This window comes from Micromonospora sp. NPDC005254, from assembly GCF_042872525.1.
GTDB lineage: Bacteria > Actinomycetota > Actinomycetes > Mycobacteriales > Micromonosporaceae > Micromonospora.
On record NZ_JBIAKM010000006.1, the window covers coordinates 201,471 to 259,141 of the forward strand.

Annotated in this window: 46 protein-coding genes and 1 pseudogene (2 of these 47 cut by a window edge); 25 read left to right on the forward strand and 22 right to left on the reverse strand. The window is 72.2% G+C overall.

All coding sequences use genetic code 11. From position 1 onward, the window contains the following. Positions 1-9 carry the start of a cellulose binding domain-containing protein gene (locus ACFYPR_RS20040; RefSeq protein WP_387261486.1) on the reverse strand. Its footprint begins 1,725 nt before the window's first position, so the window shows 9 of its 1,734 coding nt (coding positions 1-9); its start codon is at positions 7-9; its stop codon lies off the left edge, out of view. A gap of 494 nt (positions 10-503) precedes the next feature. After that, positions 504-1,172, reverse strand: coding sequence for a CDP-diacylglycerol diphosphatase (locus ACFYPR_RS20045; RefSeq protein ID WP_387261489.1), 669 nt, complete (start codon positions 1,170-1,172; stop codon positions 504-506). A 321-nt stretch (positions 1,173-1,493) separates the two neighbouring features. Here ACFYPR_RS20045 and ACFYPR_RS20050 point away from each other — a divergent pair, with 321 nt between their 5' ends. From ACFYPR_RS20050 to ACFYPR_RS20060, 3 genes are all read left to right on the forward strand, one after another. Next, positions 1,494-3,047: a polysaccharide lyase family 1 protein gene (locus ACFYPR_RS20050; RefSeq protein ID WP_387261492.1), complete on the forward strand. Its 1,554-nt coding sequence runs from the start codon at positions 1,494-1,496 to the stop codon at positions 3,045-3,047. Positions 3,048-3,178: 131 nt separating this feature from the next. Then, entirely contained in the window at positions 3,179-4,153 is a 975-nt protein-coding gene (locus tag ACFYPR_RS20055; RefSeq protein WP_387183526.1) for a GNAT family N-acetyltransferase, read from the forward strand. Between the two features lie 80 nt (positions 4,154-4,233). Then, on the forward strand, positions 4,234-4,959 hold the full coding sequence (locus ACFYPR_RS20060; RefSeq protein ID WP_387261495.1) for a tetratricopeptide repeat protein: 726 nt from the start codon (positions 4,234-4,236) through the stop codon (positions 4,957-4,959). A gap of 516 nt (positions 4,960-5,475) precedes the next feature. Here ACFYPR_RS20060 and ACFYPR_RS20065 read toward each other — a convergent pair. Together ACFYPR_RS20065 and ACFYPR_RS20070 are read right to left on the reverse strand one after the other, a co-directional pair. Then, positions 5,476-5,715: pseudogene (locus ACFYPR_RS20065) on the reverse strand (NAD(P)-binding domain-containing protein); the annotation flags it as partial. A 29-nt stretch (positions 5,716-5,744) separates the two neighbouring features. Next, positions 5,745-6,236, reverse strand: coding sequence for an LLM class flavin-dependent oxidoreductase (locus tag ACFYPR_RS20070; RefSeq protein ID WP_354855474.1), 492 nt, complete (start codon positions 6,234-6,236; stop codon positions 5,745-5,747). Positions 6,237-6,284: 48 nt separating this feature from the next. On the opposite strand from ACFYPR_RS20070, the gene ACFYPR_RS20075 reads away from it, so the two are divergent. Both ACFYPR_RS20075 and ACFYPR_RS20080 read left to right on the forward strand, forming a co-directional pair. Next, positions 6,285-6,530, forward strand: a complete 246-nt coding sequence (locus ACFYPR_RS20075; RefSeq protein ID WP_387183532.1) for a hypothetical protein — start codon at positions 6,285-6,287, stop codon at positions 6,528-6,530. 395 nt (positions 6,531-6,925) lie between these two features. Next, on the forward strand, positions 6,926-9,922 hold the full coding sequence (locus ACFYPR_RS20080) for a glycoside hydrolase N-terminal domain-containing protein (protein ID WP_387261498.1): 2,997 nt from the start codon (positions 6,926-6,928) through the stop codon (positions 9,920-9,922). An 82-nt stretch (positions 9,923-10,004) separates the two neighbouring features. On the opposite strand, the gene ACFYPR_RS20085 is transcribed toward ACFYPR_RS20080, so the two are convergent. Both ACFYPR_RS20085 and ACFYPR_RS20090 read right to left on the reverse strand, forming a co-directional pair. Then, positions 10,005-10,667, reverse strand: coding sequence for a response regulator transcription factor (locus tag ACFYPR_RS20085; protein ID WP_354855471.1), 663 nt, complete (start codon positions 10,665-10,667; stop codon positions 10,005-10,007). Positions 10,668-10,692: 25 nt separating this feature from the next. Then, positions 10,693-11,820: a sensor histidine kinase gene (locus ACFYPR_RS20090; RefSeq protein WP_354855470.1), complete on the reverse strand. Its 1,128-nt coding sequence runs from the start codon at positions 11,818-11,820 to the stop codon at positions 10,693-10,695. Positions 11,821-11,963: 143 nt separating this feature from the next. Here ACFYPR_RS20090 and ACFYPR_RS20095 point away from each other — a divergent pair, with 143 nt between their 5' ends. From ACFYPR_RS20095 to ACFYPR_RS20110, 4 genes are all read left to right on the forward strand, one after another. Then, positions 11,964-12,953: a carboxymuconolactone decarboxylase family protein gene (locus ACFYPR_RS20095; RefSeq protein ID WP_387261501.1), complete on the forward strand. Its 990-nt coding sequence runs from the start codon at positions 11,964-11,966 to the stop codon at positions 12,951-12,953. Between the two features lie 9 nt (positions 12,954-12,962). Then, positions 12,963-13,415: a DUF6220 domain-containing protein gene (locus tag ACFYPR_RS20100; protein ID WP_355066426.1), complete on the forward strand. Its 453-nt coding sequence runs from the start codon at positions 12,963-12,965 to the stop codon at positions 13,413-13,415. Further along, positions 13,412-15,148 carry a multicopper oxidase family protein gene (locus ACFYPR_RS20105; protein ID WP_387261504.1) on the forward strand — a complete coding sequence of 579 codons (1,737 nt, stop codon included), beginning with the start codon at positions 13,412-13,414 and terminating at the stop codon, positions 15,146-15,148. Before ACFYPR_RS20100 ends, ACFYPR_RS20105 begins: the two co-directional genes overlap by 4 nt. A gap of 88 nt (positions 15,149-15,236) precedes the next feature. After that, positions 15,237-15,656 (forward strand): VOC family protein, encoded by a 420-nt coding sequence (locus ACFYPR_RS20110; RefSeq protein ID WP_354855466.1) that lies wholly within the window; start codon positions 15,237-15,239, stop codon positions 15,654-15,656. Positions 15,657-15,757: 101 nt separating this feature from the next. On the opposite strand, the gene ACFYPR_RS20115 is transcribed toward ACFYPR_RS20110, so the two are convergent. After that, the gene (locus ACFYPR_RS20115; protein ID WP_354855465.1) at positions 15,758-16,798 is read right to left on the reverse strand and encodes a glycoside hydrolase family 11 protein; all 1,041 of its coding nucleotides are present in this window, start codon (positions 16,796-16,798) and stop codon (positions 15,758-15,760) included. A 440-nt stretch (positions 16,799-17,238) separates the two neighbouring features. Here ACFYPR_RS20115 and ACFYPR_RS20120 point away from each other — a divergent pair, with 440 nt between their 5' ends. Together ACFYPR_RS20120 and katG are read left to right on the forward strand one after the other, a co-directional pair. Further along, on the forward strand, positions 17,239-17,667 hold the full coding sequence (locus tag ACFYPR_RS20120) for a Fur family transcriptional regulator (protein ID WP_387183546.1): 429 nt from the start codon (positions 17,239-17,241) through the stop codon (positions 17,665-17,667). A 23-nt stretch (positions 17,668-17,690) separates the two neighbouring features. Beyond that, positions 17,691-19,967, forward strand: coding sequence for a catalase/peroxidase HPI (katG, locus tag ACFYPR_RS20125; protein ID WP_387261507.1), 2,277 nt, complete (start codon positions 17,691-17,693; stop codon positions 19,965-19,967). 89 nt (positions 19,968-20,056) lie between these two features. On the opposite strand, the gene ACFYPR_RS20130 is transcribed toward katG, so the two are convergent. Next, the gene (locus ACFYPR_RS20130) at positions 20,057-20,767 is read right to left on the reverse strand and encodes a DNA alkylation repair protein (protein ID WP_387261510.1); all 711 of its coding nucleotides are present in this window, start codon (positions 20,765-20,767) and stop codon (positions 20,057-20,059) included. Positions 20,768-20,920: 153 nt separating this feature from the next. Here ACFYPR_RS20130 and ACFYPR_RS20135 point away from each other — a divergent pair, with 153 nt between their 5' ends. Beyond that, positions 20,921-21,535 carry a dihydrofolate reductase family protein gene (locus ACFYPR_RS20135; protein WP_354855461.1) on the forward strand — a complete coding sequence of 205 codons (615 nt, stop codon included), beginning with the start codon at positions 20,921-20,923 and terminating at the stop codon, positions 21,533-21,535. A gap of 136 nt (positions 21,536-21,671) precedes the next feature. On the opposite strand, the gene ACFYPR_RS20140 is transcribed toward ACFYPR_RS20135, so the two are convergent. After that, the gene (locus ACFYPR_RS20140; RefSeq protein ID WP_387261512.1) at positions 21,672-23,060 is read right to left on the reverse strand and encodes a PHB depolymerase family esterase; all 1,389 of its coding nucleotides are present in this window, start codon (positions 23,058-23,060) and stop codon (positions 21,672-21,674) included. A 282-nt stretch (positions 23,061-23,342) separates the two neighbouring features. On the opposite strand from ACFYPR_RS20140, the gene ACFYPR_RS20145 reads away from it, so the two are divergent. Next, positions 23,343-24,356, forward strand: coding sequence for a PaaX family transcriptional regulator C-terminal domain-containing protein (locus tag ACFYPR_RS20145; RefSeq protein ID WP_387261514.1), 1,014 nt, complete (start codon positions 23,343-23,345; stop codon positions 24,354-24,356). 76 nt (positions 24,357-24,432) lie between these two features. Next, a complete protein-coding gene (locus ACFYPR_RS20150) occupies positions 24,433-25,251 on the forward strand; it encodes an SAM-dependent methyltransferase (RefSeq protein ID WP_387261517.1) in 819 nt (272 codons plus the stop codon). A gap of 34 nt (positions 25,252-25,285) precedes the next feature. Here the strand turns inward: ACFYPR_RS20150 and ACFYPR_RS20155 are convergent, their stop codons facing one another. The 3 genes from ACFYPR_RS20155 to ACFYPR_RS20165 form a co-directional block, all read right to left on the reverse strand. Continuing rightward, positions 25,286-25,657: a metalloregulator ArsR/SmtB family transcription factor gene (locus ACFYPR_RS20155; RefSeq protein ID WP_354855751.1), complete on the reverse strand. Its 372-nt coding sequence runs from the start codon at positions 25,655-25,657 to the stop codon at positions 25,286-25,288. Between the two features lie 108 nt (positions 25,658-25,765). Next, complete coding sequence (locus ACFYPR_RS20160; protein ID WP_387261521.1) at positions 25,766-27,841, reverse strand: copper resistance protein CopC; 2,076 nt, start codon at positions 27,839-27,841, stop codon at positions 25,766-25,768. 175 nt (positions 27,842-28,016) lie between these two features. Further along, positions 28,017-29,519: an FAD-binding oxidoreductase gene (locus tag ACFYPR_RS20165; protein ID WP_354855749.1), complete on the reverse strand. Its 1,503-nt coding sequence runs from the start codon at positions 29,517-29,519 to the stop codon at positions 28,017-28,019. A gap of 302 nt (positions 29,520-29,821) precedes the next feature. Here ACFYPR_RS20165 and ACFYPR_RS20170 point away from each other — a divergent pair, with 302 nt between their 5' ends. After that, positions 29,822-30,385 carry an STAS domain-containing protein gene (locus ACFYPR_RS20170; protein WP_387261524.1) on the forward strand — a complete coding sequence of 188 codons (564 nt, stop codon included), beginning with the start codon at positions 29,822-29,824 and terminating at the stop codon, positions 30,383-30,385. Here ACFYPR_RS20170 and ACFYPR_RS20175 read toward each other — a convergent pair. Beyond that, on the reverse strand, positions 30,333-31,379 hold the full coding sequence (locus tag ACFYPR_RS20175; protein ID WP_354855747.1) for a polysaccharide deacetylase family protein: 1,047 nt from the start codon (positions 31,377-31,379) through the stop codon (positions 30,333-30,335). The genes ACFYPR_RS20170 and ACFYPR_RS20175 overlap by 53 nt on opposite strands. Positions 31,380-32,303: 924 nt before the next feature. On the opposite strand from ACFYPR_RS20175, the gene ACFYPR_RS20180 reads away from it, so the two are divergent. The 3 genes from ACFYPR_RS20180 (at position 32,304) to ACFYPR_RS20190 (ending at position 35,451) form a co-directional block, all read left to right on the forward strand. Then, complete coding sequence (locus ACFYPR_RS20180; RefSeq protein WP_387261527.1) at positions 32,304-34,334, forward strand: PQQ-dependent sugar dehydrogenase; 2,031 nt, start codon at positions 32,304-32,306, stop codon at positions 34,332-34,334. Positions 34,335-34,549: 215 nt separating this feature from the next. Then, the gene (locus ACFYPR_RS20185) at positions 34,550-35,023 is read left to right on the forward strand and encodes a glycerophosphodiester phosphodiesterase family protein (protein ID WP_387261530.1); all 474 of its coding nucleotides are present in this window, start codon (positions 34,550-34,552) and stop codon (positions 35,021-35,023) included. Beyond that, a complete protein-coding gene (locus tag ACFYPR_RS20190) occupies positions 34,996-35,451 on the forward strand; it encodes a glycerophosphodiester phosphodiesterase (RefSeq protein ID WP_387261880.1) in 456 nt (151 codons plus the stop codon). Before ACFYPR_RS20185 ends, ACFYPR_RS20190 begins: the two co-directional genes overlap by 28 nt. A 110-nt stretch (positions 35,452-35,561) precedes the next feature. On the opposite strand, the gene ACFYPR_RS20195 is transcribed toward ACFYPR_RS20190, so the two are convergent. Next, positions 35,562-37,883 carry a BTAD domain-containing putative transcriptional regulator gene (locus ACFYPR_RS20195; RefSeq protein ID WP_355138520.1) on the reverse strand — a complete coding sequence of 774 codons (2,322 nt, stop codon included), beginning with the start codon at positions 37,881-37,883 and terminating at the stop codon, positions 35,562-35,564. A 463-nt stretch (positions 37,884-38,346) separates the two neighbouring features. Between ACFYPR_RS20195 and ACFYPR_RS20200 the strand changes: the two genes are divergently transcribed. From ACFYPR_RS20200 to ACFYPR_RS20215, 4 genes are read left to right on the forward strand one after another with little or no spacing between them, the layout of a single operon-like run. Continuing rightward, positions 38,347-40,683, forward strand: a complete 2,337-nt coding sequence (locus ACFYPR_RS20200; protein WP_387261534.1) for an amino acid adenylation domain-containing protein — start codon at positions 38,347-38,349, stop codon at positions 40,681-40,683. Continuing rightward, entirely contained in the window at positions 40,680-43,967 is a 3,288-nt protein-coding gene (locus ACFYPR_RS20205; RefSeq protein ID WP_387261536.1) for an amino acid adenylation domain-containing protein, read from the forward strand. The genes ACFYPR_RS20200 and ACFYPR_RS20205 overlap by 4 nt, the downstream gene beginning before the upstream one ends. Continuing rightward, positions 43,964-47,113, forward strand: a complete 3,150-nt coding sequence (locus tag ACFYPR_RS20210) for a type I polyketide synthase (RefSeq protein WP_387261539.1) — start codon at positions 43,964-43,966, stop codon at positions 47,111-47,113. The genes ACFYPR_RS20205 and ACFYPR_RS20210 overlap by 4 nt, the downstream gene beginning before the upstream one ends. Further along, entirely contained in the window at positions 47,106-47,297 is a 192-nt protein-coding gene (locus ACFYPR_RS20215; protein ID WP_007461660.1) for an MbtH family NRPS accessory protein, read from the forward strand. Before ACFYPR_RS20210 ends, ACFYPR_RS20215 begins: the two co-directional genes overlap by 8 nt. Before the next feature lie 60 nt (positions 47,298-47,357). On the opposite strand, the gene ACFYPR_RS20220 is transcribed toward ACFYPR_RS20215, so the two are convergent. Further along, the gene (locus ACFYPR_RS20220) at positions 47,358-48,377 is read right to left on the reverse strand and encodes an aldo/keto reductase (protein ID WP_387261542.1); all 1,020 of its coding nucleotides are present in this window, start codon (positions 48,375-48,377) and stop codon (positions 47,358-47,360) included. A 150-nt stretch (positions 48,378-48,527) separates the two neighbouring features. On the opposite strand from ACFYPR_RS20220, the gene ACFYPR_RS20225 reads away from it, so the two are divergent. The 3 genes from ACFYPR_RS20225 to ACFYPR_RS20235 all read left to right on the forward strand — a co-directional run bounded on the left by ACFYPR_RS20225 (position 48,528) and on the right by ACFYPR_RS20235 (position 51,003). Further along, positions 48,528-49,103: a TetR/AcrR family transcriptional regulator gene (locus tag ACFYPR_RS20225; RefSeq protein ID WP_354855755.1), complete on the forward strand. Its 576-nt coding sequence runs from the start codon at positions 48,528-48,530 to the stop codon at positions 49,101-49,103. Between the two features lie 151 nt (positions 49,104-49,254). Continuing rightward, on the forward strand, positions 49,255-49,737 hold the full coding sequence (locus ACFYPR_RS20230) for a hypothetical protein (RefSeq protein WP_387261545.1): 483 nt from the start codon (positions 49,255-49,257) through the stop codon (positions 49,735-49,737). Between the two features lie 75 nt (positions 49,738-49,812). Then, positions 49,813-51,003, forward strand: coding sequence for an MFS transporter (locus ACFYPR_RS20235; protein ID WP_387261548.1), 1,191 nt, complete (start codon positions 49,813-49,815; stop codon positions 51,001-51,003). 78 nt (positions 51,004-51,081) lie between these two features. Here the strand turns inward: ACFYPR_RS20235 and ACFYPR_RS20240 are convergent, their stop codons facing one another. The 7 genes in view from ACFYPR_RS20240 to ACFYPR_RS20270 are tightly spaced (at most 36 nt apart) and all read right to left on the reverse strand, a layout consistent with a single transcriptional unit that may run on beyond the window. Further along, positions 51,082-52,311, reverse strand: coding sequence for a 2-oxo acid dehydrogenase subunit E2 (locus ACFYPR_RS20240; protein WP_387261551.1), 1,230 nt, complete (start codon positions 52,309-52,311; stop codon positions 51,082-51,084). Next, complete coding sequence (locus ACFYPR_RS20245; RefSeq protein WP_387261554.1) at positions 52,304-53,317, reverse strand: alpha-ketoacid dehydrogenase subunit beta; 1,014 nt, start codon at positions 53,315-53,317, stop codon at positions 52,304-52,306. The genes ACFYPR_RS20240 and ACFYPR_RS20245 overlap by 8 nt, the downstream gene beginning before the upstream one ends. Then, the gene (locus tag ACFYPR_RS20250; protein WP_387261557.1) at positions 53,310-54,248 is read right to left on the reverse strand and encodes a thiamine pyrophosphate-dependent dehydrogenase E1 component subunit alpha; all 939 of its coding nucleotides are present in this window, start codon (positions 54,246-54,248) and stop codon (positions 53,310-53,312) included. The genes ACFYPR_RS20245 and ACFYPR_RS20250 overlap by 8 nt, the downstream gene beginning before the upstream one ends. Then, the gene (locus ACFYPR_RS20255; RefSeq protein WP_355066403.1) at positions 54,245-54,493 is read right to left on the reverse strand and encodes an acyl carrier protein; all 249 of its coding nucleotides are present in this window, start codon (positions 54,491-54,493) and stop codon (positions 54,245-54,247) included. Before ACFYPR_RS20255 ends, ACFYPR_RS20250 begins: the two co-directional genes overlap by 4 nt. Further along, positions 54,486-56,369, reverse strand: coding sequence for an HAD-IIIC family phosphatase (locus ACFYPR_RS20260; RefSeq protein WP_387261560.1), 1,884 nt, complete (start codon positions 56,367-56,369; stop codon positions 54,486-54,488). Before ACFYPR_RS20260 ends, ACFYPR_RS20255 begins: the two co-directional genes overlap by 8 nt. Positions 56,370-56,405: 36 nt before the next feature. Beyond that, a complete protein-coding gene (locus tag ACFYPR_RS20265) occupies positions 56,406-57,434 on the reverse strand; it encodes a 3-oxoacyl-[acyl-carrier-protein] synthase III C-terminal domain-containing protein (protein WP_355066401.1) in 1,029 nt (342 codons plus the stop codon). Continuing rightward, on the reverse strand, positions 57,431-57,671 hold the 3' portion of the coding sequence (locus ACFYPR_RS20270) for a hypothetical protein (RefSeq protein ID WP_387261563.1). It continues 1,388 nt past the right edge of the window; 241 of the gene's 1,629 nt are visible here — the last part of the coding sequence; its start codon lies beyond the right edge, outside the window — the gene reads right to left on this strand; its stop codon occupies positions 57,431-57,433. The genes ACFYPR_RS20265 and ACFYPR_RS20270 overlap by 4 nt, the downstream gene beginning before the upstream one ends.

Genomic DNA, 57,671 nt, shown 5'->3' on the forward strand with positions numbered 1-57,671 from the left:
TTTTCTCATGAGACTTCTCCTGAAGGGGTGGTGGCGGCCGACGCATCCGGTGGTGCGGTCTTCGGGCGAGCGCCGGGCGGTACGTCAGCAGTGCGTCAGGCGATGCTCGGGAGCGCTCCCAAGCGTGCGGCGGCGGGGTGTCGAAATATCGCCCGTCCAGTCCAGTCCCGCATGGCAACCCGCGACATCACCTGTCGGCCACCGACTCTCGCGCTACGCAGACAGGCGCGGAGAAGACACCGGGGGAACGCCGGTGCGGAGGCCGGGGCGGCGGCACCGATCGGCCCTCGTGCCATCGGTCGCGGATACGCGAGCGGCGCAGGACTGATGGTGCGGCGAACGGGTCCAGCGGGACTGTGGCACCCTCCTCTGTCGGCCGGCTCCTGGTCCGGGCCGGCCTCGCTGCTCATTCGCGGGCTCGCGGGTGAGTGCCGCACAGCGAGCGTACGAAACAGTTTCTTGTTGCCAGGAATTTATTTCGTCAAGTGGTGCCTGTCAATGCGTCACGCGTACGCGAGCAGGAAGTCGACGGTCCCGGTGCCGCCGGGCTGGCCCGGGGCGACGGGCAGGCCGGGTTCGCTGTTCAGGACGTAGAAGCCGCCGCTGCCGATCAGGCGGGGTGTCACGGCCATCGTCTGCGCCGCCATGGTCGCGCCGGTCGGCCGCACCACGCTGTCGAGCAGGAGCCGGAAGAGGTTCGTGTTCAGGTTCGCGACGTGGAGCACCCGGTACGAGCGGGGGGCAGGAGCGCCGGTGCTCGTCAGTCCCCAGATCGGCACGATCTGGTTGCGCCACCGCGACGGGTTGTTCGTGATCGTGCTGTCGTGGATGTTGAGCTGGGTCTGGATGCCCGAGTGGATCCCGGCCAGGTGGATGTGCAGCTGGTCCTGCGTACGGATCGCCGGGTCGGCCGAGTTGATGCCCAGCCCGACGTGGGGATAGACGACGTGTCCTGCCTGGCCCGGTTGGGCGTTGTCCCACGCGTCGAGCCAGTAGTTCGGCGCGCTGGCGGTGGTGATGAACGGGCACTCGATGCCGCGGATCCGACAACTGGGGACCAGCAGGAAGTCGTGGTTCGACCCGGATCCTCCATTGAGGATCACGTAGGTGGGGGTGGTCCGCAGGCACTGGGGGAACGGAGGGCCGGTCCTGGTGCCCTCGCAGACCTGCACCCTGTCCCAGAGGTCGCAACGTCTGCAAAAAACCTGCAAACGCTAACCCTTGCCCAGAGGGAAACCGCTTTCCTACGATTGCGTTGCATCGATGTTTCATCGCCGAACTGGGCGGGCGCGTATCGGGATGCGCCTTCGACGACGCGCCGCTTGGCCAGCGGTTTCGCCGCGCACGCCAGGGCGATGAGGTTCTCCGCGATGAGCAGACAATTGATTGCCGTCAATGCAAAGTGATCGACTTGAATCGCGTACCCGTGGAGGGTCGGCGCGTCGATCGCCGCTGCCGTCGGCACATTCAGACGATGACGAAGGAGACGCGACATGAGACGACCAGTCGCACTGCGACTTCTGGCGGCGCTGGCCACGGCCGCTGTCGGGATCGCGGTCGGGGGAACACTGTCCACCCCGCAGGCGTCGGCGGCGGCCGGCACCGCCACCGGCTACGCCACCCAGAACGGCGGGACCACCGGCGGCGCGGGCGGGCAGACGGTACGGGCCAGCACGGGCACCGCGATCCACGCGGCGCTGTGCGGGCGGGCCAGCAGCAGCACCCCGATCACCATCGAGGTGACGGGGACGATCAACCACGGCAACACCAGCAAGGTGTCGGGGTCGAGCTGCAACACCGCCGACGGCGTGATCGAGCTCAAGCAGATCAGCAACGTCACCATCATCGGGGTCGGCAGCGGTGCGATCTTCGATCAGTTGGGCATCCACATCCGCGACTCCAGCAACATCATCATCCAGAACGTGACGGTCCGGAACGTCAAGAAGTCGGGTTCGCCCACCTCCAACGGTGGAGACGCCATCGGCATGGAGAGCACGGTCCGCAACGTCTGGGTCGATCACGTCACCCTGGAGGCGTCCGGCGGGGAGTCGGAGGGCTACGACGGCCTGTTCGACATGAAGGACAACACCCAGTACGTGACCCTGTCGTACAGCATCCTGCGCAACTCCGGTCGTGGCGGCCTCATCGGCTCCAGTGAGAGCGACCTCTCGAACGGCTTCATCACGTTCCACCACAACCTGTACGAGAACATCGACTCCCGTACGCCGTTGCTGCGCGGCGGCATCGCGCACATCTACAACAACCACTACGTGAGCCTGCACGAGTCCGGCATCAACTCCCGGGCCGGCGCACGGGCCAAGGTGGAGAACAACTACTTCCGGAACTCGAAGGACGTCCTGGGCACCTTCTACACCAACGAGCGCGGCTACTGGCAGGTCAGCGGCAACACCTTCGACAACGTCACCTGGTCCAGCGCCGGCAGTGAGAACTACCCCGCCGGCCCCAACCCGACGTCCAACACCACCGTCAGCATCCCGTACGCGTACCGCCTCGACGGCGCGAGCTGCGTACCGGACGTCGTCCGTCAGACGGCCGGCGCCAACACGGGCCTGCGGGTTTCCGACGGGAGCTGCTCGCCGCAGACGCCGCCGCCGACCACCGCTGCGCCGACCACCGCGCCGCCGACCACCGCGCCGCCGACCACGCCGCCGCCGACGAGCGGGACCAACCTCAGTCTGGGGGCCGGGGCCGACGGTTCCAGCAAGGCCAGCGGGACCAGTTACGGCAACGTGCGCGACGGCGACATCAGCACCTACTGGTCGCCGGCCGGATCGACCGGCTCCATCTCGATCAAGTGGGGATCCGCCACCCGGGTGTCCCGGGTGGTCATTCGGGAGCCCTCCGGGACCCAGGGCTCCATCGGCTCCTGGCAGCTCGTCAACCACGACACCGGCGCCGTCCTGGCCTCCGGCAGTGGCGCCGGCGCGATCACCTTCACCGCGACGGCACTGAGCAAGATCACCTTTAGGATCACCAGCTCGAGCGGTGCGCCGCGGGTCGGCGAGTTCGAGACGTACGCCAGCTAGCCAGCGGATGGGCGGGGGTGGCGGCCGGCCGCTCCCGCCACCGTCGTGGTCCATGAAGGACGCGGGCCGGATCGCGCTGGTCCCGGGCAATCACGCTCGGCTGGCTGTCAAATGACTGTTAGCGTGCGGCAATGTCCGCAGGTCGAGAGGGGACGCAGGCGAGCGGCGGCGGTCCCGGGGTGACCGACGCGGGTCGCCTGGCGGCATTCAGCGACGGCGTGTTCGCCATCGTCATCACCCTGCTGGTGCTGGATCTGCGGGTCCCGGAGTTCCACGAGGGTGGGCTGGCCGAGGGGCTCCTCGGGGAGGGGCCGGCCTATCTGGCCTTCGTCGTGTCGTTCATCTATGTCGGTGTTCTCTGGCTGAATCATCACGCCGTGCTCCAGTTGGTCCGGGGCACCACTGCCGCCTTCAGCTCGATCAACCTCGGCATCCTCTTCGGCGTGGTGATCATTCCGTTTCCCACCGCCGTCCTGGCGTCGGCGCTGGCCGACGGCAACACCGACGATCTGCGCGTGGCGGTCGTCCTGTACGCGTTCGCCGCAGCACTGATGTCGGCGCCCTGGTGGGTGCTCTTCGCCTATGTGCGCCGCCATCCGGAGTTGCGTGCCGACTCCGTCGACCAGGAGCAGGTCCGGGTGCAGGAGGCCCGGTCGATCGTCGGCCTGGTGCTCTACGGCCTGACCGGGGTGCTCGGTTGGTTGGTGACCCCACTGCTCGGCCTGATCGGTGTGGTCGTGATGATCATCTTCCACGGCGCCACGAGCCAGGGTCTCCGCCACGGGGACGGTCTGTTCGGGTCGCTGATGGGCGGCGCGGTTCTCGACGCCGAGCGGATCGACGGCTACCTGTACGAGGAGGCCGGCGAGCACCTCGGCACGGGTCTCGGGATGCGGACCCGAGGTGTGGTCGGCGTCTTCAACATCGCTGTCGTCCCGGGCGCGCGCGGTCGTGGCCTGGGTCGCGCGATCACCGAGAAGGTGCTGCGCGAGGGTGTCGCGGCCGGTGCGGACGCGGCGTACCTGCAGACCAGCGCGCTCGGCCGGCCGCTGTACGAGTCGATGGGCTTCCGCCTCCTGGAGAACTGGACCGCCTTCCATGCGTGACCACGCGCCGAGACGGTCGGGGCCGCGGCGCGGTCGACGCGTCGACGCGCCCGTGCACGAGACACGAGGGGACCTCAACCGTGAGCTTCAGTGACGATGTCCGCTCGGCCTTTCGGCGTGGGGAGACCGACGCGGTGGTGCGGATGAGTACGGCCGAGATCGAGCGGGCTCGGGCCGTCGGCGACGCCGCCGGCAAGGTGGAGGCCCGGTACAGCCTCGCGCGGGTGGCGATTCGTGGCGGCGACCTGACGCTCGGGGAGGCGCGGGCGCGGGAGGCACTCGACGTCGCGGTGCGCTCCGGCGATCGCGCGTTGGAGGAGCGGCCGAGACACGTGCTGGCCGCGGTGGCGCGGATGGCCGGCGATCTGACCCGGGCGCGGGATCTGTACCGGGAGAGCATCGCGCTGAACGAGACGCTGGGTCGGCCGGAGACCGTCAACTCCGAGACGCGCAACCTGGCCTTCTGCGAGCTGGGTCTCGGCAACCTCGCCGAGGCGAGGAGGCTGTTCACGCTCAGCCGTACCCGGGTGTTCCGGCACGGCTGGGACGAGTTCGTGCCGTACGTCTGCGTGGCGGGCGCGGCGCTCGCGTCCGCCGAGGGCGACCACCCGCGAGCGGCGCTCATGGTCGGTCTCGCGGACGCGGCGTTCGCGGCGCTCGGCCAGGTGCCGGACCCGGACGACGCGGCCGACCTCGCCGCCGTGCGAGACGCCGCGATCGAGGCGCTCGGCCCCGCCGCTTACGCCGCCGCGCAGGAGCGGGGTGGGCACCTCGATCCCCGTACGGCGTTCGACGACGACCACTGAGAGGTACTGGCGGTCAGGCCGGCGGCTCGGGAGCCGACTGGGCATCGTGATCGTCGCCCGCACGGGCCCGCGCGGCGGCGACGGCCTGGCCGCGCTCCGACCCGGGAAGCGGTCGAGCATCGCGCCCACCTCGTCGGCGCTCACGTTGGCGCCGAACAACTCGCTGCCCGGCTCGAGTCGTACCCCCTCGGCGAGGGGGCCGGCGACGACCGGGTCGAAGCCGAGATCGTCCACAAGGGACGAGACCGTGGCGAGGCCGGCCTCGTCGTCACCGGCGATCGCGATGGCCTTGCGGCCGGCCGCGCCCGTCGGCCGCGCCTCGTCCTCAAGGTCGTGGTAGCCCATGTGGTTGAACGCCTTGACGACCCGCGCGTCGGCCAGGAACGCCTGGACGATCTCACTGGACGAGGTGCGCGGGTCGGTCAGGTCGTCGCGGATGCCGTCCACCTCCCACCAGTAGTTCATCGCGTCGACGACGAGCTTGCCGCGCAGCGCCTCGGCGGGGAGCGCACGGTACTTGCCCAGAGGGAGGGCGAGGATGACGATGTCGGCGCCGGCCACGGCGTCGACCGCGGTGGTCGCCACCGCCCCGGGCGTGAGCACCTCGACGGTCAGGGCGATCTTCGCCGGGTCGCCGGAGCCGGCGACGAGCACCCGGTAGCCGGCGGCGAGCGCGAGCCGGGCGAGGACGGTGCCCACCTTGCCGGCGCCGAGGACGGCGAGGGTCCGGGGGCGGTCGGGGCCGCTGTCGTTCATGTCTTCCTTCCCGAGGGTCGGCCGGCGGGTCAGCTGGCCAGGATGTCGCGGACCATGGGGATCACCCGGGAGCCGTACAGCTCCACGGCGCGCATCCGGGCGCTCACGGGCTGCGCTCCGGCGGTGTAGATGAGGTCGAACCGGCCGACGCCCAGGCTGCGGATGGCACCAGCCATCCGCCGGGCCACCGTCTCGGGCGAGCCGATGTAGAGCGAGCCGTGCTCGACCTCGGAGTCGAACTCCGTACGGCGGATCGGTGGCCAGCCCCGCAGCGCGCCGATCCGGTCCCGCATGACCCGGTAGTGCGGCCAGAACAGCTCCTTGGCCTCCTCGTCGGTGTCGGCGATGAAGCCGGGCGAGTGCATCCCGACCGGGTGCGCCGTGGTGCCGAGCTGGTCGGCCGCCCGGCGGTAGAGGTCGATGTAGGGCGCGAAACGCTCGGGAGCGCCGCCGATGATGGCGAGCATGAGCGGCAGGCCGTACCGGGCGGTCCGCACCACCGACTGGGGGGAGCCGCCCACGCCCACCCACTCTACGTCGTCTGCTACGTCGGCTTCGGCCTTCCCACCGTGATCGCCGGCTTCCTCGTCGTCTACGCCGGCGGTCTGCCGCAGACGGCCGGCGAGTACTCGGTCGCCGTCATCCTCCTCGCCCTCGTCGCCCTGCTCGGGTGCGCAGAGCGACGAGGGCGGCACCCGGCTGATGCCGGGAACACCGCACCCGCCGCCGGCGCAGGACGTGGCGCGGTGATCGCCGACGGCGCTGCCCGCACGCGATCACGACCCGGCTGCCGGGGCGCGTCGACGGCGACCTGACGTCGGCCCGCCCCACCGTCCACCGAGGCCAGCGCGGCGGTGTTGCTGCGTGTCCGCCTCCACCGGCGCACCGACAAGAATCGTCAGATGTATTGGCGAGGTTGGTCGGTGGTGCAGGTGTCCACCGTGGCCGCCGGCCCCCGCCACCGCTCCGGGCGAGTCCGATCTCTCCTGATAAGGGTCGGGTCGCCGCCCACGATCCTTCCAGCTATCGACCGTTGCCTATTGCGTGACGCCGGAGTAATCTTCCCGAAACACATCAGACGTTTCGTCGTCTGAGGGTCTGCCAACGGCCTGCGCAGCGAGGTCAGGTCGGTGCCACCGCGCGGATCCGCTATCGGGCTTCGGCGTTGTCGCGCTTGGGGTGGCCGGATCGGTCACCGTTTGGAGGATCGATGTCAGACCTGACCCGGCGCCAAGCCCTCAAGATCGGCGCAGCCGGCGCGGGCGGTGCCCTGCTGCCGCTGCCCTGGACGGCGACCGCCCAAGCCGACGCCGTCGCGCCGCCGCAGGTGCTGGCGGCCAACGACCTCGCCCTCTGGTACGACGAGGGTGCCGGCACCGACTGGCTGCGGGCCCTGCCGATCGGCAACGGCCGGCTCGGCGCGATGGTGTTCGGCAACGTCGACACCGAGCGACTTCAGCTCAACGAGGACACGGTGTGGGCCGGCGGCCCGCACGACCCCAGCAACACCAGAGGCGCGGCCGCGCTGCCGGAGATCCGGCGACTGGTCAACGCGAACCAGTGGACGCAGGCCCAGGACCTCATCAACCAGACCATGATGGGCAACCCCGGCGGGCAGTTGGCCTACCAGACCGTCGGCAACCTCCGGCTCGCCTTCGGATCCGCCAGCGGAGCGTCCCAGCACAACCGCACGCTCGACCTGACGACCGCCACCGCCACGACGTCGTACGTCCTGGGTGGCATCCGTTATCAGCGTGAGGTCTTCGCCAGCGCGCCGGACCAGGTCATCGCGATGCGACTGACCGCCGACCGCACCAATTCGATCAGCTTCACCGCCACGTTCGACAGCCCTCAGCGCACGACGGTGTCCAGCCCGGACGGCGCCACGATCGGCCTCGACGGCGTCTCCGGCAGTCAGGAGGGCGTCACCGGGCAGGTCCGTTTCCTCGCCCTGGCCAACGCCACCGTCACCGGGGGCACCGTGTCCAGCTCCGGCGGCACCCTGCGGGTCACCAACGCGACAAGCGTGACCCTGCTCATCTCGATCGGCTCCAGCTACGTCAACTACCGCAACGTCGGTGGCGACTACGGGGGCATCGCGCGACAGCGCCTCAGCGCGGCGCGCGCCTACAGCTACGACCAGCTGCGCAGCCGGCACGTCGCCGACTACCAGGCGCTGTTCGGGCGGGTCACCATCGACCTGGGCCGCACCTCCGCCGCCGACCAGACGACGGACGTCCGCATCGCCCAGCACAACAGCGTCAACGACCCGCAGTTCTCCGCGCTGCTGTTCCAGTTCGGCAGGTACCTGCTGATCTCGTCGTCACGACCCGGCACCCAGCCGGCGAACCTCCAGGGCATCTGGAACGACTCGCTGACCCCCTCGTGGGACTCGAAGTACACGATCAACGCCAACCTGCCGATGAACTACTGGCCGGCCAACACGACCAACCTGGCCGAGTGCCACAACCCGGTGTTCGACATGGTCCGCGACCTGTCGGTGGCCGGCGCCCGCACCGCCCAGGTGCAGTACGGCGCGGGCGGCTGGGTCACCCACCACAACACCGACGCGTGGCGGGCCACCGCCGTCGTGGACGGCGCGTTCTGGGGCATGTGGCAGACCGGCGGCGCCTGGCTGTCCACGCTGATCTGGGACCACTACCAGTTCAACGGTGACGTCGAGTTCCTGCGGACGAACTACCCGGCCATGAAGGGTGCCGCACAGTTCTTCCTCGACACGCTGGTGACCGAGCCGACCCTCGGCTATCTGGTGACCAACCCCTCGAACTCGCCGGAGCTCAGCCACCACGCGAACGCCAGCGTCTGCGCCGGCCCCACCATGGACAACCAGATCCTGCGTGACCTGTTCGACGCGTGCGCCCGCGCGAGCGAGATCCTCAACGTGGACAGCACCTTCCGGGCCCAGGTCCGCGCCACCCGGGACCGGCTCGCGCCGATGAAGATCGGCTCGCGGGGCAACATCATGGAGTGGCTCTACGACTGGGTGGAGACCGAGCCCAACCACCGGCACATCTCGCACCTGTACGGGTTGGCCCCCAGCAACCAGATCACCAAGCGCGGCACCCCGCAGTTGTTCGAGGCGGCCCGCCGCACGCTGGCGTTGCGCGGTGACGACGGCACCGGCTGGTCGCTGGCCTGGAAAATCAACTTCTGGGCGCGGATGGAGGAGGGCAAGCGGGCCCACGACCTGATCCGCTACCTCGCCACCACCGCCCGGCTCGCGCCCAACATGTTCGACCTGCACCCGCCGTTCCAGATCGACGGCAACTTCGGCGCCACCGCCGGCATCGCCGAGATGCTGCTCCAGAGCCACATCGGTGAGCTGCACATCCTGCCCGCGCTGCCGCCGGCCTGGCCCAGCGGACGGGTGACCGGCCTGCGGGGCCGCGGTGGGCACACGGTCGGCATCACGTGGGCGAGCGGCGCGGCCACCGAGGTGCTCGTCCGTCCGGACCGTGCCGGCACCGTCCGCCTGCGGTCGCGGTTCCTGACCGGCACCGTCAGCGTCGTCGACACCGCCGACGGGACGTCGCCCCGGGTCACCCGCGTCGAATCCGACCTGATCGAGGTCACCGTGCAGGCGGGACGCACCTACCGGGTGACCAGCACGGGTGTCGCCACGCCGACGCTGGAGCAGAGCTTCACCAACGCCGGCATCAGCAACGACAGCAACACCAACGTCGCAAACTTCGACGGCAACGGCGCCAGTCTCTCCGCGCAGGCCCTGGCGCAGGCCGGCGCCAGCCCGGGCAGCACGGTGAGCCGCAACGGAGTGACCTTCCGCTGGCCCAACGTCAGCCCCGGTACGGCCGACAACGCCATCGCCTCTGGCCAGACCATCGGCGTCAGCGGCACCGGCAGCACGCTCGGCTTCCTCCTGACCGGCACCTACGGCGCCGTGTCGGGAACAGGCACCGTGGTGTACGCCGACGGCACCCGCCAGACGTTCACGTTGAGCACGCCCGACTGGTACGGCGGGCCGCAGTCCGGGGCGACCGCCGCCATCGTGTCGGCCTACCAGAACCGGCCCAACAACGCCCGCCAGGCCACGGCGGCCTGCATCTACTACGTGGGCGTGGCGTTGCAGAGCAAGGCGGTGACCCAGGTCGTGTTGCCCAACATCAGCGCACGGGCCGCGGCGAACGTGCCGACCATGCACGTCTTCGCCATCGCGATCGGGTCCTGACCTTTCGCCTCGCCACCTCCCCGGCGCTGAACGTCGGGGAGGTGGCGAGATCTCGCGGCCGGGCCGCCGGCGGGCAGCGCGGTCACCGGCGGCGCGGCGTGATCAGTCCCGACTCGTACGCCCACACGACCAGCTGGGCCCGGTCACGGCAGTGCAGCTTGGTCATCGCCCGGTTCACGTGTGTCTTGGCGGTCAACGGACTGATCACCATCCGCACGGCGATCTCGTCGTTGGTCATCCCGCGGGCGACGAGCTCGACGATCTCCTGTTCGCGGGCGGTCAGCACGTCCCGGCCGGCCGCCGGCACGGCTGGCGGTGGGCCGGCCACGAACTCGCTGATCAGCGTACGGGTGACGGCCGGCGCGAGCAGTGCATCGCCGCGCGCCACGACGGCGACGGCCTGCAGCAGGTCGGCGGGGTCGGCGTCCTTGAGCAGGAAACCGCTGGCGCCCGCACGCAGGGCGGCGAAGACGTAGGAGTCGAGCCCGTAGTTGGTGAGAATGAGAATCCGGATCGCGGCAAGGTCGGGGTCCGCGGCGATGCGCCGGGTCGCCTCGATGCCGTCGAGCCCCGGCATCTGCACGTCCATCAGCACGACGTCCGGGCGCAGGCGTCGCGCGAGGTGCACGGCCGACGTGCCGTCGGTGGCCTCACCGACGACCTCCAGGTCGTCCTCTGCCTCCAACAGCGCCCGGAACCCGGCTCGCATCAGCGCCTGGTCGTCGGCGAGCAGGACCCGGATCATGCCGGCTCCCCGCGCCGTCGCCCGGTCATGCCGGCTCGTCGAGGGGGAACGTGGCCCGCACCGTGAACCCGTGGTCGTCGCGGGCGGCGGCTTGCAGGGTGCCGCCCAGTCCGGTGACCCGTTCCCGCATACCGCGCAGTCCCACCCCCGGTGTCGGGGGCCGCGCCGGCGACGCCCGCCCGTCGTCGGTGACCGCGACGGTCAGCCCGGCCGGGGCGTACTCGACGTGAATGTGCGCGGTCGCGGGGCCGGCATGGCGGGCCACATTGGTCAGGGCCTCCTGGACGACCCGGTAGCCGGCCTGGTCGACCTCGTCGGGCAGGCTCCGGGGCCGGCCGCTGACGGTGACCTGGACCGGCACGCCGACCGCCCGGGTTCGCTCGGCGAGTTCGTCCACCCGGGCCAGCCCGACGCGGTCGTCGTCGGGGGCGCGCAGGATGTCGAGGGTGGTGCGTAGTTCCCGCATCGCGGCGCCGCTGGCCTCCTGGATCGCCAGCAGCGTGGCCGACGGTTCCTCGCCGTGCTTGCGGGCCAAATGCACGGCGATCCCGGCCTGCACCTTGATCACCGAGATGCTGTGGGTCAGGGAGTCGTGCAGGTCGCGGGCGATGCGCAGACGCTCCTCCCCGGCACGGCGCAACGCCATCTCCTCGCGGGTGCGTTCGGCCTCGATGGCCCGCTGTTCGACCTGCTCCAGGTACGCCCGGCGTTGCCGGCCGACGAGCCCGGCGACGTTGGCCGCCACGAACCATCCCAGCAGCAGGGCCGTCCGCTCGACGATCAGCTGGTTGGGGCGGTCGGCCGGCGCCACCGAGACGTCGCGGGCCAGGAAGCCACCGAGGAAGGCGAGGCTGGCCACGGCAGCGGCCGCCCGGCGACCCCGCCAGGCGGCGAGGTAGACCACGCCGAGCACGGGGAACGCGGCGGACACCCCGGAGTGCACCCGGATGTGCAGGGCCAGCATGGCGGCGGTCACCACGCCCAGCGCGACCACCGGGTACCGCCGGCACACCGCGAGGGCCGCCGCCATGGCGAGGACCAGGGCGACGTCGAGGGCCCCGACGGTCGCGGCGTCCGGTGCGAGCGCGGCGTTGCCGAGCAGCAGGCCGCCGAGGGCGAGTCCACTGAGGGCGTACGGCAGGTCGCGGCGCATGGTCGCACTGTAGAACGGCCGTCGTCCGTCAAGCATCCCGCGCGTGCGGTAGATCAGGCGTACCACGGGGGTGGTATCGCGGCGGAGCAAGTGTCTGCGGCGGAACGACGTTTTCCCAGCCCGCCACGGCAAGCATCGACCTCATGACATACCGCTTCTTCACCCCCATCCCCACGAAGGCGGCCACCGGCCGCACCGCGGAGGTCTACCAGCAGTCGCGCGAGGACTTCCTCGGGCCGCTGCCCACCTTCCAGGTGCTCTCGGCCGTGCCGGAGGTGCTGGCCGCGACCTGGTCGCTGCTGCGCGAGGCCCTGCTCGCCGGGGACGCGTCCCGGGTCGAGCGCGAACTCGTCGCGGCGGCCGTGTCCCGGGCCAACCGCTGTCAGTTCTGCGTCGACGCCCACGTGCTGCTGCTGCACGCCCTGGGCGAGCGCGCTCTGGCCGAGGTCGTCGCCCGGGGCGGGACGCCACCCGACCCGAGGCACGCCGAACTCACCCGCTGGGCCCAGGCCAGCCGCAGCCCTCGCGCCGCCGACTGGAGCAGCACGTACCGCCCGGAGGTCACCGGTACGCTGCTCGCCTTCCACTTCATCAACCGGATCGTCTCGGCGCTGCTCGACCCCGACCTGCTCCCCGGCGGCCTGCAACGCTCCCCGCTGGTGCGTTCGGTCGGGGGCCGGTTGTACGCCAGGGCCGCCCGGGAGCCGAAGGAACCCGGTCGCAGTCTCCCGCTCATCGAGGCGGGTCCGACGCCGCCGCCGGCGTGGGCGGGGGACAGCCCGGTCGGTGTCGCCTACGCGTCGTTGCGAACCGCCGCCACCCGGGGCGGGGACCTGCTGGGCGACGTGGCCCGCCAGACCGTGACGGCCACGGTGCGCTGGGAGGACGGGCGGTTCCCGGCCCGGCCCGCCGACTGGGCCGTCGACCTGGTCCGGGACGTGCCCGGCCGGGACCGTATCGGAACCCGGATCGCGTTGCTGGCGGCGTTCGCGCCCAGCGCGATCAGCGTGGGGGACGTCGCCCTCTGGCGGCTGTCGCACCCCGCCGACGCCGACCTCGTCCGGCTGGTCGCGTACGGGGCGATCACGGCCACCGACCATGTCGCCCAGGCCCTGGCCTCGGCGCACCTCTAGGAGATCACCATGCGTAAGGCATTCGTCGTCAGCGCCGCCCTGCTGCTCATCGCGTTCGCCGTCCAGTTCGTCTTCGCCGCCGTCGGCGCGTTCACGAAACCTGGGGGCGACGGCGCGTACGCCCTGCACAGTGTCAACGGCATGGCCGTCATCCCCGTCCTCACCCTGCTCACCGCCCTGTTCGCCGCGCTGGCGAAGGCGCCGGGCCGACTCGTCGGACTGGCGATCCTGCCGGTCGGCCTCGTCGTCGTGCAGGCGCTTCTCGCCATGCTCGCCAACGCCTCCACCGACGCCGCCGGAGTCAGCACCGCGTTCGGCCTGACCCTCGGCGGGTTGCACGCGCTCAACGGCATCGTCGCGGTGCACGTCGTGGTCGGCGTCCTTCGGGCAGCGCGGAGGCTGGGTGGTCCGGCGCCGGTGGGCGACATCCGCGCGGCCGTCCGGGAGGGGGAGCCGGCATGACCACCGGCTCGCTGCTCGTGGCGGACCTCGTGCTCGCGGTCCTCACCGCCGCCGGATGGTTGGGTGGCGGCGCCGCGGCGGCCGCCCGGCGCCGTCCGCTCGCACTCGGGCTGGCCGCCGTCGCGCTGCTCGCCACGCTCGGCCGCGCGCTCACGGTGATCGCGCTCGCCCGCGCCGGCTGGTGGTTCGCCGCGGAGAAGGTCCTCATCGCCGCGCCCCTGTCGCTCGCCGCGGTGGTCGTCGCCGGGCCGCGGCTGCTGCGGGCCGCGGGCGACCTCCGGTCCGTCGCGGTCCCGCTCCTCTTCGCCGGGTACGCCGTGAGCGGCGCCCTGCTCGTGACGATCCTGCACGGGTATCCGGCGTCGGCCTCGGTGGGGCTGCTCGCGGTCGCCGGGGTCGGCACGGCGGCGGCGGTCTCGTGGCGCTTCCTCGCGCGCCCGTCCCGGACGGTGTCCCGGGCGGCCACCGTGGTGACGGTCGCGGCCCTGCTGGCCGGAACCGGGCTGGCCGTCGCCACGGACGCCGCGCCCGCCGTACCGCATGATCATGGCTATCCGCAGCTCCGGACCACCGACGAACCCACTCGGCGGTTCACCCTGACGGCCGGGACGGCCAGGGTGAACGTGGGTGGCCGCGACGTCGCGGCGTGGGCGTTCAACGCGCAGGTACCCGGGCCGGAGTTGACCGCCACCGTCGGCGACGTCGTGGAGGTGACGCTGCACAACCGGGACATCGGGCGGGGCGTCACCCTGCACTGGCACGGGTACGACGTGCCGAACAGCCAGGACGGGGTGCCCGGGGTGACGCAGGCAGCGGTGCTGCCCGGCCAGGAGTTCGTCTACCGGTTCCGTGCCGATCAGGCCGGGACGTACTGGTACCACACCCACGCGGTGTCCGACGTCGGTGTGCGGATGGGCCTCTACGGCGTCCTGGTGGTGCGCCCGGGGCCGACGACCGGCCTCGACGTCACCGTGCCGGTGCACACCCTGGCCGGTCGTCCGCTGCCCCCGGCGCGAGTGGAACGGGTCGAGGCCGGCGTGCCGGTGCGGCTGCGCCTGATCAACACCGACAACACGACGCACCGGTACGCCCTGGCCGGGGCCGCCTTCCGGGTCGCCGCGATCGACGGCTCTGATCTGCGGGGTCCGACGCCGCTCGCGGACACCGCCGTGCTGATCCCGGCCGGAGGCCGCTACGACCTGGTGTTCACCGCGCCGGCCAGCCCGGTGGCGCTGTTCGTCGACGGACGGGTGGTCTACTCCACCGGGGAGGTGTCGACGGCGACCGGCGGGTGGCCCGTCCTGGACCCGCTCACCTACGGCGTGCCGGCTCCGGTGCCGTGGGCCCGGTTCGACCGGAAGTTCACCCTCGTCCTCGACCGTGGTCTCGACCTGCGCGGACTGCTCCCGCGATACGCCCACACCGTGAACGGCGCGGCCGATCCGGACATCCCGCCGCAGGTCGTCCGCCGCGGCGACGTCGTCCGCTTCACGATCGTCAACCGGTCGCAGACCGTGCACCCGTGGCATCTGCACGGCCACCACGTTCTCGTGCTGTCCCGCACCCGGAAGGCGGCGATCGGAAGTCCGTTGTGGCTGGACTCGTTCGACGTCCGGCCGGGTGAGGTGTGGGAGGTCGCGTTCCGAGCCGACAACCCGGGGATGTGGGCCAACCACTGCCACAACCTGGGGCACGCCGACGCCGGGATGACGCTGCACCTGATGTACTCGTGATCTCCCGCGCCGTTCCCGGTTTCGGCCCGACCCTGGCGGGAACCCCGTCGCCGCCCGTGCAGCGGAGGCAGGCGACGAAGAGGTGGCTATGACGCTGGCCAACCCGGCTCCCGACTATTTCGAGCCCGAAGACGGCATGTTCCTGGCGACGCTGCTCATCGTCCGCGACATCGATCGGTCGCGGGAATACTACGAGCGGGTGTTCGGGGCGACGTGCGTCCATGACGCGAACCCGTTGATCATGAGGTTCTTCAACAGCTACATCATCATCAACGTCGAGGGCGGCCCGACGGACGACAAGCCGACGGTCCAGGCCAAGGCCCCGGTCGACGCCAACACCCTGAGCTGCGCGATGAATGTCCGGGTCCGGGACATCCACGCGCTCTACACCGAGTGGAAGGCCCGCGGCGCGGATTTCCTCACCGAGCCGAAGGACCACGGCACGGAGATCCGTTGTTACCTCCGCGACCCCGACGGCTATCTGGTGGAGATCGGGCAGGGCCTCTAGGCCGCGGAGTCCCATCGCGGGCCGCCGGATCGGGCAGGCGCAGCACCCGGCCCCGTCGCGCGGCGGCGGGGCCGGGTGTCGGTGCGCGGAGTCGGTCGGGATCAGCTGGTTCCGCAGCTGACCGTCGGCCAGTTCCAGTTGCCGTTGGCCATGATCGTTATGCCGAAGTTGTTGCCGTTGCCGTTCGGCCTGGCGGTGACGGTTCCGCTGGTGCCGCTGACGGAGGCGTTCCAGCTGTTCTGAATGCTCTGGCCGCCGCCGAGTCCGAGTCTGACGACCCAGTTGCTGGTGCCGCTGACCGCGACGTTCAGATTGAAGCGGTCGCCCCACTGCTGACCGGCGGAGAGCGTCGCGTTGCAGGTGCCGGTCCCCGGGTTACCGGTGGTGGGCCCGGAGGTGGGTCCGGAGGTCGGGTTGCCGCCGCCGCCCTCCTGGACGGTGACGTCGGAGCTGCCGCTGCTCTGGTAGCCCTCGGTGGCCATGATCTGGTAGCTGTGATTGGTGCCGAGGTTCAGGCCGGCGCGGGCCCAGGCGTCGAAGTGGTTGGCGGTGGTGATGGTGCCACTCGAGCGCTTGTTCTGACGGACGCTCCAGTACTGGTAGAACGTCTGGTTGCCGTCGATCGACGGGGCGTTGACCCGCTGGCTGCGCAGGATGTCGTAGGTGCCGCCGTCAGTGGTCACCGTGCCCAGCCGCTGGGCGCCGCTGCTCGGGTTGTAGCTGCCGAAGTTCTCCACCACGTAGTACTCGATGAGCGGGTTGCGCGTCCATCCGTACAGGGCGAGGTAGGTGTTGTTGTTCCCCGGGTTGTAGTTGGCCGAGTAGCTGACCGTCCGCCGCGAGCCGGTGGCCCAGCCCTTGCCGCCGACCCAGTTGTTGGTGCTGCGGTCCCAACTGCTGGAGTACCGGCCGTCGGCGCGCAGCGTCATGCTGGCGTTGCCGCCGTCCTTCCAGAAGGAGAAGTAGTAGCCGTTGTGCGTGCCGGTCAGGCTCGAGGTGAGCGTCCGGTCGGCCTCGGCGTACGCGTTGGTCGCCGTCACCGTGCCGGCGATGGCCAGGACGGCGGCGCAGGCGGCGCCCAGGAGCAACCGGATTCGGCCGCGCCTCCCTGGCCTGGTGGGGGTGTGGCTGGTGTCGGTCATGTGGGTGGTTCCTCCTCGTAACGGCCACGGCGTCGTGCCGCGTGGTGGTGGTTGGCCGGTCGTCCTGCACGACGACCGGAGGAGTGGGCCGTGGTGGCTGGTGCTGACGGTGATTGAGCGTCGTCGATGGGGACCGTATTAACCCGGTCGTCGACTTGTCAACAATTTCCGGAAACGCCGTGGCAACATCGCTCTCGGCTCCCCCTGCGGGAGGGACGCGTGTCGAGCCAGGTCAGTAGTCAATCAGAGTTCGGTATCGTCATACGACTGCGGGCGCCGACGGACCTCACTTCGGCCGGAAGCCGCCGAAATTTCCGAAGACTTTCCGGACCTTGACCACCAGGTGCGGGAAGTGGGTCCGGGAGGGGGCACCGCCACTCCGGCGTGCCGGATGGGTTAAAACTTGATCCGTTCCAAAATAGTGAGCTAGTGTTCCTCGGGTGATGCCCGACTTCGAGGCGCAACTGCGAGCCGCCTCGCTGCGCGTGACCCGGCCCCGGCTGGCGGTGCTCGCGGCCCTGCGCGACCACCCCCACGTCGGCACCGACGCGGTGATCGCGTTGGTGCGGGCGGAGCATCCCACCGTGTCCCACCAGGCCGTGTACGACGTGCTGCGGGTGCTCACCGACGCCGGTCTGGTACGCCGGATCCAGCCTGCCGGCGCCACCGCCCGCTACGAGTCCCGGGTGGCGGACAATCACCACCATGTCGTGTGCCGCGCCTGCGGCGCCATCGCCGACGTCGAGTGCGCCGTCGGCCACGCCCCCTGTCTGACCGCCTCCAATGACCACGGGTTCGTGGTCGACGAGGCGGAGGTCGTCTACTGGGGCACCTGCCCCGGTTGCGCGGCCGCTCGCACCTCCCAGTGATCCGCCAGTTCGGAAGGAAGTACATGAGCGACACCCAGGACAACGGACCCATCAGCGCGCAGGGCGTGGACGAGAAGGCCGCGGCCGGCTGCCCGGTCGCGCACGACTCGGTGACCGCGCACGGCAGCGAGAGCGAGAACCCGGCGATCGACTCGCCGACCCCGAAGACCGGCGGTCGTCCGCGCACCAACCGGGACTGGTGGCCCAACCAGCTCGACCTCTCGGTGTTGCACGCCCACTCGTCGAAGGGCAACCCGCTGGGTGCGGACTTCAGCTACGCCAAGGAGTTCGCCAAGCTCGACGTCGAGGCCCTCAAGCGTGACATCGTCGAGGTCCTCACCACCTCGCAGGACTGGTGGCCGGCCGACTTCGGCCACTACGGCGGCCTGATGATCCGGATGAGCTGGCACGCCTCCGGCACGTACCGGATCGAGGACGGTCGGGGCGGCGCCGGCGACGGCGGGCAGCGGTTCGCGCCGCTCAACAGCTGGCCGGACAACGCCAACCTGGACAAGGCCCGTCGGCTGCTCTGGCCGGTCAAGCAGAAGTACGGCCAGAAGATCTCCTGGGCCGACCTGCTGGTGCTCGCCGGCAACGTGGCCCTGGAGTCGATGGGCTTCAAGACCTTCGGCTTCGGCTTCGGTCGCGAGGACGTGTGGGAGCCCGAGGAGATCTTCTGGGGCCCCGAGGACACCTGGCTCGGCGACGAGCGGTACGCCACCGAGAAGGAGATGGCGGCCGGCGTCGGTTCGACGGAGATGGGTCTGATCTACGTCAACCCGGAGGGCCCCCGCGGCAACGCGGACCCGGCGGCGGCGGCGCACTTCATCCGGGAGACCTTCCGCCGGATGGCGATGAACGACGAGGAAACCGTCGCCCTCATCGCCGGCGGTCACACCTTCGGCAAGACCCACGGTGCCGGCGTCGCCGACGGCCACGTCGGCGCGGAGCCCGAGGGCGCCCCGCTGGAGGCGCAGGGCCTCGGCTGGCTGAGCACCCACGGCAGCGGCAAGGGCCCGGACACGATCACCAGCGGCCTCGAGGTGACCTGGACCGACCAGCCGACGCAGTGGAGCAACCGCTTCTTCGAGATCCTCTTCGGCTACGAGTGGGAGCTCACCACGAGCCCTGGTGGCGCGAAGCAGTGGGTCGCCAAGGATGCCGAGGCGATCGTCCCGGACGCCTTCGACCCGTCGAAGAAGCACCGGCCGACGATGCTCACGACCGACCTGTCGCTGCGCGTCGACCCGGCGTACGAGAAGATCTCGCGCCGCTTCCTGGAGAACCCCGACCAGTTCGCGCTGGCCTTCGCCAAGGCGTGGTACAAGCTGCTGCACCGCGACATGGGCCCGATCGAGCGCTTCCTCGGGCCGTGGGTGGCCGAGCCGCAGCTCTGGCAGGACCCGGTGCCGGCCGTTGACCACGAGCTGGTGGGCGACGCCGACATCGCCGCCCTCAAGGCCAAGGTTCTGGATTCTGGTCTCACCATCGACCAGCTGGTCTCCACCGCCTGGGCCTCTGCCGCGAGCTTCCGGTACACCGACAAGCGCGGTGGCGCCAACGGCGCGCGGATCCGCCTCGAGCCGCAGCGCAACTGGGAGGTCAACCAGCCCGAGCAGCTCGCGTCGGTACTGAGCACCCTGGAGGGCATCCAGCAGGAGTTCAACGCCGCCGGTGGGGCGAGGATCTCGCTCGCCGACCTGATCGTGCTGGCCGGCTCGGCAGCGGTCGAGAAGGCGGCGCGCGACGCGGGTGTCGAGGTGACCGTGCCGTTCCGGCCGGGCCGCACCGACGCCACCCAGGAGCAGACCGACGTCGAGTCCTTCCGGGTCATGGAGCCGCGCGCCGACGGGTTCCGCAACTACCTGCGCCCGGGTGAGAAGACCCAGCCGGAGGTGCTGCTCGTCGACCGTGCCTACATGCTGAACCTGACCGCGCCCGAGATGACCGTCCTCGTCGGCGGTCTGCGGTCGCTCGGCGCCAACACCGGCGGCAGCCAGCACGGCGTCCTCACCGACCGGCCCGGTGTGCTCACCAACGACTTCTTCGCCAACCTGCTCTCCCCGGGCACCCGGTGGAGCGCGTCGAAGTCCGACGAGCACGTGTACGAGATCCGGGACCTGGCCACCGACGAGGTGAAGTGGACCGCCACCGCGGTCGACCTCATCTTCGGCTCCAACTCCCAGCTGCGGGCCCTCGCCGAGGTCTACGCCAGCCAGGACGCGCGCGACAAGTTCGTGCAGGACTTCGTCGCGGCCTGGACGAAGGTCATGGAGCTCGACCGGTTCGATCTCGCCTGATCCTGCGCTCACCGACGAGCCCCGGCCGATCCGTCAGCGATCGACCGGGGCTCGCCCGCGTCCTGCCGCCGCCGAAGACGGGAGGCCCGTCAGCCCAGCCCGGACAGGTAGTCTCTGCGTCGCTGCGGCTCGAACTTCTCGATCGCGTACCGCAGCATGACGCGCGGCATGACCCGGTGATGCCGGGCCAGGAACTCCTCCTCGGCCGCCCGGTCGCGGTTGCCCACCTCGCGCAGCATCCAGCCCACCGCCTTGCGGACCAGGTCGTGCGGGTCGTGCAGGAGCCGTTCACCCAGGCGGAACGTCCAGTCGAAGTCACCGATCCTGATGAAGGCGAAGGTCGCCATGATGGCGATGCGCCGGTCCCACACCAGGTCCGACGCGGCCAGGCGATCCAGGACGCTCCGGTCCTTGTCGATCAGCCACGGCCCGAGGATGTACGGGGCGGACGAGTCCACCAGGTCCCAGTTGTTGATGTGGTCGGTGTTGTCCAGCAGGAGGCGGACGACGCGGCCCCGTTCCTCCTCGTCGCCCCGGGCGAACTTGCGGACCAGGACGAACAGTGCCGTCAACCTCTCCTCGTGCACGTCGCTGGTCAGCAGCTCCGCCGTGCCGGTCAGGGAGAGATCGCGCCAGTACCGGGCGGCCACCCGCCGCTGTTCGGGTACGGGAACCCCGATCGCCCGGTCACCCTCGCCGTAGCCGCCCGGGCCCAGTTGGAGGAACCGGCTCGATCCGGCCGCCCGGACCGGGTCGGCGAGGCTCGCGAGTTCGCGTCGGACGTCGGCGGGCGTGGCCATGTCCGTGCAACCTACCGGCCGCGTCCGACGGTTCCGCCGTTCTCGGCGGATTCGGTCGGCGGCGCGCGGTTCGAGGGGCGGTGGGTGGCCGACGAGTTTGGGATGCTGTGCCCGTCTATCTGCCGACAGCACCTCACGTGAAGGAGCACCGCGATGGCGAAGGTCATCTCCACGCTGTTCATCTCGGCCGACGGCGTGGCCGAGATCGACCCCGACTGGCACTTCCCGTACTTCGACGACAACATGGGCCGCGCCGTCACCGAGGACTACGACACGTCCGACGTGCTGCTCATCGGCCGGGTGACCTACGACAGCTTCGCCGGAGCCTGGCCCGACCGGGAGGCGGCGGGTGGCGAGGACGCCGGGTTCGCCAAGCAGCTCGGGGACGTGCGCAAGGTGGTCGTCTCCCGCCAGCCGCTGGAGTTCTCCTGGCGCAACTCGGAGGTCATCGACGGCGATCTCCCGGCGGCCGTCGCCGCGCTCAAGGCCGACGCCGGGATCAAGGGCATCCTCATTCCCGGGTCGATCTCCGTGGTGCAGCAGCTCCTCGCCGCCGGGCTGGTCGACGAGCTGCGTCTGCTGGTGCACCCGGTGGCGGCGCGCAAGGGCCGCAGGCTGTTCGACGACGGCGACACGCCGTACCACCTGCGGGTGATGGCGACCGAGGTGTTCCCGACGGGCGTGCTCCGCGTGATCTACGCGCCGACCGACGCGCCCGGCGCGGTCGGCTACGACGACGTCAAGGACCAGGTGCCCGCGGGAAACTAGGCGACTCGGCCACCCATCTCGCCGGCCGCCCGACGCCTGGTCCGAGCCGGCCCCGTCGCTTGCCGCGACGGGGCCGGCTCGATCTCGTACGGGCTCGGACAGCTCGGCCCGGGTGGACGTCGGGGATCGCCCGCGGTCAGGCGATCGTGCAGGTCGCGCCGTTGAGAGTGAACGAACTCGGTCGGGCGGTGTTGCCGGTGTGGGTGGCCTGGAAGCCGATGGTGACCGATCCGCTCGGCGGGATGCTGGCGTTGTAGGCGACATTCCGGGCCGTCACCTGGCCGGACGCGGGGGAGTAGGTCGCGTTCCAGCCCGAGGTGACGCTCTGCCCGCCGGGCAGGGTGAAGACGAGCGACCAGCCGTTGACGGGGCTGGCGCCGGTGTTGGTGATGGTGAGGTTCTCGGTCAGGCCGGTGTTCCAGGCGTTGATGGCCACGCTCACGCGGCACGCGCCGGAACTCGGCGGCGGCGTGGTGGGGTTCGGCGGCGGCGTGGTCGGGTTGGGCGGCGGCGTGGTCGGGTTGGGCGGCGGCGTGGTCGGGTTGGGCGGCGGCGTGGTCGGGTTCGGGGGCGGCGTGGTCGGGTTCGGCGGGGCGGTCAGGCCGAAGAAGGCGACGGCGGCAGCGGCCATGCCGCCGGCGGGCAGGCTGTGCCCGGCGCCCTGGATGCTGTACGCCTCGACCTGGACGGTCCCGCTCGCGTCGGCGTACCGACGCCGGTTCCAGTTGGTCTGCGGCGTGTCGGTCGAGGTGGGTGTCTGGCTGAGCCCGAACACGTTGGTCCACTGCTCGATGGTCTCCTGCAGCAGCGAGTACGGCACGAGGGTGTCGCTGGTGCCGTGCCACAACTGCACGCGCGGGCGGGGGCCGGAGTAGCCGGGGTAGGCCTGCCGGACCGCGTCACCCCACTGTTGCGGCGTGCGGTTCATGTTCCCGCCGGTGCACTGGCTGCTCCCGGGCGGATAGTCCGCCGCGTTGGCGAAGCAGTTGTAGGGGACCCCCATGAACGCCGCGCCGGCCTTGAACACGTCGGGGTACAACGCCAGCATGTGGTTGGTCATCATGCCGCCGGACGAGCTGCCGGTGGCGTACACCCGGTCGGGGTCGCCGCCGTACTGCTGCTGCGCGTAGCGGATCATCGAGATGATCGACACGGGGTCGCTGCCGCCGCCGCGGCGCTTGGCGGCATCCGACCAGGTGTCGAAGCAGTTGCCGAAGCCGGCCTGCTGGGTGGCCGTCGGGTAGATCACGATGAACCCGTACCGGTCGGCCTGGGCGGCGAATTCGCTGCCGGAGTAGAAGCCGGGGCCCGACCCTCCGCAGCCGTGCATGGCGACCACGATCGCGGGTCTGGTCGGGCGGGTGTCGGGCACGTAGACGTGCATGCGCATCCGGCCCGGATTGTCGCCGAAGCTGGTCACCTCGGTGAGCGACGCGGCGTACGCGGGCTGGAGCGCGGGTGCCACCAGGCCGGCCGCCGCCAGCGACGTGACCAGGGCGAGCAGCAGTTTCCTTCGGATTTTCACGGGGACGACTCCTTCGATCACCTGTGCGGGTTGCGTGTGGTCGCGGGGCGGTCACGGGTGCGCCCGACTGCCCGTGGTGATCGCGCCTCGCCCACTACGTGTGCTTGCCCGGTGCCCGGCTCCGTGCGGCGTCGCGTAGCAGATAGTGTTCCTCGCGGTCGCCGAAGTGTCAATCGACGTACCTCAATTGCATGCGTGGTCGTGCCCGCCGCGACGGGCCCGGCGGCACGGGCCCTCCGTCTACAGTCGGTGCACCGTCCCTGAGCCGAGCCGGGAGCGCCTGTGGCAAGCCCCTTCACCATCGAGGAGATCTATCCCGACGACGGGGACGACCCGCCGCGGCTGCCCCGGCGGCAGGCCGGCAGCTCGCCGCAGGATCTCGCGGTGACCCTGCTGGCCGACTACACCCTGCGGAACCGCGCGCGGATCCCCTCCGCCGCCCTCGTCGCACTGCTCGCCGAGGCCGGGGTGAGCACGGCCGGAGCGCGCGCCGCGATCAGCCGCCTGGCCCGTCGGGGTGTGCTGGAGGGCAGCCGGGAGGGACGGCGCAGCTCCTACCGGATCAGCCGCGCCGCCGCCGCGAACCTGTCCAGCGGAGGCAGGTGGATCCTGGCCGCCACCACCGAGGTCACGGCGTGGGACGGATGCTGGACCCTCGTCGCCTTCTCCCTGCCGCAGGATCACAGCACCCAGCGGCGGGCCCTGCGTGGCCAGCTCCGCTGGCTCGGGTTCGCGCCGTTGTACGACGGGCTGTGGATCTCGCCGTACGAACTGGGCGCGCAGGGCAGGGCGAAGCTCGCCCGGTTCACCCTCGGCGCCGTCACGGTGTTTCGCGGGCGACAGGCGGCGCTCGACGTGATCGGCCAGCGCGCTCCCATCGACGCCTGGGACATCGAGGCGATCGGTCGGCACTACGAGGAGTTCCTGCGACGGTGGACGCCCCTGGTGCCCATGCTGCGATCCGGAGCCGTCGACGGCGCGGCGGCGGTGCGGGCGCGTACCGAGGTCATGGACACCTTCCGCCGGTTTTCCACCCTCGACCCCCGGTTGCCGCTGGAATTGCTGCCGGCGGGATGGCTCCGACGGCCGGCCCGGGAGCTGTTCGAAGCCGTCTACGACGGCCTCGCCGAACCCGCCGCGCGCCACGTCCGGTCGGTCGTCGCGCGGTTCGTCGACGGCACGCAGCCCGGCATCCAGGCGCACACCACCGCCGACCTCCTCGCCGGGGTACTCCGTGCGGACCCGGCTCCGGACCCGGGCGGTGCATCGGCGACGGTCGAGAGCTGCGCGACCTGAACGGCAACTGACGGGGTCTCCCCACCGGCGACGAGGTGTGTACCTTGTGGAGAACGCGCAGCGCTGGGGAGGCCGGATGACGTCACGCGGTGCAGACCTTTCGGCGGCCGACCGGATCGACACCTCCGTCGCGCACCCTGCCCGTCGGTACAACTATCTGTTGGGTGGCAAGGACAACTTCGCCGCCGACCGGGAGTCCGGCGACGCGCTCGCGGCCGCGATGCCCACCATCCGGCTCGCCGCCGTGGAGAACCGGATGTTCCTGCAACGCACGGTGCGCTTCCTGGCGCAGCACGGCGTCCGGCAGTTCCTGGACATCGGGACCGGCATCCCGACCGCCGACAACACCCACGAGGTCGCCCAGGCCATCGAACCGTCGGCACGGGTGGTCTACGTCGACAACGACCCGATCGTCCTGGCCCACGCCCGCGCGCTGTTGTCCAGCGCGCCCGAGGGGCGGACGGCCTACCTCGACGCCGACCTGCGGGAGCCGGACAAGATCCTCGCCCATCCCGACCTGCGCACGACACTGGACCTGACCGAACCCGTCGCGCTGATGTTGGTGGCCATCCTGCACTTCATCCGCGACGACGAGGACCCCAAGGGCATCCTCGATCGGCTCATCGCGGCGCTGCCGTCCGGCAGCTACGTGGTCGCCTCGCACGTGACCTGGGAATACCTGCCGCCCGCCGCCATCGCTCAGCTCGAAGCCAACAACCGCGACGGCCGGTTCCAGGCCCGGACGACCGAGCAGTTCGCGGCCCTTCTCGACGGGCTGGAGCTCGTCGAGCCCGGCGTCGTGTCCGTGGCGCGGTGGCACGCCGACGACGCGCCGCAGCCGCGTCCGTCCGTGCAGGACGTGTCGTTCAACGGCGCCGTCGCCCGGGTCCGGTGACGACGACCGCCACCGAAGCCGGTGCCGCGGTCGCTCAGCGGGTCTTCTTCGTCGGCCGTTTGCGGGGCGGCGTCAACAGGTCGGCGATCGCCGCGATCGCCGACGGCACGATGCGGTAATACGCCCAGACGCCGCGCTTCTCGCGCTCGATCAGACCGGCCTCGGTGAGAATCCGCAGGTGATGGCTCACGGTCGGCTGAGAGAGGTTGAGCGGCGCGGTGAGGTCGGTGACCGAGGCCTCGCCCTCCGGGGCGGCCTGGATCAGGCTGAGCAGTCGCAGGCGGGCCGGATCGGCGAACGCCTTCAGCACCCCCGCGAGCCGCTCGGCATCCGCGCGTTTGATCGGCTCACCGGCAAGCGGCGAGATGGCAGGCATGGCAGTATCGGCAGTTCCCACGACAGCCATCGTTCCACCAACCTGGGGAACAGAGCGGCGGAACCGGACAAATCCCCGAGCCGATGCTGTGCTCATCACAACACCATCGACGCGTGTCGTGGCCGGGTGGGCCAGCTGTCAGGGCAGGTTGATCGTGTACTCGGCGGTCTGGACCTTCCCGTCGACCTGGAAGTCGAAGAAGGCCCGGTACCGGCCGGAGCTGGGGACGGTCAGCCAGAACGCGACCGCGCCGTCGACGAGCTCCTGCTCCGGGTGGACGTGCACGTACCCGAGGTCACCCTCGCGAACGACGACCAGGTGCCCGTACGCGCCGAGGTACCGCTGCGGCTGGACCGGCCCGGCGGCGTCGGTGCGCGTGAGCTGGAATCGCACCGGCGCCGTCACCCCGGCGGTGGGCATCCCGGTCATCGACACCGTGAACGGTCCGGCCGTCGCCTGCGCCTGGGCCGGTGGCAACGCGGCCGGGGCGTACGCGCCCGGCACGTGGTGGTCGACGCCCAGCACGAGGGGCACCTGTCGACCGTCGGGGGCGCTGACGGAGAAGTCGGCGAAGACGCGGTAGCCACCCGGCCGGGCCAGTGTCAGGGGGACGCTCCAGGTGCCGTCGGGCGCCATCGTCGGGTGCAGGTGCTGGTAGCCGCCCAGGTCGCGACCCACCACGATCAGGTGCAACGGCTTCTCGTGCACGACGGCGAAACGCGTCGCCGGCTGCCGGTCGGTCCCGACGATCCGGAACCGGTAGTCCGCGCGTACGCCGGGCGGCTGGGTCCGCTTTAGGGGCTGCAACGTGTAGCCGCCCGCGCTGACCGTCGTCCCGGTCGCCAGCGTCTCACCCGTGCTGACGTCCCCCGGATGCGAGTGCGGCCCGGTCCCGGGCGCGTGGTCGTGCCCGTTCCCGGCCGACAGGGCCTCCCCGGAGCCGGTCGGCACTCCGGCGGGGGCCGCGGGCCGACGCGCGTCACCGGCCGGCGACGCGTCGCCGGTGCCGATGCGGGCGAGCCCGAAGCCGGCCAGCAGAGCCACCACCAGCCCGCCGACGAGCAGCGCCAGGTGGGTGTTGGTCAGCCGTGACCCGCGTACCACGCCGCTGTCCTGCGCCTCGGGCTGCGGCCGGTCGGCTGGCGACGTGTCCTCCGGTGTGGCCAGGGCCCGCGCGGACGGCGCCGGCCGTCCCGCCGGCGCGGACTCAACGACGACCGGACTCCGCGCGCTGGCGAGCGCGCCGCTCCTGCTCGCCGCGGGTACGGCGGCGCTTCGCTGTCTGCCGCCGGCCGCGCGACCGCCGCCGGCGGTCGCCGCGTTCGTGCCGGCGGTTGCCGCGTTCTTGGCGGCGGTTGCCGCACTCCTGCTCGCGGTTGCCGCGCTCCTGCGGGCGACGGGCTTGCGTGCCGAGGGTGCGACGCGGCCACCCCGGCCGGTCGGAGCCTTCGACGGGCGGGCCCGGCCAGGCGGTCCACCCGCCGTCGACGAGCGACGACGCCACGCGACGAAGCCCGCCACCGCCGCCAGGACCGCGACCGCCCCGCCGACCCAGAGCAGCGCGCCCGGGCCGCTTCGCCCATCCGAGGGTACGGCGGGAGCCGCCTGCGCTGTGCTCGGCGATCCGGCGGGCGCCGCCGAGGCCACCGGCTGCTGCCCCGTGGACGCGTGCTGGTCGATGGCGGCCAGAAGCGCGGGGTCGGGCTGCTGGGTCGGCGGTTGCCAACCCTGCGGCGCCGTGGTCGCCCGGCCGGTGTAGCGGAACGTCATCGTGCCGCGCACCGCGTCACCGTCGGAGGCCACCGACAGGTAGCTCACCGAGTACTGGCCGGCCGCCGGTAGGTGCGCGACCGACACCATCGCCGGAAACCCCGTCGTGTACTCGCGTGGCTGGAACTGGCCGTCGACCAGGAAGTACTCCCGCACCGGCTTGGTCAGCGTCTTCGGCTCCCCGTACGTCCAGCCGTTGTCGACACGAACGCCGTTCGGCGCGGTGACCGTGAAGTACGCGTTGGCGCCGACCTTCTCCGTGAAGTACAGCGCCACCGACGTCAACGGCCCCTGCACCGTGGCGCCGCTCTCGGGAGTGGACATCGCGAGCGTCCCGTGAGCTGCGGCGGGCTGAGCGGACGCGAGGAGGGTGACCGCCGTGGCGAGGGCGAGCGCGAGCAGGCTTGCGATCAGCCGGCCGAGACTCTGGGGGAGACGACGCATCTGAATATCCTCACCGGGGTGAGGCTTTTTTCACAAGGAGCTGATCTTTTTTCACGGAAGGCAAAAGTTGGCGCCGCTCCGCTCGCTCCGGCTGGCCGACGCCGCGAGAAGCCACGACCGTCGCCGAGCGGACGCGGCCCCGGACCACGCCCACGCGTGGCCCGGGACCGTCGCTTCAGCAGGTCGCGGGTGGAATGCTCTGCTCGTACTGGAAGACGTTGTGCGGGTCGTACTTCGCCTTGACCTTGCGCAGTCGGTAGAAGTTGGACCCCCAGTAGGCCGACTCCCACTCCGCCATCCCGATGTTCGGCACGTTGACGTAGGCGCCGTCGACGTACGGCCGCAGGGCCTGGCTGAACTCGGCGATCCAGGTCTGGGCGATCGGGGTGAGGGCCTCGCCGCTGTCCGGCTCCCCGCGGGTGCCCCAGCCGGTGCCCGGCTCGGAGTAGAAGAGCGCGTCGCGGTGCGGGAACGCGGAGCCGCCACGGGGTTCGTGCGCCTGGGCCCCGCGACCGAACGCCTGGAGGAAGAAGTTGCTGTCGTCCGTGGGCGCCTCCTCCATGAAGGCGCGGACCACGCTGATCGCCTTCTTCGGGAACGGCCTGTTGGAGAACTGCGAGAAGAACTTCCAGTTGGCGGGCTCGTCCTCGGTCGGGATCTGGAAGCCCGTGTAGATCTCGCCCCAGCCCCCGGTCTGTACGGTGACCTCGGGATTGCCGATCGAGAGGATCGGCTCCAGCAGCTCCCGCGCCTCCGCCTCCGGACCGTCAGCGAGCACCGCGAACAGCAGGATCTCGGACTTGTGGATCTCGACCTGGGTCCCCAGGCGGTAGTCGGTGAACGGAGCGACGCGCTGCCAGGTCTCGAAGATCTCCTCCAGGTCGCCGAGGCCGTCCCAGGTCGCCTGGAGATAGGCGACGCTGCGCAGCGGCGTCACCCGGTAGGTGAGCGAGGTGACGATCCCGAAGTTGCCGTTGCCCGCGCCGCGCAGGGCCCAGAGCAGGTCCTCGTGGTTGTGCAGGTCCACCTCGATCGCCTTGGCGCCGTTGGTGCCCCACGCGACGACGATCTCCGCCCCGATCAGGCTGTCGCAGGCCATCCCGAGGTAGCGGGTGAGGAACCCGAGACCGCCGCCGAGGGTCGCGCCGGACAGGCCCACGCTTCCCTCCGTGCCGGTCGTCACCGCGAGGTCGTGCTCGCCGAGCGCGGTGACCGCCTCCAGCTGGTTGAGCCCGGCGCCCACCCGTGCGATGCGGCTCGCGTAGTCGATGTGGGTCGACTTGAGCTCGCTCACGTCGATCACGATGCCGTTGTCGACGTTCGACCAGCCCTCAAGGCTGTGCCGGCCGCTGCGTACCCGCAGCGCGACGTCGTTCTGCCGCGCCCAGGTCAGGGCGTTGACCACGTCCTGGGTGTTCTGCGCGAAGACGATGACCAGCGGGTAGCGGACGAACAGCTCGTCCCAGCCGAGGCTCGCGTTCGCGTACCCGGGATCCTGAGGGCGGACGATGCGGCCGGTCAGCTCCGCCGGCGGATACTCCGCGGTGGAAGACGGCCCCGGGCCGCCGTCGGCCGCGAATCCCGGGGCGCCGGCGGCCACGATGCCGGGGAAAACCGCGGCCCCCGCGCCGACGGCCGCCGTCGCCTTGAGTACTTCGCGACGAGATAGGTCGCGCATGGTCCGATCCTCTCGATGTGGGTTACGCCAGCGATCGACCAGAGCGACTCTGGTTCAGTGGCACGCAACTCACGGTATTACGGGAGAGTTATTCGGAGATGAGCCTTTTTGTCCGAAAACCCAGTCGAGTGATCGGGGTGGGCCGGCTCGGGGCGGGCCCGCACGGCTGGGCCGTCACGCCACGGCGGGCAAGGCGTGTGGGGACGAGTGCACTGGCGGCCAGGGGAAATCCTCATTACGGTGTGACTGGGTCAAGTCACGCGCCCATCCTGTCCAGGATCTCCAACGGGAGGCGTGTGCCCATGATCGACCGGGTAGAGATGGCGATCCAGCCTCCGCGGGCGACATCGACCCGATTCGCTCGTCGCTACCGGAGTGGGTTCTGGGGCCCGGCTGTCCCGGAACGGCCCTTCTCCGTGGCCCGTTACACCGAGCCCATCAACTCGTCTGCCGCGTTCTCCGCCGACCGGTTGATCGTCGCCCCGGCGGCCTATGTCGACATGGACACCGCCCCGCTGCTGGGGGCGGCGCTGACCAACGCCCTGGACCGCCACCCCGACGTCTGTTGCGATCTCGCGGCTGTCGACTTCTTCAGCGCCGCAGGGGTCCACGTCCTGCTCCTGGCCGCCGACCGGGCGAAGCGGGGCGGCTCCCGCTTCTCGATCAGGGGTGCCGGCGGTATCACCCAGCGTGTACTGCGCATCACCCAGGTGGAGCACCTGTTCGAGCGAATCGCCTCCTGCTGCGAGGCAGTGAAGACGGGCTCTGGTCCTGCGTGGCATCCGGCTGACGCCACGCAGGACCGTCGCGGTGTCAGCCGGCCGTACAGGAGCGGATCTGCGGTCGGGCGCTGCTGTTGCCGTTGAACATCGTGGTGAAGCCGAACGTGTTGCCGCCGCCGTTGGGGCGTACGGTCATGACGTTGCCGCTGCTGTCCCAGGTGGCGCTGCCGTTCCAGATGGTGGAGACCTTCTGCGGCGAGGTGAGGGCGACCACCACGGTCCAGGTGTTGGTGCCGCTGACGGTGACCGAGGTGTTGTACCGGTCACCCCAGACGTTCGTCGTCGTCGCCGTCGCGGTGCAGCTGCCGCCGGACGGCGGCGGGGTCGTGCTGCTGGGCGGGGGAGTCGTGCTGCCCGGTGGCGGGGTCGCGCCGTCGGGTGCGACCGCGCGACCGGTGGACGGCGAGATCATGCCGGGGCAGAGGTTGCGGCTGGTCAGGTTGGCCACGATCTGGCCGATGGCGTCCCGGGTGTTCTGGATCCCGTCGTGCATGAGGATGACCTGGCCGGCCTGGAGGCGGCTGGCGTTCGACACGATCTGGCTGACGCTCGCGCCGTTCCAGTCCTGTGAGTCGACATCCCAGATCACCTGCCGCATCCCGAGCGACGAGGCGACCGACTGGAGGGTCGAGTTGGTTTCCCCGTACGGCGGCCGGAACAGCTGGGGCCGGATGCCGGTCGCGGACTGGATCGCCGAACTCGTCTGGGACAGGTCGGACTGCATCTGGGACTGACTCATCGACGTCATGTGGGCGTGGCTCCAGCTGTGGTTGCCGACCCACATGCCGGCGGCCACCTGTGCCTGCGCCGCCGACCTGTTGTTCTGCACGTTCTGCCCGATGTTGAACATGGTGGCCCGTACGCCGTTGGCGCGCAGCACGTTCAGCAGTGCGCTGGTGCTGCCGGTCGGACCGTCGTCGAAGGTGAGGCCGACGTAGCCGTTGCAGGTGGCGGCGCTCGACGGGGTGGCGGTGGCCACGACGACGATGCCGCACGTCGCGACGGCGGTGGCGAGGATGGACAGCGCCGCACGTAGTCGCCTCGACCGTACGAGCGTGCCAGCGGAGACAGTGCTCATCTGTGCCCCTTCTACCGGTCCGAACGTGCCCCGGTGTGCGGGCGGCATGGTCCGGTCCGGACGTGTGGGTGGTGGGTGGGGAGATCGACCGAAACCCGCCGGAAGCGGGATCGCATCGACCAGAATGGATCGAAGTATTACAGCGAGAATTCCGACGCGTCAACAATTTCCGGAACCCGCGCCGATAGCCACCCGGAGCTGTCCTCGCGTCACCGGACCGATCCGGAGCAGCCGGGATGTCGCCGCAATGGCGATCCGGTGGCTGCGGCGGTGGGGCTGATCGCCTCGGTATTCAGGGCGGCCGGACGGTCGTGATCCGGAAACCTCCCGGAATTCCCGACGGAGATCCGACCAATCAACGAACGGCTTCGCCGAAGCATCCGTTGTGGAGAGATTGATCAGGGCCGTGGCCAGGCTCGACAGTTCGTCAAGTGCGCGGGGGTCGCCAGGCGGCTCCGCAATCTTTCCGGTAAACGTTGACAGTCCGCCGACGTGCTACCAATACTTCCGCCATCGACAGACCTTGACGGGTGTCGATTCGGGTCGCTCGCGGCGACCTGGTCTGCCGGGCGGCGACGGCAGGCGGCCGCACCTTGGCCAACGGTCTCACGCAGGGCGAGCTGACCGCCGGCCGGATCGCCCCGCACGGCGGGCTGGGCGGTCCGGCCGCCGGATCGGATCACCGTGGGCGCCCGCGGTGGTGCCGCGCGTACCGCCCGACTTCGACGACGACCTCGTTGATCGGGTTTGTCCTCGATCGAACGAGATCGTTGACATGTGTCGCGAATCCATCTTTGATGGTCGATGTTGTTTCCTCGTCGGTCCGGTCGGGCGCTGGGTCGTCCGGCGTGGGGTCGGGCCGTTCGATGCCCCGACCTTGGAGGACGGATGCGAACCTTCGCCCGAGTCAGACCACGACGGCTGGTGCCGGCGTTTGCCGCGGCGATGCTGCTGGCCGTGGCGGTCGGCGTGCCGGCGTCGGCCGCGGGCCCGTCGACCGTCGTCGGTGTGGCGTCCGGTCGGTGTCTGGACGTGGTGGGCAACTCACGCACACCCGGCGCCGGCATCAACATCTACGACTGCGTCGGCCAGGCCAACCAGGCGTGGACGTTCACCGCCGCCGGCGAGTTGCGGGTGTACGACGCGACGATGTGCCTGGACGTGGTCGGCCAGGACACGAGCGCGCCCGCCGCGCTGCAGATCTACGGCTGCACCGGCGGCGCCAACCAGCGCTGGCGGATCAACGCCGACGGGAGCATCGTCGGTGTCCAGTCCGGACTCTGCCTGGACGTGACCGGCGGGGGCACCGCCAACGGCACGACGGTCGGTCTCTGGACGTGCAACGGGCAGGCCAACCAGCGCTGGACGTCGTCGCTCGGCAGCACCGACAGTCAGCCACCCACACCGCCCGGCAACCCTCGGGTGAGCGGGCTGACCTGCAACTCGGTGACCTTCGCGTGGAACGCCTCGACGGACAACGTCGCGGTGGCGTTCTACGACATATATCACGATGGCCAGCTCATGACCTCGGTGAGCGGCGGCACCCTGTCGGCCAGCCTCACCGTCGTCCCCGGAGCGAGTTGGGGCCTGTACGTCAACGCGCGTGACGCCGCCGGAAACGTGTCGCAGGCCAGCGCCACCGTGACGATCACGCCGCCGCCTTGCCAGGCCGACACCGTGCCGCCGAGCACGCCGACGCAGCTCACCGGCACCGCGTCGGGGACCACGGTGACCCTGCGCTGGGCCGCGTCGAGCGACAACGTCGGGGTCCGGGCGTACGACGTCTACCGCGGTGGCGTGAAGATCGGCACTGTCACGGGCGCCCCGCCGGCCACCACCTTCACCGACAGCGGCCTGGCGGCGAACACCACGTACCAGTACCAGGTCCTCGCCCGCGACGGGCAGGACAACGCCTCGGCGCGCAGCGGCACCGTCGCGGTGAGCACCGGCGCCACCTGCGCCAACCCGGTGTGCACGGTGCGGCAGGTCACCACCGACACCGACATCCCGTGGGGGCTGGTGACGCTGCCGGACGGCACCGTCCTCTACAACCGCCGCGACGCGCACGACATCATCCATCTCAACCCCACCACGGGGGCGAAGACCACAGTGGGCACCGTGCCGAACGTGCAGAGCACCGACGGTGAGGGTGGCCTGCTGGGTCTCGCGATCTCGTCGACCTTCGCCAGCGACCGGTGGCTCTACATCATGCACACCTCGCCCAGCGACAACCGGGTCGTCCGGATCAAGATGGAGAACGACCGGCTCACCACCGCCAGCGAGCAGGTCCTGCTCAGCGGGATTCGGCGCAACAAGTTCCACGACGGCGGTCGCCTGCGGTTCGGCCCGGACGGCAAGCTGTACGCCAGCACCGGCGACGCGCAGAACGGCGCCTACGCCCAGGACCGCTCCACCCTTGAGGGCAAGATCCTGCGCTTCAACCCGGACGGCAGCGTCCCGGCGGACAACCCGTTCGGCAACTACGTGTGGAGCTACGGGCACCGCAATCCGCAGGGGCTCGCGTTCGACTCGCAGGGCCGCCTGTGGGAGCAGGAGTTCGGCAACTCGATCATGGATGAGACCAACCTGATCACGCGAGGCGGCAACTACGGCTGGCCGGCCTGCGAGGGCACCAGCGGCACCTGCGGCACCGCCGGCTACATCGCGCCGGCCCGCACCTACCCGACCGCCGAGGGCTCCTGCTCCGGCATCGCGATCGTGCGCGACGCGCTCTACGTCGCCTGCGCCCGCGGCACGCGGATGTACCGCGCCGTGATCAGCGGCAGCAGCCTGACGAACGTGCAGACGTACTTCAGTGGCACCTACGGCCGGCTGCGGACGGTGGAGCCGGCGCCCGACGGGGGACTGTGGCTCACCACCACCAACACCGGTGACAAGGACAGCACCCCGAACAACAGCAACGAACGCGTCCTGCACGTCACCCTCGGCAACTAGCGCCCACGTTCGCCGACGGCCACCGCGACGATCCGGTGGCCGTCGGTGAACTCCCGGCGCGGCCGCGCTGCCCGTCAGGTCCGTCGTGTCGCGGCCACGGCCGTCGAGGGTTCGGCGAGCGTTCACACCCCGCTTGTGGCGAGGTCATCGCGCCGGATCGCCTCCCACCTAGCCTCACCAGGGCATCTGCACCTGAAAGAGCTGAGGTTTGCACCATGTCCCTGCGTCACGTTCTGGCGGGCCTTGCCGTTCTGCCCGCGCTCGCCGCTCCGGTGGCCGCGCACGCGTCAACCGTCGACAGCGCCAGCGCGCCGCACCCCCGGAAGACCCATTTCGACCTCCAAGCCCACCGCGGCGGCATCGGCATGACCACCGAGGAGTCGCTGGAAGGCTTCGGCAAGGCGATGCGTCTCGGTGTCACCACACTGGAGCTGGACACCCAGATCACCAAGGACCAGAAGGTGGTCGTCAACCACGACCGCCAGATCAGCGCTCAGAAGTGCGCCGACACCGCACCGGTCACGGCCGGTGACCCGATGTACCCGTACGTCGGCAAGTACATCAAGGACCGGGCGCGCCCGAGCAGACCGCGCCTCGCGAGCTGTTCGTCCGGCGGGTCTTCGAGGAGATCCACTCCTCCGGCATCGAGAAGCAGGTCACCATCCAGTCGCTCGACTGGGGCGCGCTGAGCCAGATGCACCGGCTCGCGCCGAAGTGGCCGCTGGTGGCCCTCACGAACTACGACTTTCTCCAGGTCGGCCAGCCGGGCGCGTCCCCCTGGCTGGGCGGGATCGACGCTGACGACTACGACGGTGACTTCGTGAAGGCCGCCGCGGCCATTTCCGGCGTCACCGCCCTGTCGCCCAACTACGGATTCCCCCAGAACGGGACCATCAGCGACCCGAACTTCCGCTTCTACCCGGACGCGACCATGGTGGCCGAGGCGCACGCCCGGGGCCTGAAGATCATTCCGTGGACCTGCGACGACCCGGCCACCGTGTCCGCGCTGATGGACATGGGCGTCGACGGGATCATCACCAACTACCCCAACCGGGTCCGGGCGATCATGGCCGAGCGTGGCATGCGGTTGCCGAAGAGCTACCAGCCCCGCCACTGACCCGCACGCCCGATCCGGGGCCGGTCCCGTGAGCCGCCTGGCGTGCTCGCGGGGCCGGTCCCGTGCGGCGGGCCTGCCCCGGCGCGGCCGGCGACGGTCGGCCGGCCCGGTCAGGCCGGATGCTCAATGAGCCTCCTCGGATTCCCCGTCCGCTGCGCGGGGACGCCGGTCTGGCGGTGGGCGCCGCCCAACTCCGTCGTCCACGGCCGGGTCTGCGCGGCCGGCGCCCGCCACCGGGTCAGTGCCCCGGCCGACGGCTCGGCGTGCTGCCCGCCGCCGGCCCCGGCGGGCCCCGCGTCCGGGTCGGTCGCCTCGCCGCCGGCCGGCGCGATGCCCAACTCCCGCATCCGCTCGACGTACGTGCGATAACGCCGCTGCGCCTCGCCGTGCCGCCCGGCCGCGCGCAGCACCTGCACCAACTCCAGGTGGGCGTCCTCGTCGTAGGGGTCCCGGTGCACCAGCCGCATCAGGTAGACCAGCTTCTGGTCCGTGTCCGAGGCGTGCTGGGCCAGAGCCCGCAGCACGCTGGTGTGCGCGACCTGCGCCTCCTCCCGCAGCGGCTGCGCCCAGTCCTCGTACGGGTCGTCGGCGAGGAAGTCCCCGCCGTACAGCTCGTCGGCGCGGACCAGCGCACGGGCCGTGTCCGGGTGTCCGCCCCGCAGGGCGACCTGCGCCTCCTCGGCGGCGGTCAGGAACGTCTCGACGTCCACGTCGATCACGTCCAGGTCGATCGCCACCGAACCCCGGTCGGCCAGCACCGCGCCCCGGCCGCTGGTGCGGCGTCCGGTGCCGAGCACCCGGCGCAACGTGGACAGCAGCACCGACAGCCGGTTCGCGGTCCGCGACGGCGACTCGTCCGGCCAGAGCAGCTCCATCAGCCTGGCCCGGGGCACGGCGCGTCCCCGGTGCGCGACGAGGATCTTCAGCAGGTCCCGTGCCTTCTTGGACTGCCACTCGCCGTACGGGACGACGGCGCCGGCCCGGAACACCCGGAAGTCGCCAAGCGTGTGGATGACCACCGCCGGTACGCGCAGCGTGATCGCGGTGAGCCCGTCGGCGACGCCCGGGTCCAGGCGTACCCCGCAGCGGCGCAGCTTCTGCTCGGCGCCCTCGGCGCCGCGGCGGGCCTGCCGTCCCTGTAGCCGGGCGGCGATCAGCTGGACGGTGGCCTCCTCGGCCGGGTCGCCCAGTTCCCGGCAGAGCGCGGCGGCGTCGTCGAGCAGCCCGGCGGACGCGCGCGGGTCGTCCGCCGCGAGCACGGTGAGCTGGAGCGCCTCGACGAGGGTGGCGCGTCGCCGCCCGACGGTCGCGCCGGTGCGGGCCTCGGCGGCGTCGAAGTGGGCGGCGACGGTGTCACCGCGCAGCAACGCCACCCAGCCGCGGGCCAGCAGGGCGTACGGCCGTTCGGGCTCCCGGGCCATGGTGACCGCCCGTTCGGCGAGATCCTGCGCGGCGCACAGGTCGTCGGCCGCGCGGATCCGCGCCAGCTCGGCCAGGACCCAGGCGGTCGAGACGATGCGCGGCTGACCGCTGCCCACCGCGGCCAGAGCGCTCTCCAACGCCTGCCGGGCCTGCCGCGGCTCCCGCCGGCGGCGGTGCACCATCCCGAGGGCGGCCAGCGAGATCGCCTCGTCGGCGGCGACTCCCGCCAGCTCCCGCAGGCGAAGCCCTGCGGCGCCGTCGGCGAGCGCCTCCTCCAACCGGCCGAGCTGACACTTCGCCACTGCGGTGAGGGTCAGCGCGTACGGCTCGAAACCGGTGTCGCCCGCCACCTCGGTCAGTCGGACGGCAGCCTCGGCGTGCCGCAGCGCGTCGGCGGCGTCGCCGGCCCACAGCAGGTGGCCGGCCAGGTCCAGGTGGACCATCAACCGGAACAGGCCGGCGTCCGCGCGGCGCAGCCCGTCGGTCGCCTCCACACGCCCGCGGGTCGCCGCCGCGTCGCCGGTGGCGGCGGCGAGCAGCACGACCACCCGGGCGTACGCCTGGTGGGCGGTCGGGACGCCGCACGCGTGGGCGGCACGCGCCGCTTCCTCGACGTCGGTGCTGGCGCGCTCGATGTCGTCGTCGAGCAGGTGGTGCACCGCCGCGTGGCAGTACAGCTGCACGGCGTGTGGGCCGGTCGCGCCGATCGGCGCGGTCGCCAGGCGGGCCGTCGCCAGGTGTGGTTCCCCGGCGAGGTGGTGCCGCAGCGCCGCGCGCCAGATCTCCGCGACCGGTGCGTCGGCCGGGTCGGGTGTCGCGGCCAGCAGGTCGGGCTGGGTGGCGAGCCACAGGTGCGCGGCCGCGCGGTCACCGGCGGAGGCGAGGCGGCGCAGCGCCCGACCCGGGTCACCACCCGTAGGGTGTCGTTCTGCGGTCGATGCCTCGTCCCCACCTTCGCTGCGAGCCGGCGTCGACGGGCGCCAGGCATGGTTGACATTGTCTCCGGACATTCACCGCTCCTGTGTTCTCTCGTGGAGGCTCAGGCGAGCGAAGAGACAACCGGGCACTACGAGTCGTCGCCCCCGGCGTGGCTTCCCCCCGGGCCCGATCATTGTCTTCATCGAGCGGCATCGCCATAACCAAAAGAGTCGGTGTACTTACTGACTGCAATGCGCTATCGGCATAAACGCGCACTCAGGTTTCCCTCAGACCGCCGCAACGGCACCCGAACGGCCCCTACAAGCAACTGGCACGGGCGCGGTCCAGACTTCCCGGCATTGCGTGTCGCCCGCCGATCGGAGCTGAGATCCGATGACCGAACAGACAGTTTTCCCTGGCCTTTCCGCCTTTTGGGAACGGCAGCTCACGGACCTCCCGGAGCCGCCGGACCTGCCCTTCGCGCCACCGACCGCCCCTGCCGGGGAAGCCCGTGCGGATCTGCCATGCGACTCGGTCGAGCCGCAGGTCAGCTCGTTGGCCGGCCTGTTCGCGCTGCTGCACCGTTGGGTCGGCGGCCGGGACCTGCTCGCCGAGACGCCGGCCGCGCCGACCGGCCCGGGACGCTGGCTGCCCGTGCGGGTTCGGTTGCCCGAGGATCCCACGTGGACCGAGCTGCGGGACCTGGTCCGAACGGCTCTGCGCGAGGCCCGGGAGCACGACGCGGAATTGCCCGAAACGGTTCCCGACTATCGGCCGGTGGTATCGATTAGCTCCGATCAGGCGCCCCCCGGTTATCGGGGTGCGGTGCGGCTGCTGATCGACGACACCGACGAACGCCCGGCGGCCACGGTGAGCCACCACCCACACGCGACGTCGATCGGGGCGGCGTTGGCCGTGCTGCTCGCCCGGGCGCAGGAGCGGCCCGGAGCGCGCCTGTCCGACCTCCCGCTGCTCGACCCGGCGACGGAACGGCAGGTGGTGATCGACTGGAACGCCACCGACACCGCCTACCCCCGCGAAAGGTCGGTGCCCGACCTGTTCGCCCAGTGGGTCCGGCAGACCCCGGACGCGCCCGCGCTGCGCGACGGCGAGACGATCCTCGCCTACCGGGAGGTGGACCGGCGTGCCAACCACCTGGCGGAGCGTCTGCGCCGGCTGGGGATCGGCGCCGAGACGCTGGTCGGCATCTGCCTCGCCGACACCACCGCCTGGGTGATCGCCGCGCTGGCGACGCTCAAGGTCGGCGCCGCGTACCTGCCGCTGGACCCCGGATACCCGCCGGAGCGGCTGGCGTTGATGTGCCGCGACGCCACACCGGGAGCGATCCTGCACACCGCCGCGCTGGCCGACCGGCTCCCGGACGACGACACGCCCCGGATCGTCGTGGACCGGCTGCCGGCCGACGACGGCCCGGCGGACCCGCCGGCGGTGACCATCCATCCCGACCAGCTCGCGTACGTCATGTACACGTCGGGCTCCACCGGCCACCCCAAGGGCACCGGGGTCAGCCACCGCAACATCGTCCGGCTGGTCCGCGACACCAACTTCGTCGACGTACGCCCGGACGACGTGATGGGACAGGCCGCCACGATGTCGTTCGACGCGGCGACCCTGGAGGTGTGGGGCGCCCTGCTCAACGGCGCCTGCCTGGCGGACCTGGACATCAACGACGTGATCGTGCCGGACCGGTTGCGCGCCCGGCTGCGCGACACCGGCGTGACGATGATGTTCCTGGCCACGTCCGTGGCCCGGCAGGTGGCGACCGAGGCGCCGGACGCCCTGGCCGCGCTGCGCTACCTGACGTTCGGCGGCGAGCAGGCCGACCGGACGGCAGTGGACCGGCTCCGGGCGGCCTGCCCGGACACGACGCTGGTCAACGGGTACGGCCCGACCGAGGCCACCACCTACACCACGACGTACGACTGCGCCCGGCTCACCGCCGCGGACCCGATCGTGCCGATCGGCGGCCCGGTCGCCAACACCCGGGTGTATGTGCTGGACCGGCTCCTGCAACCGGTGCCGCCGGGCGTGCTCGGGGAGCTGTTCATCGGCGGGGACGGGGTGGCCCGCGGCTACCTCGGCCGCCCCGACGCGACCGCCGAGAAGTTCGTGCCCGACCCGTTCGGGCCGCGCACCGGAGGTCGGCTCTACCGCACCGGCGACGTGGTCCGGCAACGCCCGGACGGGTTGATCGAGTTCGTCGGCCGCTCGGACCACCAGGTCAAGATCCGCGGGTACCGGGTCGAGCCGGGCGAGGTGACCGAGGCGCTACGCGCTGGCGGGCTGCTGCGGGACGCGATCGTGCGCGCCGACCGCGACGCCGCCGGGGACGCCCGACTGGTCGCGTACGTCGTGCCCGACGACGGGGTGCGCGTCGAGGCGGTCCGGGAGCGGGCCCGCGAGCAACTGCCCGACCACCTGGTGCCGGCCCTGTTCGTGGTGGTGCCGCGGCTGCCGCTGAACCGCAACGGCAAGGTGGACGTCGCGGCGCTGCCCGCGCCCGACACGGCCGCGACGGGCGACGGTGACGCATCTCCGCGGACACCCACCGAGCGGGCGGTGGCCGAGATCTGGCAGGACGTCCTCGGCGTGCCGGTGCGCCGCCGCGACGACGACTTCTTCGACCTCGGCGGGCGGTCCCTGAAGGCGACCCGGGTCCGCTCCCGGCTCGCCGCCGCGATCGGCGCGGAGGTGCCGCTGCGGCTGATCTTCGACCATCCGACCGTGGCCGGGCTGGCCGCCGCAGCCGACGAGATCAGCGGGGTGCCGGTCGAGCCCACCGAAGCGGCCCTGCCGGTCGCGTCGGACGGGCCGCCACCCGCCGACCTCGCCGGCCTGCTCGACCAGCTCGAACAGGGGATCGCCCGATGATCGGAGCCCTCACGCCCGAGCAGTTGCGCCAGCGCGTGGACGCCCTGCCGCCCGAACGGCGGCGGGCGTTCCTCGCCGCGATCCGCGCCGACGGCGACCGGTACGGCGTCCACCCGCTCACCGCCGCCCAGGAGTGGATGCTGCTGCTGGCGCAGCTCCGCCCGGACAGCCCGGCCTACCACGTGCCGTACCGGGTGGACCTGCGCGGCGACCTGGACGTGGCCGCGTTGCGCGGCGCGCTCGACGAGGTCGTGGCGCGGCACGAGGCGCTGCGCACGGTGTTCGTGCCGCTGGACGGGCAGTCGTACCAGCTGGTCCTGCCGCCGACCGGTCTGCCGCTGGTGGTCGAGGACGTCGCGCCGGAGCGGATCGACGAGTACGCCGCCGCCGAGGCGGTACGTCCCTTCGACCTGGCCCGGGGGCCGCTGGTGCGGGCCACCCTGTGCCGCACCGGCCCCACCGACTTCGCGCTGCTGCTCTCCCTGCACCACGTGGTGTGCGACGGCTGGAGCATGGGTCTGCTCTTCGAGGAGCTGTCGACGGCGTACGCGGCCCTGCGGGAGGGGCGGCGTCCGGCGCTGCCGCCGGTGCCCCGGGACGTACCGGCCGCGCTGGCCCAGGACCGACTGCTCGGCCCGACCGAGCTGGCCCGGCGGCTGGACTGGTGGCGCGACGCGCTGACCGGTGCGCCGCCGGGGCTCGACCTGCCGACCGACCGGCCCCGCCCGGCCGAGCTGGAGGACGCCGGCCACGAGATCGAGTTCTCCTGGCCACCGGAGCTGGCCGACCGGGTCGCCGAGGCGGGCCGCCGCACCGGCGCGACGCCGTACATGATCTTCGCGGCGGCCTGGGCGGCGTTGCTGCACCGCCGAAGCCAGCAGCCGGACCTGCTGATCGCCACCCCGGTGGCGAACCGGCAGACGCTCGACAGCGAGACCGCGGTCGGCTTCTTCGTCAACACCCTGGTGCTGCGCAGCCGGGTCGACGGTCAACTGACCTTCGCCGCGCTGCTGGATCGGCTGCGGGACTCCGCGCTGACCGCGCTGACCGACCCGGTGCCGTTCGACGCCCTGGTGCAGGAGCTGCGCCCGGTCCGCGACGCCGGCCGTCACCCGCTCGCCCAGGTGATGTTCGCCGTCGAGGACGGCTGGGAGCAGCGGCTGACCCTGCCCGGGGTGAACGTGCTGGCCAGCGGTGAGACGCACACCGGCACGTCCATGTTCGACCTGACGCTGACCGTCATCCCGTACGAGGGACGCATCGACGGGCGGATCGAGTACCGGACGCGGCTCTTCGACGAGTCCACCGCCCGGGCGCTCGCCGACCAGCTCGACACCCTGCTCACCGCCGCGCTCGCCGCCCCGGACACCCCCGTGGACCGGCTGCCGCTGCTCGACGTGCCCGCCGGACGGGAGCTGGTCGACCGCTGGGCCGCCACCGCGCCCGCGCCGCAGGGCCAGCCGAGCCTGGGTGAGCTGGTCGCCCGCCGGGCCGCGGCGGCACCGGAGACGGTCGCCCTGGCGTACCGCGATCAGGCCCTGACCTACCGGGAGCTGGACGCGCGGGCCGACCGCCTGGCCCGGACCCTCGCCGCCCGGGGCGTGCGGGCCGAGACGACCGTCGGGGTCTGCCTGCCCGCCGGCCCGGACTGGGTGGTCACGTTCCTCGCCGTACTCCGGGCGGGTGGGGTCTACCTGCCCCTGGACCCGCAGTTGCCGGCGGCCCGGCTGGCGCACCTGCTCGCCGACTCCGCCGCCGCCCTCGTGGTCACCACTGCCGACGCGGAGTTGGCGCTGCCCACCACCGGCGTGCCCCTGCTGCGCCTCGACGAGCGGCCGCCGGCCGGCGACGCCGCGCTCCCGACGGCAATCCACCCCGACGCCGCCGCCTACCTGATCTACACGTCCGGCTCGACCGGGCTGCCCAAGGGCGTCCTCGGCACCCACCGGGGGCTGAGCAACCTCGCCGCCGCGCAGGCCCGGCTGGTCGGCGTCCGGGCCGGCGACCGGGTCCTGCAGTTCCACTCGATCAGCTTCGACGTGGCGCTGTCCGATGTGGTCACCGCGCTCACGGCGGGCGCCACGCTGCGCCTGCTCGGCCCGGACGAGCGCACCCCTGGCCCCGACCTGGCCGCCGCGCTCACCCGGCACCGCGTCACGGCGGCCGACCTGCCGCCGGTGGTCCTCGACGCGCTGGACCCCGCCGCAGTGCCCGACCTGCGGATACTCACCGTCGGCGGCGAACCCTGCGCCCCGGACGTCGCCGCCGCCTGGTCGCGCGACCGGCTCCTGATCAACGGGTACGGCCCCACCGAGGCCACCGTCACCGCCACGGCCGCCCACTGCGCGGCCACCGACACCGAGCTGCCGATCGGCCGGCCGCTGACCGGGGTACGTGCCTACGTGCTCGACACCGAGCTGCGGCCGGTGCCACCGGGGGTGCCCGGCGAGCTGCACCTCGGCGGGGCCGGGGTGGCCCGCGGCTACCACGGCGACCCCGCGCTCACCGCCGGGCGCTTCCTGCCCGACCCGTACGCGCCGACACCGGGGGAGCGGATGTACGCCACCGGCGACCTGGTCCGCTGGCGTGCCGACGGGCAGTTGGTCTTCCTCGGCCGGGCGGACAACCAGGTCAAAATCAACGGCTATCGGATCGAGCTGGGTGAGGTGGAGGCCCAACTGCGGCAGTGCCCGGGGGTGCGCCGGGCCGCCGCCGTGGTGCGGACCGACGTGCCCGGCGGTCGACGACTGGTCGGCTACCTCGTCGGCGACGGGTTGGCGATCGACGAGCTGCGCCAGAGCCTGCTCCGGCGGTTGCCCCGCTATCTCGTGCCGAGCGCCTTCGTGGTGGTCCCCGACCTGCCGGTGACGTCCAGCGGCAAGCTCGACCCGTCCCGGTTGCCCGCCCCCACCGTGGCCCGCGCCGACCTCGGCGCCGCGTACGTGGCACCCGACGGCGCTGTCGAACGGGCCATCGCCGACACCTGGCGGCAGGTGCTCGGGCTCGACGACGTCGGCGCGGACGACAACTTCTTCGACCTGGGCGGCACGTCACTGCTGCTGGCGCGGGTGCAGACCCGGCTCACCGAACGGCTGGGCCGACCGGTGCCCGCCGTCGAGCTGTTCCGCTATCCGACCATCGCGCTGCTGGCCCGGTTCCTCGACGGCACGGCCGCCCCGACGACCGCACCGGCCGGTGGCCGGCGACGAGACGAACGCAAGCAGGCGCTGGCCGACCGGGCCCGCCGGGCCCGCCCGGTGCCGGCGGGGGAGGGACGAGCGTGACCGACCAGGAGACCGGACTGGAGATCGCCATCGTCGGGATGGCCGGCCGCTTTCCCGGCGCCGCCGACATCGACGAGCTGTGGCAGCGGATCCTCGCCGGGGAGGAGACCATCACCCGGTTCACCGACGCGGAGCTGGCTGCCGCCGGCCTCACCGAGGAGGAGCGGCGGCACCCCGACCACGTGCCAGCGCACGGCGCGCTGGCCGACATCGACCGGTTCGACGCCGGCTTCTTCGGCTACTCGCCCCGCGACGCCCGGCTGCTCGACCCGCAACAGCGGCTCTTCCTGCAGACCGCCTGGACCGCCCTGGAACGCGCCGGTCACCTCGCCGGGAACCCCGACCGGCTGGTCGGCGTGTACGCCGCCGCCGCGGCCAGCGGCTACCTCCTGCACCACCTGTTCCGCAACCCGCGGCTCGACTCGGTCTCCGAGTACGAGCTGATGCTCGCCAACGACAAGGACTCGCTGCCCACCCGGGTGGCGTACCACCTGGACCTGCGTGGACCCGCGGTGGCGGTGCAGACGGCCTGCTCGTCGTCGCTGGTCGCCGTGCACCTCGCCGCGCAGGCGTTGCTCGCCCGCGAGTGCGACGTCGCGCTCGCCGGCGCCGCGCACGTCCTGCTGCCCACCGGCACCGGCTACCGGCACGAGGCCGGCGGCATCATGTCCCGCGACGGGCACTGCCGCCCGTTCGACGTGCGCGCCACCGGAACCGTGGGAGGCGACGGCGCCGCCGTGGTCGTCCTGCGCCGGCTGGCGGACGCCCGCGACGACGGCGACACGGTGTACGCGGTCATCCGCGGCTCCGCGATCAACAACGACGGCCGGATGAAGGTCGGCTTCACCGCGCCCGGTGTGGACGGTCAGGTCGCCGCGATCCGGGCCGCCCAGGAGGTGGCCGAGGTCGACCCCGCCACGATCGGCTACGTCGAGGCGCACGGCACCGGCACCGAGCTGGGCGACCAGATCGAGCTGCGCGCCCTGGCCGAGGCGTTCCGGGGCGCAGATGCGAGCCCGGGCGCGGACGGCGGTCGGGGCACCGACGGAGGCCGGTGCGCGCTCGGCTCGGTCAAGTCGATCCTCGGTCACCTCGACGTCGCCGCCGGGGTGACCGGGCTGATCAAGGCCGCGCTGGCGCTGCATCACCGGGTGGTGCCGCCCAGCCCGTACTGCACCGACCCGCATCCCGAGCTGGCCGGCGGGCCGTTCCACGTGCCGACCACCGCGCAGCCCTGGCCCGACCTGGGCACGCCGTCCCGTGCGGCGGTCAGCTCCTTCGGCATCGGCGGCACCAACGCCCACGTCGTGCTCCAGGCCGCCGAACCGGCAGAGCCGAGCGCCGGGGACGGCCCGTCCGCGCATCTGCTGGTGCTCTCCGCCCGGGACGCCGACGCGCTCGACCGGGCCCGCGACCAACTCGCCACCCACCTGAGCGAGCACCCCGACGTGCCGCTGGCCGACGTCGCGTACACCCTCGCGCGCACCCGACGGGAGTTCGGCCACCGGCTCGTCACCGTCGCCCGTGACGCCACGACCGCCGCCGCCCAGCTCGCCGACCGTGACTCGACGCTGGTCCGCACCGGCGTCGCCACCGGCACGCCGGCCGGCGTGGCGCTGCTCTTTCCCGGCCAGGGCGCGCAGTACGCCGGGATGGGCCGCACCCTCTACCGCACCGAACCGGTCTACCGGGCGGCCTTCGACCGCTGCGCCGACCTGCTGCGCCCGCACCTCGACGTGGACCTGCGCGCGCTGCTCTGCCCACCCGGCGACGCGGTCCCGGCCGCGCCCGAGCTGGACGAGACCCGGCTCACCCAGCCGGCCCTGTTCGCCGTCGAGTACGCCCTCGCCGAACTGCTGCGCCACCAGGGCGTACGTCCGGCCGCGATGGCGGGGCACAGCCTCGGCGAGTACGTGGCCGCCTGCCTGGCCGGTGTCTTCACCCTGCCCGACGCGCTCGCCACCGTCGCCGTCCGCGGCCGGCTCATGCAGGCCCAGGCACCGGGCTCGATGCTCTCGGTGGCCCTCGGCGTCGACGAGGTGACGGCGCTGCTGCCCGCCGGAGTGGAGGTGGCCGCCGCCAACGCGCCGCGCCTCACCACCGTCTCCGGCGAAACCGCCGCCGTCGCCGCGCTCGCCGCCGACCTGCGCGGGCGCGGGGTGGCCTGTCGGGAGGTGCGCACCTCCCACGCGTTCCACTCGGCCGTGATGGACCCGGCCCTGGCCGGCTTCGCCGCGCACCTGCGGGAGGTCCCGCTGCGTCCGCCCACCCTGCCTGTCGTGTCGAACGTGACCGGCGGCTGGCTCACCGACGACGAGGCCACCGACCCCGACTACTGGGTGCGCCAGCTGCGCCGTCCGGTCAACTTCACCGCCGCGGCCACCCTGCTGCTCGGCGAGCGGTACGCGGTGCTGGAGGTCGGCCCCGGTCGCACCCTGGCCACCCTCGTCCGGCAGCACGACGCCGCACGGGGGGTGCCGGTGGTGACCAGCCTGCCCGCCGAGCGCACGCCGACCGGCGAGGACGACGCCGTCGCCCGGGCCGTCGGCCGGCTCTGGCTCGCCGGGGCCCCGGTGCGCTGGCCCGACGGCCGCGCCGACGGACGACGTCGGGTACCCCTGCCCACGTACCCGTTCGCGCGTGACCGGCACTGGGTCGACGCGTACCGGCCGGGAACCGTTGCCCCCGACGAGGTCACCCCGGTCACCGCGCCGCCGCCACCGGCCCCGGCCGGATCGGTGACGGCGGGATCGGTGGCGGCGACGGCCTCGACGGGGTACGAGCCGTACGAGGTGGTGCGGCGGATCTGGGTGGACCTGCTCGGCGTCGACGAGATCGGCCCCGACGACGACTTCTTCGAGCTGGGCGGGCACTCGCTGCTCGGCACCCGGGTGGTGGCGCGACTGCGCGACGCGCTCGGCGTCGATCTGCCGCCCGCCGCGATCTTCGAGTCACCCACGCCCGCCGCGCTGGCCCGTACCGTCGCCGCGCTGGCGGGGCCCGCTCCCGCCGTACCCCCGGTGATTTCCCCGCCCACGGACGGCGACCTCACCGACCTGCTCGCGGAGATCCGGGCGCTGTCCCCGGAGAGTCTCGCTCGCGAGCTGCACCTGGCCCGACACGAGGAAGGCAACCCCGATGGCTGACGAACACCGCGTGGTGGTCAACGACGAGGAGCAGTACGCCCTGTGGCCGCGGCACAAGGAGGTGCCGGACGGTTGGCGGGACGCCGGCTGCGCCGGCAGCCGCCAGGAGTGCCTGGACTTCGTGACGCGCACCTGGACCGACATGCGTCCCCGCAGCGTCCGCGAGCACCTGGCCGCCGGCTGAGCGACCGGTCACCGGCCCGCCGAGCGGCGTCGGTGACCCAATGACGTGCCCGCGCCGGGCTCAGCGACGGCGCAGGGCCGGGTCGAGCAGGGCGGGCGGGGTGTCGAACTTCTCGTGTGCGGCGAGGTCGACGCCCGGCGCGACGATCGCGTCGATCGCGTCCAGCACGTCGGCGGAGAGCACGGTGTCCGCGGCGGCGAGCTGGGAGTGCAGGTGGTCGATCGTGCGGGGACCGATGATCGCGCTGGTCACGGCCGGGTGCGCGGTGACGAACCCGAGCGCGAGCTGGATCATGGTGAGGCCGGCCTCGTCGGCGACCTTGGCCAGTTGCTCGACGGCGTCCATCCTGGCCTGGTTGGCCGCGAGTGCGGTGTCGAAGCGCTCCGGCAGAAGCGTCGACCGGCTGGTGGTGATCTCCCGGCCCGCCCGGACCGCGCCGGAGAGCCAGCCCGAGGCGAGCGGGCTCCACGCCAGCACGCCGAGGCCGTACTGCTCGGTCACGGGCAGGACGTGGGTCTCGATCCCGCGTTGCAGGATCGAGTAGCTGGGCTGTTCGGTGACGTAGCGGCTCAGGCGGTGCTCCCGCGCGGCCCACTCGGCCTGCACGATGCGGTACGCGGGGAAGGTCGACGAGCCGAAGTAGCGGATCTTTCCGGCCCGCTGCAGGTCGGTCAGCGCCGACAGCGTCTCCTCGTCGCTGGTGGTCGGGTCCCACCGGTGGATCTGGTAGAGGTCGACATGGTCGACGCCGAGGCGGCGCAGGCTGTTGTCCAACTCGGTGACGAGCCAGCGGCGTGAGCTGCCCCGGTGGTCGCGCCTGTCGCCCATCGGCATGCCGGCCTTCGTGGCCAGCACGATGTCGTCGCGGCGGCCGGTGATCGCCCGGCCGACCATCTCCTCCGACTCGCCCTGGCTGTACATGTCGGCGGTGTCGATCAGGTTGACCCCGCCCTCCAGGGCGGCGTCGACGATCGCGGTGACCTCGTCCTGGCTGGTGCGTCCCAGCTTGCCGAAGTTCATGGCGCCCAGCACGAGTGTGCTGACCTGGACGCCGGTGCGACCCAAGGTGCGGTACTGCATGGTTGTTCCTCCGTGCTCAAGGGGCGTGGTTGGCCGTGGCCCACCTGCTCTGGCATCCTGAACAAGTGGAACCATGTTCCGCTAACCAATATACGGAACACTGTTCCGTTTGCCAACAGTGATCATGGGAGGTCGGGCGCAGTGGCCGACATCGACAGCGGATCGACGTCACCGCGACCGCGGAAGCGGGCGGATGCGCGGCGCAACGAGGCGACGCTCCTGGACGCCGCCGCCGCGGCCTTCGTCGCGTCCGGCGTCGACGTGCCCGTTCGCGAGATCGCCGCCACGGCGGGCGTCGGCGTCGGCACGATCTACCGGCACTTCCCGACGCGGGCGGACCTGATCGTGGCCGTCTACCGACACCAGGTCGAGGCGTGTGCCGAGGCCGGGCCGACGCTGCTGGCCGCCAGCGGCACCCGGTACGCCGCCCTCGCGCGGTGGATCGACCTCTTCGTCGACTTCCTGGTCACCAAGCACGGTCTCGCCCAGGCGTTGCAGTCCGACAACGTCGCCTTCCAGGCTCTGCACGGCTACTTCCTCGACCGGTTGGTGCCGGTGTGCGCCCAACTGCTCGACGCGGCCGCGGCGGCGGGCGAGATCCGCACCGACCTGAGCCCCGTCGAGCTGCTGCGCGGCGTCGGCAACCTCTGCATCGGCGCGGGCGACCCCCGCTACGACGCGCGCCGGATGGTGGAGATCCTCATCGCAGGGCTGGGCGTCCGGTAGCCACCGTCGGCACCGTCCCGACGCCGCTGGCAGGCCCCCCTCTGCTGCCTGTAGAGCTGCCCCATGCCTGGGGCGGCTCGCGTCGCCCGGAGATTGGGCGCGCCCCCGCTCGGGGGTCCGCCGCACCGAACTGTCAATGTAATGTTGACGGATGACGACGACGCCGTTGGCCGGCCTGGCTGAGGTGCGCGCTGCTCGTGCCCACCTGGACGAGCGGGAGGCGGAGCTGATCGACCGGGCGCGCCACGACGGCGCGACCTGGGCGCAGGTCGCGACGGCGCTGGGGCTCGGCAGCCGGCAGGCCGCCGAGCAGCGCCGTCAGCGCCTGGCGGCCGCGCGACGTGCTCGGCGACATGACCTCGACCGTGGCTACCCGTCGCAGATCGCGGCGTTGCGGGGCGCGGTGGCCGACCTCGGGCGCTGGATCGCGACGGACCGGCGGTGGGATTCCCGCTTTCCTCGGGCGGCACTCGTTCGGAGCACAGTGGAGGCCGCCCTGGACGCCGCCCCGGGCTCGCTCTACGCGCTGGCCCTGCACCTCCGCGCCGACCTCGAAGCCGCGGGCGACCGGCGACCGCCACCGGTGCGAGTCATAGCGTCGACGGTGGACACCGTGCTGTCAACGACCCATTGACATCGCCCGACGCCATTGCCTGAGCCTGGCTCAAGAATCAGGATGTGAGTCAACTCGGCTCAACCTGGAGGGCTCATGCGGCGCAACGCGGGTCTGTTCGTGGCGATCTCGCTGCTGTCCGGCTTCGGCAGCAGCGCCATGTCCCTGGTGGCCGGCATCTGGATCCTGGACCTCACCGGCTCCACCGGTCTGGCCGCACTGGTCGGGCTCTGCGTGTACGCCCCGGTGCTCGCCGGCCCGTGGCTGGGCGGCCTGCTCGACCGGGCGCCCCGACGGGCGCTGGTGATCGCCGTCAACCTCCTGCTGGCAGCCGCGCTGCTGGCGCTCCTCGCCGTCCGCGGCCCGGGGCAGACGTGGGTCATCTTCGCCGTCTCGTGCGCCTACGGTGTCAGCTACGTGCTGATCGACGCGGGCGAGACGGCGCTGCTGCCGTCCGCGCTGTCGCCGACGGACCTCGGCGACGTCAACGGGTGGCGGTCGAGCGCGCAGGAGGGCATGAAGCTCGTCGCCCCGCTGGCCGGCGCGGGCCTGTACGCCTGGCACGGCGGCCACGCGGTCGCCGTGCTGAGCGCGGCCATGCCGCTCCTGGTCGCCGTTCTGTACCTGGCGGTGCGCCTGAACCGGACGCCGCCCGAACGGCCGACGCGGCGGCATCGCGGCCTGCGCGCCGGGCTTGCGGTCCTGCTCGGACAGCGGACGATCCGCGTGCCGGTCGTGCTCGCGGCCGTGTCGATCGCCATGTCGGGCTTCACGACCGCGGCCGTCTACGCGGTCGTCGTCACGGAACTGCGCCTTCCGACCACGTTTCTGGGTGTGCTGGCCAGCGCGCAGGGCGCCGGCTCGATCCTCGGTGGACTGGTCGTCGGCCGGCTCCTCACCCGACGGGGTCCCGTCGCCGTCGGCGTGGCCGGGGCGGTGCTGTTCGCCGTGGGTTGCCTGGCGCGCTGCCTGCCCTGGTGGCCGGCCACGGTCGCGGGTGCCGCGGTCGCCGGCATCGGGCTGCCGTGGACCCTGGTCGCGGCGGTGACCGCCGTGCAGACGCACAGCCCGGCGGCGCTGCTCGGCCGGGTCGCCGCGACGGCCAACACGGCGATGTTCGGCCCGCTCGTCCTGGCGATCCCGCTCGGCTCCGCCGCCGTCCACTTCGGCGGTCGTCCGCCGCTGATCGCCGCCGCCGTGCTCTGCCTGACGGCCGCGGCCACCCTGCGCCCGCCCAGGCCACGACAACCCGACGCGAGCGCCCCGCTCGTGATCGTTGGCAGCTGAGCGGTGCGACACGCCGGCCCCACCACTGCTCAGCTGCCAACGATCACGACAGCCAGACATCACGAGCGGTTGACGAACTCACCCGTCGACGGCGATCCGGTCGAGGAGGTCGGCGAGGTGGTCCGGGGACTCCAGCGCGGCCTTCACGGCCTGGAGGAAGGCGACCGCCTCCCGGCCGTTGACCACCCGGTGGTCGTAGACGGCGCTCAGGTTGACGTAGCGGCGCGTCACGACCTGGCCGTCCGCGTCCAGCGCCAACTCGTCCTGGGTGCCGCCGATCGCCACCACGCAGGTCTGACCGGGAAAGACGATCGGCCCGGCGAGCACCACGTCGGGGTCGGTGTGCAGGGAGACGACGATGGTGCCGCCGGCCAGCTCGCCGGCCCGGAAACCCTCACCGCCGGCCCGGGAGCGGAAGTCCATCAGCGTCTCGGCGATCTCCACGCAGGTCAGCTCCTCCACGTCGCGGACCACCGGGATGAACAGCCCCGTGCCGACGTCGATGGTGACGCCGACGTGGGCCGCCTCGGCCAGTCGTACGCTGCTGCCGTCGCCGGGTGCGGCGAAGAGCAACGGGTGGTCCTCGCGCAACCCACCGATGGCCTTGACCAGCAGCTCCGGCAGGCCGACCAGGGTGCGGGTGGCGCGGGTGAGCTGCCGGGCCACCGCGAGGGCGGCGTCGACGCGGACCTTGATGACGGCGAGCGCCGCCGGCACCTCGCGGTGGGACTCGGTGACCACGGCGGCCACGGCGCGCTGCGCGCGGGAGAGCGCGTGCACCGGGCGCGGATCGTCCGGCTCCGGGCCGTCGCCGGCCGCCAGCGCGGCGGCCGCGGCCACCACCACCGGCTCGGTCGCGGCCGCGGGCGCCGCCGACCGGTCGGCCAGCAGGCGTTCCACGTCGGTACGCCGCACGACCGCCTTGCCGAGGCCGCGCAGCTCGTCGTCGCCGAGACCGTGCGCGGCCGCGAGTTCCCGGGCCGAGTCGGTGAGCACCGGCCCGCCGGGGGAGGCGTCCGGCAGGGGTACGACAGCCGGGGCGACCGCCTCGGCGAGGAAGCGTTGCCGGGCCTCTTCGCTGTCGAAGACGTGACCGATGACGTCGCCCGGGGCGCACTCCCGGTTCACCTCGACGAGCCGGTGCAGGACGCCGTCGCCGTCGCTGAGCAGCTCCTCGGCCGCCTTGGAGGTCTCCACCTCGGCGATCGGCTCGCCGGCGCGCACCTGCTCGCCGTTCTCGGCCAGCCAGTCGAGCAGGACGTACGTCGTGTCGTTGTTGTTGAGCTTGGGGACGACCAGGTCAGTCACCACTGACGACCTCCTTCACGGCCTGGCGGATGTCGGTGTCCTGCACCAGCACGGTGCGTTCGAGATGCGCGGCGGTCGGGATGACGCTGTCGGCGGAGTGCACGAGGCGTACCGGCGCGCGCAGCGATCCCCAGAGCCGCCGGTGCACGGCCTGCGCCAGCTCGGCGCCCCAGGTGCCGCCGGCGGTGCTCTCCTCGGCCACCACCACCCGGCCGGCCCGCGCGATCGGCGGCAGCAGGGTGTCGGTGTCCAGCGGCCAGAGCCGCGACGGCACCAGCACCTGGCAGACGATGTCGTCGCGCAGCAGCAGCTCCCGGGCCACCGACACCGCCCGGGCGGCCAACCCGCCGGGTACGACCAGCACGCAGTCGACCTGCTCCTCCTCGTCCACCCGGACCCGGGCGACGTCGGCGTCCGGGCCGATCAGGTCGTAGCGGAACAGCTCGTCCACCACGCCGTCGGCGTACATGCGGGTGGTGTAGAGGACCTTGTCCTCGAAGAGCAGACCCGGCCGGCCGGTGGCGAGCATGCCCGCGAGCACCGCCCGGTTGTCGTGGAACGGCGACACCTCGTGCAGGCTCAGGCCGGGGATGCCGATGAAGTGCTTCAGCGGGCTCTGGCTGTGCGTCGGGCCGTACCCCCGGTTGCCGCCGGTGGGGCAGCGCACCACCAGCCGCATCGGCACCCGCCTGCCGTACATGGCGGTGGACTTGCTGGCGAAGTTGAGGATCTGGTCGAACGCCAGCGCCACGAAGTCACTGAACATGATCTCGACGATCGCGCTCTGCCCGGCCAGGGCCAGACCGCCGGCCACGCCGACGATGCCGCCCTCGCTCAACGGGGTGGACAGCACCCGCTCCGGCCAGCGCGCCGACAGCCCTCGGGTCACCTTGAACGCCCCGCCGTACGGGTCGACGAGGTCCTCCCCGAGCACGGTCAGCGCGGGGTCGTCGGCCAGCAGCGCGTGCAACGCCTGGTTGAGGTTCTCCACCACCCGCTCAGCCACGGTCGGCCTCCGCCCAGCGGCTCGCCGGTCGGCCGGCGACGTCGGCGACCACCTGCGCCACGTACGCCCGTTGTCGCTCGTCGTGCGCGCCGAACTGCTCCGGGTACGCCTGGGCGTAGCGGGCGTACCAGTCGTGCGCCCGCGCGTGCGCGATCTCCTCCGGGCGGCGGCTGTCGTCGCCCTTGCTGTGCGGTCCCACCCGGTGCGTGAGCAGCTCCACCACGTACGGCGTGGACCGCTCGCGGACCCGGCGCAGCACCGGCGTCAGCGCGGCCCGGACCACCTCGGTGTCGGTGGAGGTCACCCGCAGGTGGTCCACCCCGAACGCCCGCGCCCGCCCGCCGATGCTGCCGGCGAGCTGCGCGTCGGTGGGCGTGGACTGGGCGATGCCGTTGTTCTCGACCACCAGCAGCAGCGGCAGCCCCCACAGCGCGGCCATGTTCAACGCCTCGTAGACGGCACCCTCGCCCCAGGTGCCGTCGCCCAGGTAGACAAGCGCCAGTCGGCCCGGCTCGGTGCGCTTGAGGTGCAGCGCCACTCCGGCGGCCACCGGCACGCTCTCGCCCTGCACCCCGGTCGACAGGTAGCGGTCCCGCAGGATGTGCTGGCTGCCGCCGACGCCGTGGCACACCGCGCCCTCGCGGCCCATCACCTCGGCCAGCAGGCCGTGCGGGTCGGCGAACCGGGCCAGGTAGTGCCCGTGGCCCCGGTGGTTGCTGAACACGAAGTCGCCGTCGGTGAGCAGCGGGCGCAGCGCCACCGGCACGTACTCCTGGCCCAGGCAGGTGTGGGTGGTGCCGTGCAGCTCGCCCCGGCCGAACATGTCCAGCAGGGCCAGCTCGAAGTGCCGGATCAGCAGCAACAGGTCCAGGTCGGCGTCGGCGAGCCGGGTCGGCGCGATCGGCGGCGCCTCGGTGCGGGTGGCGGTCACCGGGATGCCCCGTCCAGCTCGCCGGCGACGAGGTCGACCAGTTCGCCGACCGCGGTCACCGCCAGGTACGCCCGCAGGTCCAGGCGTACGCCGAGGTCGTCCTCCAGCGCGGAGAGCAGACGCAGCGCCTCCAGGCTGGTCCAGTTGGCCAGCGACGCGAACCGGACGTCGGGCGAGATCTCCTCGGCCGGTACGTCCGCGACCTGCTCGATGAGGTCCGCGACGGTGGTGAACAGGTCAGGCACGGATGTCTCCCTCCTCCAGGGCGATCCACGCCGGCAGCAGCCGGGGCGGGGGATGCAGCGGCAACACGTGCCGGGTGGTGCCGTCGTCGACGGATGCCACGGTGAAGCCCGCGGCGGGCCAGACGGCGCCGCCGGGCTTGTTGCGGGCGGTGGGCCGGAACAGGGCCTCCAGCCGGGTCGCGCCGGCGGCTCGGGCCAGCTCCGCCACCCGGTGCAGCGCCGCCTGCTCGACACCCCGGGAGAAGACCCGGCAGCTGAGCACGAAGTTCTCGATCACCCAGGCGTCCGGGTCGTTCCGGTCCAGCCACAGGCCGCCCACCAGCCCCTCGGCGCCGAACCGGTCGGTCACCTCGACGGTGAGCACCAGGTGGTCGGGGGAGTCGGCGCGCGCCCGGGTCTGCGCCTCGGTGTGCGCGCGCTCGGTCATGGTGAACTGGTTGGTGCGCAGCCCGAGCTGCGCGAGCCGGGGCAGGCTGTGCTCGTCGACCTCCCGGACGGTGACGCGCAACGTCAGCTCGTGCAGGTAGTCGGCCGCCGAGTCGAACGTGGCGGCGAAGCGCTCCCGCCCGGCGCGGGCCCGGTACAGCTCGGTGCGTTCCCGGTCGGTGGCGCCGGTGGCCAGCACGGTGAAGTGCCCCTCGGTGAGCAGCCGGGTGGGGAAGCCCGCCGGGTCGCCGGCCAACTCCACCACCCGTACGGTCGGCAGTTCGCGGCGTACCAGCTCGCACTCGAACGGGCTGTCGTCGGCGAACACGACGGCGTCCAGGCCCAGGTTGAGGGTGGTGGCGAGCTGGCGCAGGTTCTCGTCCTTGCGTCCCCAGTTCACCGCCTGGGCGACGAAGTCGTCGGAGCGCAGCAGCAGGTCCGGATGCTGCGTGAACGCCTCCGCCACCAGCTCGGGGTCGTTCTTGCTGCACACCGCGAGCAGCACGCCCTGCCGGCGCAGCGCCAACGCGCGGCGCTGCACGTCCCGGTGGCAGTTGCCCGGATAGTCGGTGCCCAGCCGGATGCCGGTGAGCCCGTCGTCGCCGAGCACGCCCGCCCAGAGGGTGTTGTCCAGGTCCAGCGCGAGCACCTTCGCCGTCCGGCCAAGGACCGCGCGGCAGAAGGTGGCGGCCTCGTGCGCGTACCGGCGCTCCACCGTGGGCGTCCACGCCATGCTGGCGAACCGGTACAGGCGCTCGTCGCGCACCGGGCCGTCGTGGTCCACCAGCAGCGTCTCCAGATCCAGGGTGTACGTCGTGTCCCGCCCGCCCAGCTCCAACAGCTGGGAGTTCAGCTCCCGCCAGATCCGGCCCAGCTCGGCCCGGCCCCGGAAGCTGACCAGGCCGCGGTGCTCCAACGGCGACAGCGGCACGGTGTGCAGCAGCACCGCGCCCTCGTTGCGCGCCGCGTACCCGCGCAGCGCGGCGGCGAGCACGCCGGCCCGTTCGCCCAGCACGTCGGCGAGGCCGGCCAGGTCGCCGGGGTCCCACTCGGCGGGCAGGAACCAGCCGTCATGCAGCAGGCAGAGCGTGACGTCCGGCCGGAACTCGGCGAGCGCCGAGCGCGGGTCGCTGAGGTCGAGCACGAGCTGGTCGAAGCCGGAGACGTGGATCTCGGCGGCGATGCCGATCCGCAGCAGCGCCACCCGCAGCAGCGGTTCCAGCGTGCCCGGCGTGAACGTGCCGGTGACCGCGACCCGCAGCGGGCGCAGCGGGAAGTCGGCGCTGGCCAGCTTCTCGACGGGCACGTCGGCGAGCAGCCGACCGGCGGACGCGACGGTGGTGACCGCCGCGTCGTCCAGGTGGACCAGGCCGGGCGCCAGCTCCGGGTCGGCGGCCGCGTTGGGTCGGCGCAGCCGGCGGATCCGGTGCAGGACCTCCTCGACTCTCATGTTCGGTGTTCCTTCCCGTCGGTGTGGTGCGGCCGGTCAGACCCGCAGCAGGGTGCAGACCCAGTGCATGCCGCTGCCGGTGCTGGTCAGCGCGACCAGGTCGCCGTCGGTCAGCTCGCCGCTGTCGAGGTGGCGTTCCAGGCCGATGAGCTGGTCGGCGCAGCCGATGTGGCCGTGGGCGAGGGCCAGCTCGACGTTGGTCCGCTCCAGCTCGACGCCGAGGTCCTTGGCCAGCTCCGCGAACTGCCGGGCGTTGTCGTGGAAGTGCACGAACCGGTGGACGTCGGCCAGCGTCACGCCCGCCCGGGCGCACGCCGTCTCCACCACCTGCCGGTTGCGCTCCCGGATCGTCGCGACGAACCGGAACATCCGGCGTACGTCCCCGGCGAAGAACTCGTTGAGCCGGTCGGCCGGGTCACCGACGCGGGGGGTGCCGCCGTCCGGGGTGAACGGCTGCGCCGCGCCGCCGACGGGCATGCGCATGAAGCCCGCGTACCGGCCGTCGGTGATGGTCTCGGTGGCCAGCCAGCGGCACCGGTCGTGGTCGCGCACCAGCACGGCCGCCGCCGCTCCGTCGGAGAAGACGCTTGTGTTCACCTCCATCCGGTTCCAGTACGGCTCGCACACCCGGTTCGCGCCGATCAGCAGCGCCGTCCGGTACTCGGGGTGGGTGGCGAACCGCCCGGCCACCGTGTCGAACGCGGCCACCCCACCGCCGCACGCCTGGTTGAGCAGCACCGCCTCGGCCCGGTGCGCGCCGAGGCGGGCCTGGGTGTGCGCGGCCGGGTCCCAGTAGAGGTACTCGGCCAGGTCGGGGATGGCCAGCACCACCAGGTCCACGTCGGCGGCGCTCAGCCCGGCCCGGTCCAGGGCCGTGCCGCCGGCCACGACCGCCAGGTCGGTCACCCCGACGCCGGGGCCGGCCCGGTGGAACGCGCGGTACTCCCAGGACCGCAACCGGTCCAGATCCTGGGTGTACGCGGCCGCGGCAGCCGCCACGTCGACCGGCTCGCCGAGGACGTGGGCCAGCGCGGCCACCCCGACGCCGACCGGCGGCGCGCTCATCGCCGTACCGCCGTGGCTGTCGGCGGTGTCGATGCGGCCGCTGTCGGCGGTGTCGATGCCGTCGCCGACGGTGGCGTCGAATTGTCGTCGGACGTGTGGGCGGCGCGCAGCCGGACCCGGGGGTCGGCGGGCGCGACACCGTCCAACTCGGACAGGAAGCGCCGAGCGGTGCCGTTGCGGCCCGTGTCGGTCCAGCGGACCAGCACCTCGCCAGCGCCGGCCGCGCCCGCCCGCCGG

Bases quoted from the DNA above. Each gene is read 5' to 3' on its own strand.
- ACFYPR_RS20050 (WP_387261492.1), top strand. From the start codon at position 1,494: ATGAGACGACCAGTCGCACTGCGACTTCTGGCGGCGCTGGCCACGGCC.
- ACFYPR_RS20105 (WP_387261504.1), top strand. From the start codon at position 13,412: ATGACCACCGGCTCGCTGCTCGTGGCGGACCTCGTGCTCGCGGTCCTC.
- ACFYPR_RS20095 (WP_387261501.1), top strand. From the start codon at position 11,964: ATGACATACCGCTTCTTCACCCCCATCCCCACGAAGGCGGCCACCGGC.
- ACFYPR_RS20115 (WP_354855465.1), bottom strand. From the start codon at position 16,798: ATGACCGACACCAGCCACACCCCCACCAGGCCAGGGAGGCGCGGCCGA.
- ACFYPR_RS20170 (WP_387261524.1), top strand. From the start codon at position 29,822: ATGATCGACCGGGTAGAGATGGCGATCCAGCCTCCGCGGGCGACATCG.
- ACFYPR_RS20265 (WP_355066401.1), bottom strand. From the start codon at position 57,434: ATGAGCGCGCCGCCGGTCGGCGTCGGGGTGGCCGCGCTGGCCCACGTC.
- ACFYPR_RS20080 (WP_387261498.1), top strand. From the start codon at position 6,926: ATGTCAGACCTGACCCGGCGCCAAGCCCTCAAGATCGGCGCAGCCGGC.
- ACFYPR_RS20090 (WP_354855470.1), bottom strand. From the start codon at position 11,820: ATGCGCCGCGACCTGCCGTACGCCCTCAGTGGACTCGCCCTCGGCGGC.
- ACFYPR_RS20165 (WP_354855749.1), bottom strand. From the start codon at position 29,519: ATGCGCGACCTATCTCGTCGCGAAGTACTCAAGGCGACGGCGGCCGTC.
- ACFYPR_RS20195 (WP_355138520.1), bottom strand. From the start codon at position 37,883: ATGTCCGGAGACAATGTCAACCATGCCTGGCGCCCGTCGACGCCGGCT.
- ACFYPR_RS20055 (WP_387183526.1), top strand. From the start codon at position 3,179: ATGTCCGCAGGTCGAGAGGGGACGCAGGCGAGCGGCGGCGGTCCCGGG.
- ACFYPR_RS20155 (WP_354855751.1), bottom strand. From the start codon at position 25,657: ATGGCTGTCGTGGGAACTGCCGATACTGCCATGCCTGCCATCTCGCCG.
- ACFYPR_RS20185 (WP_387261530.1), top strand. From the start codon at position 34,550: ATGTCCCTGCGTCACGTTCTGGCGGGCCTTGCCGTTCTGCCCGCGCTC.
- ACFYPR_RS20085 (WP_354855471.1), bottom strand. From the start codon at position 10,667: ATGATCCGGGTCCTGCTCGCCGACGACCAGGCGCTGATGCGAGCCGGG.
- ACFYPR_RS20205 (WP_387261536.1), top strand. From the start codon at position 40,680: ATGATCGGAGCCCTCACGCCCGAGCAGTTGCGCCAGCGCGTGGACGCC.
- ACFYPR_RS20100 (WP_355066426.1), top strand. From the start codon at position 12,963: ATGCGTAAGGCATTCGTCGTCAGCGCCGCCCTGCTGCTCATCGCGTTC.
- ACFYPR_RS20220 (WP_387261542.1), bottom strand. From the start codon at position 48,377: ATGCAGTACCGCACCTTGGGTCGCACCGGCGTCCAGGTCAGCACACTC.
- ACFYPR_RS20230 (WP_387261545.1), top strand. From the start codon at position 49,255: ATGACGACGACGCCGTTGGCCGGCCTGGCTGAGGTGCGCGCTGCTCGT.
- ACFYPR_RS20130 (WP_387261510.1), bottom strand. From the start codon at position 20,767: ATGGCCACGCCCGCCGACGTCCGACGCGAACTCGCGAGCCTCGCCGAC.
- ACFYPR_RS20135 (WP_354855461.1), top strand. From the start codon at position 20,921: ATGGCGAAGGTCATCTCCACGCTGTTCATCTCGGCCGACGGCGTGGCC.
- katG (WP_387261507.1), top strand. From the start codon at position 17,691: ATGAGCGACACCCAGGACAACGGACCCATCAGCGCGCAGGGCGTGGAC.
- ACFYPR_RS20150 (WP_387261517.1), top strand. From the start codon at position 24,433: ATGACGTCACGCGGTGCAGACCTTTCGGCGGCCGACCGGATCGACACC.
- ACFYPR_RS20160 (WP_387261521.1), bottom strand. From the start codon at position 27,841: ATGCGTCGTCTCCCCCAGAGTCTCGGCCGGCTGATCGCAAGCCTGCTC.
- ACFYPR_RS20175 (WP_354855747.1), bottom strand. From the start codon at position 31,379: ATGAGCACTGTCTCCGCTGGCACGCTCGTACGGTCGAGGCGACTACGT.
- ACFYPR_RS20235 (WP_387261548.1), top strand. From the start codon at position 49,813: ATGCGGCGCAACGCGGGTCTGTTCGTGGCGATCTCGCTGCTGTCCGGC.
- ACFYPR_RS20260 (WP_387261560.1), bottom strand. From the start codon at position 56,369: ATGAGAGTCGAGGAGGTCCTGCACCGGATCCGCCGGCTGCGCCGACCC.
- ACFYPR_RS20110 (WP_354855466.1), top strand. From the start codon at position 15,237: ATGACGCTGGCCAACCCGGCTCCCGACTATTTCGAGCCCGAAGACGGC.
- ACFYPR_RS20215 (WP_007461660.1), top strand. From the start codon at position 47,106: ATGGCTGACGAACACCGCGTGGTGGTCAACGACGAGGAGCAGTACGCC.